The following is a 47,605-nucleotide window of genomic DNA, read 5'->3' as shown; positions in this document are numbered from 1 at the left end:
CCTCCCCCCGTGGTCCACCGAGCCGATCACCGTCGTGGTGGCCACCCGAGGCCGGCCGGAGAGCCTGGAACGCTGTGTCCGCGCTCTGCTGGCGGGCGAGCACACCGACATCACCGTGCTGGTGGTGGACAACGAACCGGCCGACGACAGCACGGCCATCGTGGTGAGCCGCATCGGCGACCCCCGCGTCCGGTACGTGCTGGAGCCCCGCCGGGGTGCCTCGGTCGGCCGCAACCGCGGCCTGCAGGAGGCGCGCACGGCCATCGTCGCCTTCACCGACGACGACACGGAGCCCGACAAGGGCTGGGCCGGGCGCATCGCCGGGGCGTTCGCCGCCGACCCGGAGCTGGCGTGCGTGAGCGGTCCGGTGCTCGCCGCCCGCCTCACCACCGCAGAGGAGCTGGCCGCCGACAGCGCGATGGCCTGGAACAAGGGGTTCGAGCGGCGTCGCTACTCGCTGGCCGACCCCCCGGCCGAGTCCGCGATCTTCCCGTTCTCCCCCGGCCTCTTCGGCATCGGCGCCAACCTGGCCGTCCGCGCGGACGTGGCGAAGGCCGTCGGCGGGTTCGACGAGGCACTCGGCCCGGGCTCGCCCACCCACGGCGGCGAGGACTGCGAGTTCCTGGTGCGCCTCATCCTGGCCGATCACGTACTCGGCTACGAGCCCGCCGCCTGGGTGTGGCACCACCACCGCACCGGCCAGGCCGCCCTGCGCGTCCAGCTGGAGGGCTACGCCGTCGGGCTCGGCGGCTTCCTCACGAAGATCGCGCTGGACCCCCGCGCCCGCGCCGCCGCGGCCCGCAGGATCCCGGCGGCGGTCGCCCAGCTGCGCCGCATCTCGGAACGGGAGAGCGACGCGGGCTCCGGCATGCCGGTCGGCGCGGCCGGTGCCCGCCTGCGCGGCCTGGCCACCGGCCCGTTCGCCTACCTGAGGAGCAGGCGGGTGGTGCGGCGGGCAGGCGGCCGCGTCCCACCACTGGTGGCCCCCCGGCTGCCCCTGGAGATCGAGTCCCTCTCCCTCACCTCCACGCGGCAGAGTCCTCCGGACGCGGATCCCTCCTGATCGACGTCCCGGCCGCCGCGCCGGGCTACCCGGGACCGAGCCGCTCCGGCGCTGTGGCGAGCTCGGTCAACCGCTTCTGCGGCTCCGGCAACAACCTGCGGGTGGCTGAGTCGAGCAGCCCCATCCGGCACGTGATCTCGGCTGCCACGGTGTCCGGCCCGCGCCGCAGCGTGTGCGCCATCTCGAACGTCCGGCCCGCCCCGAACGTCAGCCGCGAGTCGACGTCCACCAGGTCCCCGTGGCTCAGCTCCCGGAGGAACCGCACGTGGGTCTCCAGCAGCACGATGCCCATGCCGTGCTCCGTCAACCGGCCCAGGGAACACCCCGCAGCGGTGAGGTGCTCGGTACGCGCGTGCTCCCCGTACCGGTGGTAGACGGCGTGGTTGACGTGCCCGTTGACATCGATCTCGTAGCTGCGGACGGCGATGCGGACGGAGAACCGATCAGGCATCCCCGCAGGATCCCCCAGCTGCCGGCGCACCCCTCCCGGACCCCCGACGAGCACGTTTCGATCATGCAGAACCGCAGGGACGCGTGGCCCGACCCGGGGACGGGGGTGTTGTTGTTCGCCCCTGGGGGCGCCCGTAGGGTTGAAGCGCGGTTGAGACCACAGTCCGCACCACGAGTCCACGACGCCTTTTCGAGGAGCCGGTGCGCATGAGCGGCGATTCCCCCGTCGAGCCAACGAGCGCCGACCTCGCCGACGAGATCGGTGAGGTCGTGCGGTTCGACGTGGTCGGGCACGGCGACGGTGTCCGCGTCATGCACGTGGTCGGCGAGATCGACACCCTCACCGCTCCGGTCCTGCGTGACCGGGTGTACGAGCAGCTCGCCGACGTCTCGCTCCTCGTCCTCGACCTGACCGACGTCACGTTCCTCGGCTCCGCGGGCCTGGCCGTGCTCGTCGCCGCGAAGGACGAGGCCGAACAGCGGCAGTGCCGGCTGCGGCTGGTGCCCGGGTCCCGGATCGTCACGCGGGCGCTGGAGGCCACCGGCCTGCTCGCGCTGTTCGAGATCGCCGACGGGGTGCCGCAGGCTCTCGAGGCCAGTCGCTAGCCTGCGCGTGGAGGCGTAAGGGCGCCTGGTGGCCCCCGCGGTCTTCAAAACCGACGTGGTCGAGCATCTCGGTCAGGCGGGTTCGATTCCCGTCCGCCTCCGCCAACTTTCCCGAACGCGGTTAACGTGGGCTCCGGGGGTTTCGCTCGTCGGAGCCGAGGGAACGGGGCCCACGTGGGTGTTCGTGAGTTCATCGAGCTGTGGCCGGTCGTCCGTCAGCTGAGGGGTTCCGACCCCACAGCCCGCGGTGACGCCGCCCGATCCGCCGGCAGCGAGCACCTGCGACCGCGCATCGCCGAGGCCGACCGGGTGGTCCGGTCGATCTGCCCGTACTGCGCGGTGGGGTGCGGGCAGCGCGTGTTCGTCAAGGACGAGAAGGTCATCCAGATCGAGGGCGACCCCGACTCGCCCATCTCGCTCGGCAAGCTCTGCCCGAAGGGTGCGGCGTCCCAGCAGTACGTCTCACGCCCGGACCGGGTCACCACGGTCCGGTACCGGCGACCGGGCGGCACCGAGTGGGAGGAGCTCGACCTCGCCACGGCGATGGAGATGATCGCCGACCGCGTGCTGGACACGCGACGCCGGACGTGGCAGGACACCGACGAGAACGGTCAGCCGCTGCGCCGCACCATGGGCATCGCCCATCTCGGTGGCGCCACGCTGGACAACGAGGAGAACTACCTCATCAAGAAGCTGTACACGGCTCTCGGCGCGATCCAGGTCGAGAACCAGGCCCGCCTTTGACACTCCTCCACCGTCCCCGGTCTGGGGGCCTCGTTCGGTCGTGGCGGTGCCACGACGTTCCAGCAGGACCTCGCGAAGAGCGACTGCATCGTGATCCAGGGCTCGAACTTCGCCGAGTGCCATCCGGTCGGCTTCCAGTTCGTGATGGAGGCGAAGCTGCGCGGCGCCAAGGTGATCCACATCGACCCGCGGTTCACGCGCACCAGCGCGCTGGCCGACCTGCACGTGCCGATCCGGGCAGGCTCCGACATCGCGCTGCTCGGCGGCCTGATCAACTACGTCCTGAGCGAGGGCAAGGAGTTCCGCGAGTACGTCGTCTCCTACACGAACGCCTCGTCGCTCATCTCCGAGGACTACGTCGACACCGAGGACCTCGACGGCGTCTTCAGCGGGTGGGACGACAAGTCCCACACCTACGACCCGGTGAGCTGGGCGTACCAGGACAGCGAGAGCGACGGGGACGGCCAGGGCGACGGGGACGGGGGCGGCGGCGAGCGGTCCGCCCACGGCGGTGAGCACCAGCGGGAGACCGCGGGTGGCGACAAGTACGGCAGCGGTGGCGCGTCGGTGGCGGAGAAGCCCCGGCGCGACCCGACCCTGCAGGACCCGCGCTGCGTCTTCCAGATCCTCAAGCGCCACTACGCGCGCTACACGGCGGAGTTCGTGGAGGAGGTCGCGGGCATCCCGCAGGACACGTTCTTCGAGCTCGCCCGCGCGATCACGGAGAACAGCGGCCGGGACCGCACCACCAACTGGTCCTACGCGGTGGGCTGGACCCAGCACAGCGTCGGCGTGCAGTACATCCGGGCCGCGTCGATCCTGCAGACGCTGCTCGGCAACATCGGCAGGCCCGGCGGCGGGATCATGGCGCTGCGCGGGCACGCCTCGATCCAGGGCTCCACCGACATCCCCACGCTGTTCAACCTGCTGCCCGGCTACCTCCCGATGCCCGCGGGCGAACGGGGTGGGTCGCTCGAGGACTACATCGAGCCGGACGCCGGCAAGGCCGGGTTCTGGGGCGACATGCCGAACTACATGACCAGCCTGCTCAAGGCCTGGTTCGGCGACGCGGCCACGGCCGAGAACGAGTACGGGTTCGACTGGCTGCCGCGGCTGTCCGGCGACCACAACAACTACGCCACCGTGCTGGACATGGCCGAGGGCAAGGTGCCCGGCTACATCGTCGCCGGGGAGAACCCGGCCGTCGGCAGCGCCAACGGGCGGCTGCAGCGCAAGGCGCTGGAGAAGGCCGAGTGGCTCGTGGTGCGGGACCTGTCGTGCATCGAGACCGCGACGTTCTGGAAGGACTCGCCCGAGATCGAGACCGGCGAGGTGCGCACCGAGGACATCGCCACCGAGGTCTTCTACGTGCCCGCCGCGTCACACGTGGAGAAGGACGGGACCTTCACCAACACCCAGCGGCTGCTGCAGTACCGGCACAAGGCGGTGGAACCGCCCGACGACGCGCGCAGCGACCTGTGGTTCTTCTACCACCTCGGCCGCATCATCAAGGAGCGGCTCGCCGACTCCGACGACCCACGTGACGCTCCGATCAAGGCGCTCACCTGGGACTACGCCACCGAGGGGCCGTCCGCCGAGCCCGTGGCGAGCGACGTGCTGAAGGAGATCAACGGCTACGGCCCCGACGGTGAGCTGCTCACCGCCTACACGCAGCTGCGTGGCGACGGGTCCACCCGCTGCGGCTGCTGGATCTACTGCGGGGTGTTCGCCGACGGCGTCAACCAGGCCGCACGCCGCAAGCCGGCGCGCGAGCAGGACTGGGTGGCCGCGGAGTGGGGCTGGGCCTGGCCCGCCAACCGGCGCCAGCTCTACAACCGCGCCTCCGCCGACCCGGACGGCAAGCCGTGGAGCGAGCGGAAGGCGCTCATCTGGTGGGACGGGGAGAAGTGGACGGGCCACGACGTGCCGGACTTCCCGCCGACCACCGCACCGGACTACGTGCCCCCGCCGGACGCGCGGGCGGGCAAGGCGCTCGCCGGTGACGACCCGTTCATCATGCAGACCGACGGCAAGGCGTGGCTCTTCGCCCCGGCCGGGCTGGTGGACGGACCGCTCCCGACGCACTACGAGCCGGCGGAGACGCCGTTCCACAACCTGTTGCATCCGCAGCACACGAGCAACCCGGCCGCGAAGCTCTACGAGGGGCCGGGCAACCGGCACCATCCGGTGGGCTCCACGGTCTTCCCGTTCGTGCTCACCACCTACCGGCTCACCGAGCACCACACGGGGGGCGGCATGAGCCGGTTCGTGCCCTACCTCGCCGAGCTGCAACCAGAGGCGTTCTGCGAGGTCTCGCCCGAGCTGGCACGCGAGCGGGGGCTCACCCATCTCGGCTGGGCCACCGTCGTCACGGCCCGCAGCGCGATCGAGCTGAAGGTGCTCGTCACCGAGCGGATGCAGCCGCTGCGCATCGAAGGCCGGGAGACCCACCAGATCGGGGTGCCCTGGCACTTCGGCCACAACGGCCTCGCCATCGGAGACAGCGCCAACGACCTCCTGTCGGTGACGCTCGACCCCAACGTCGACATCCAGGAGTCCAAGGTGCTCACCTGCGACATCCGGCCCGGACGACGTCCACACGGCGCCGGGCTGCGCACACTCGTCGAGGACTACCAGCGGCGGGCGGGCCTGGCGTGACCCCCCCGGAGGAGGTCCGGGCGGCGGACGGCGCCGCCTCCTACCTCGGCATGCCGGGCGAGCGGCCGCCCCGGCTGGGGTTCTTCACCGACACCTCGGTCTGCATCGGCTGCAAGGCGTGCGAGGTGGCGTGCAAGGAGTGGAACCTCGTCCCGTCCGACGCGGGCCCCACCGGCAGCAACCCGACCGACCTCGCCGGGCTGCGCGACATGGACCTGCTCGGCATGTCCTACGACAACACCGGTGCGCTGGGGTCCTCCACCTGGCGCCACGTCGCGTTCATCGAGACCCGCACGGAGGAGTCCCCGGCCCATCCCGCGGGTGACGTGCGCTGGCTCATGTCCTCGGACGTCTGCAAGCACTGCACGCACGCCGCGTGCCTCGACGTCTGCCCGACGGGCGCGCTGATCCGCACCGAGTTCGACACCGTCTTCGTCCAGCCCGACGTCTGCAACGGCTGCGGCTACTGCGTGCCCGCCTGCCCGTACGGCGTGATCGACATCCGGCCCGGCGACGGCCGGGCGTTCAAGTGCACGCTCTGCTACGACCGCACGAAGGACGGGCTGACCCCGGCGTGCGCCCAGGCCTGCCCGACCGAGTCGATCCAGTTCGGCCCGCTCGACGAGCTGCGCGAACGGGCCGACCGGCGGCTGGCCGAGCTGCAGGGCAACGGCGTCACCGAGGCCCGGCTCTACGGCCGCGACCCCGACGACGGCGTCGGCGGCGACGGCGCCTTCTTCCTGCTGCTCGACGAGCCGGAGGTCTACGGGCTCCCGCCGGACCCGGTGGTCACCACCCGGGACCTCCCGCAGATGTGGAAGCGGGCGGCGCTGGCGGCGGTCGGTCTCACGGCGGCGGTCGTGGGGTCGTTCCTCGGCGGGCGGTCCCGATGAAGGAGACGGCCCGATGAAGGAGACGGACGTGGCGGGCAACGGCGGCGTCGGCAGGCGCGAGCGGCGGGGTCGCAAACGCATCAAGGGCTCAATGGTCCCCGAGGCGGAGTTCGTCTCCTACTACGGGCGGCCCATCCTCAAGAAGCCGACGTGGAAGAACCCCGACGTGCCGCTCTACCTGTGGGTGGGTGGCATGGCCGGGACGTCGGCGGTGGTCGCGGCGCTCGGCGACGCCACCGGCCGGCCCGTCCTGCGCCGCGGCGGCCGGCTCGTCGCCACCGGCGGGGCGATGCTGGGCACCGTCGCGCTCGTCCACGACCTCGGCCGTCCCACCCGCTTCCTCAACATGCTGCGGGTGATCAAGCCGACGTCGCCGCTGTCGATCGGCTCGTGGATCCTCAGCCCGTTCGCCGCGCTGGCGTCGGCCTCCGCGGCTTCCGAGCTCACCGGCATCGCGCCGGGGCTCGGCAGGCTCGCCGGGTGGGGCGCCGCGTTCCTCGGTCCGCCGCTGGCGAGCTACACCGGCGTCCTGCTGGCGGACACGGCGATACCGGCGTGGCACGAGGCCCGGGGCGAGCTGCCGGTGCTGTTCGCGGCCAGCGGCGCCGCGGCTGGTGCGGGCGCACAGCTGGCGATCACCGGGCTCACCGGGGCCGCCAGGCGGGAGCGCCTGCCGATGGTGCGGCTCGCCGTGGCCGGAGCAGCGGCCGAGCTCGCCGCCGGCGAGATGCTGGAGCGGCGGCTCGAGCCGATCCCCGGCAACGTCGTCGGGGCGTACCGCGAGGGGAAGGCGGGCCGATGGAACCGGCTGTCCCGGGCCCTCACCGCCGCGGGCGGGCTGGGTGCGGTGCTCGCCGCGCTGGGCGGGCGGCGCGGCCGCGTGGCTGCCGTCGCCTCCGGCGCGGCCCTCGCAGCGGGATCGCTGGCCACCCGGTTCGCGGTGTTCGAGGCGGGGATGGCGTCGGCCGCCGACCCCCAGCACGTCATCGCCCCGCAGCGCGAGCGCAAGGCCCGTGGTGAGCAGGCGCACCACGAGGGCAGCTGGCTGGCCGCCGACGGAGCCACCTCCCCCGTCCCCCGCAGCTGACCGGGCGATCGCCCGGCGTCGCGCCGGTCGGCTGCTCCGGCGGGTCTACCACGGACAACGCCTAATCGGTGCGATGGTGGAGGGATGGCCCTCGACGTGACCGCGCTCACCGCGGCCGAGATCGCGGCGCGTGTGCACGACGGGCGCCTCAGCGCGGCCGACGTCGCCCGAGCCCATCTGGCCCGGATCGCCGACCGCGAGCCCTCGGTCGGCGCGTTCCAGGAGCACGACCCGGAGCGGGTGCTCGCCGAGGCGGGAGCCGTCGACACGCGGTCGGACCGCTTCGCCCTGCCACTGGCCGGGGTGCCGGTGGCGATCAAGGACAACATCGACGTCGCGGGGTATCCCACCCGGCACGGCTCGGTGGCCACCTCGGCCGAGCCGGCCCGGCGCGACGACGATCTGGTCAAGCGGCTGCGCGCCGCCGGCGCCGTCGTGATCGGCAAGACCAAGATGCCCGAGCTCGCGATCTGGGGGTTCACGCACTCGGCGTTCGGGGTCACCTGCAACCCGCTGGACCCTGCGCTGGATCCCGGCGGGTCGAGCGGCGGCAGCGCCGCGGCCGTGGCGGCGGGGATGGCCGTGCTGGCGCTGGGCACCGACGGCGGCGGCTCCATCCGCATCCCGGCGGCGTACTGCGGCCTCGTGGGGGTCAAGCCCGGAGCGGGCGTGGTGCCGCTGCCCGGCGGGGCCGAGCAGCACTGGCGCGGGCTCACGGCCACGGGCGCGATGGCCCGCACCGCGAGTGACGCCGCGCTGATGCTCGCGGTGCTCCGCGGGGGCGGCGAGGCCGGGGACGACGGCGTCGCCTACGGCGGGCCGGCGCGCATCGCACTGTCGTTGCGCCACCCGTCGCCGGTCGGACGGCTGCACCCCGACCACAGGGCCGCCGCTGTCGGCGCGGCCGCCCGCCTCCGCGCGGGTCCGAACCGCGCGACCGTCACCCTCGCCGATCCGCCCTATTCACACACCCTCGTCACGCAGTGGACGCGGCGCTGGCACGCGGGCATCGCCGACGAGTTCGCCGACCTCGGCCTCGACGAGCGGAAGGTGGAGCGACGCACCGCCACCGTGGTCCGCAAGGGACGGCGGGTGCAGCGGATGCGGATGCCCGACCCGGCCGCGGCCGCCGCGTGGCGCGGCCGGTTCCTCGACTGGCTCGACGCGGGCGGCCACGACCTGCTGCTCAGCCCGGCGGTGGCCGGGCCGCCCCTGCGGGCCGGCGCCCTGCAGAACCGGCGCTACCTGCCCACCGTGCTGGTGTCCGCCGCCCGCGTCCCGTACACGCAGGCGTGGAACCTGGCCGGCCTGCCCGCCGTGGTCGCCCCCGTGACCGTGCGGGGCGCGCCGGTGGGTGTGCAGCTCGTCGGCCGCCCGGGCGACGAGCTCAAGCTGCTCGCGGCGGCGGCGAGCCTGGAAGGCCGCCCGGTACCCGCGACGGCAGGCTCCCCCCGCCCCCGCTGGCCCCCACGCATTGCAGCAAAGCCACTTTCACGCAACGTGGTTGCATGAAAGTGGCTTTGCTGCAACTTGCCGGGGTGGGGCGGGGCGCCGCGGCTAGTGCTGCTTCTTCCAGGGGCCGCTGATCGCGAACATGATCCCCGGGGTCTGGATGTTGCCGAACAGGATCTTCTTGTCCTGCGAGTAGACCGGGCCGGTGAACTCGCTGCCGTTGCCGAGCTCGTTGCGCGCCAGCGGGAACGGGTCCCCGCCGTCCGTGACGCCGACGAGGTGCTGCACACCCTCGCCGTCCTCGGCCACGATCAGGCCGCCCCACGGGGAGACGGTGATGTTGTCCGGGCCGTCGAACGCGCCGTCCTGGTCGGGGTTCGGGTTGACGCCGAAGCGCACCTTCAGCGTGAAGGTCTCACGCTTGGGGTCGTAGAACCACACCTGCCCGTCGTGGGGAACCGGGCTGTCCTCACGCGCGTAGCTCGTGACGATGTACGCACCGTTGTCGGCCCACCAGGCGCCCTCGAGCTTGTGCCCGCGGGTCACCTGGTCGCCGGTGAACTGCTTGCGGACCGACGTGGTGCGGGCGTCGCGGTCGGGCACCGTCGTCCAGGTGACGCCGTAGGTGGTGCCGATCTCGGTGGCGCGGGACAGGTCGTCGACGAAGGCGCCTGCCTTGTCGGTGCAGCGCATGGCGGCGAGCACGCCGTCGGTCGGGCCGAGCTCCCGGAGCCCGCCCTTCTTGGGCTTGAACTTCTTCGGCGCCTCCCACCGGTAGAGCAGGCCGTTGGGGTCGCCCGCGTCCTCGGTGAGCAGGATGTTGCCCGACTTCGGGTCCACCACGGCGGCCTCGTGGGCGAACCGGCCGAGCGCCTTGATCGGCTGCGGGTCACGGTTCGCAGCCTGGTCGAACGGGTCGACCTCGAACACGTACCCGTGGTCCTTGGTGCGGCCGCCGGAGCCGGCGAGCCCCTCGGTCTCCTCGCAGGTCAGCCAGGTGTTCCAGGGCGTGATGCCGCCGGCGCAGTTCTGGGCGGTGCCCGCGATCCCGACGAACTCGCGGACGCGCTTGCCGTCCTTGTCGGTCTCGATGATCGTGCAGCCGCCCGCGCTGCCCGGGTCGTAGGTGAGGCCCTCGAGGTGCGGCACCGGCAGCGGGGTGTCGGCGAGCGCGCCGCCCAGCTCGTGGTTGTTGACGAGCACCGTGCCACCCCCCTTGCCCGTGAAGGCGCCAGTGCCGTCGTGGTTGCTCGGGGTGAACTCGCCGGACTCCAGCCGGGTCACGCCGGCCTCGGTGACGACCGAGTAGGTGAAGCCCTTCGGGAGGGCGAGGCGCTTGGCCGGGTCGGCCACCAGCGGCCCGTATCCCGCGCCTGCCGGCGCCGGTGCCGCTGCGGCGTTCGGCGCGGTGAGCAGGACCTCGCTCGCGCCCAGCAGGACCACTCCGGCACCTGCAGCGGCGGTCCCGCGCAAGAAGCCGCGGCGGGACATTCCGTTCGTCATGGATGTTCTCCCTGTCACGTACGTGGCCGGTCGATTCACCCGACCGGGTGGTGGCCGGTCGTCACGTTCGCCGATCGACACGGCCGGGAGATGAACGCGGAGCGACACGTACGAGACGGTCATCCGATCGCTGAGGTGATTGATCGGAAGAAGCCGGTGAGATGCCCAATCGGGGGCGAATATCGCGTTGAGTGCTTGATCACCCCGGGCCCGGATCGCCGGCCCGATACCGCAAATCCGGGGGTCTACCTGCGGCCGGGGACGAGCAGCGCCCCGTCCGGCCGTGGGGCGCACCCGCTGGGCGCTCGATGCGGTGCCGGGCCCGTACTGCCGTGCCCCGTCTCCCACCGGCCCGTTGACGCGGGGCACCAGCCGGTGACGGCGGCTCCGGATTGCCGCTACTCCGATCGGCCTAGCCCGGCCCGTCTGTGATATCACCCACCGTGACGCCTACGGCTGTTGCACCGTCGCAGCAAAGGACTCCGTCTGGAGGAACATTGACCCGAGCGACAGGTCCCCGACGTCGGCACTCGACCGGGGCGGGGCGTGCGACGTACCACTCTCCCGGCATACGGGCCGGAGACTTCGGGCGGGACCAACCCGCCGTCGCCCCCACCCTGTGGGGCACCGGACCCACCCCCGAACCGGAACACGAGGTGCCCCCGCCCTCGCGACGGGTGGACTACGCGGCCATCCACTGCAGCCGCGAGTTCTCCGAGCTCCGCACCAGGCTGCGCCGGTTCGTGTTCCCGATGACGTTCGCGTTCCTGGGCTGGTATCTCATCTTCGTCCTGCTGGCGGCCTACGCCCACGACTTCATGGGCAGGCGGGTCGTCGGCCTGGTCACGGTCGGCATGCTGCTGGGCCTGGGCCAGTTCGTCACCACGCTGGCGATCACGTTCATCTACCACCGGTACGCCAAGCGCAACCTGGACCCCCAGGTCAGACTGGTGCGCGCCCTGGCCGGAGAGGGACCGGCGTGAACGTCGCAGCGGTCGCAACCCCGACCGGCAACCCGATGGCGAACATCGGCGTCTTCGCGGTGTTCGCGGTGGCCACACTGGCGCTCGTCTACCGCGTGAGCCGCGGGAGCACCTCCACCGCGGACTACTACGCGGCCGACTCCCGCTTCACCGGCGCCCAGAACGGCATCGCGCTGTCGGGCGACTTCCTGTCGGCGGCCTCGTTCCTCGGCATCGCCGGCAGCATCGCGGTGCACGGCTACGACGGGTTCGTGTACTCCGTCGGCTGGGTCGTGGCCTGGCTGGTCGGGCTCCTGCTGATCGGCGAGCTCCTGCGCAACACCGGCCGGTTCACGATGGGCGACGTCATCGCCTACCGGATGCGTCAGCGTCCGGTGCGGGCCGCTGCCGCGCTCTCCACGCTGGTGATCTCGTTCTTCTACATGCTGGCGCAGATGGCCGGGGCCGGCGGGCTCGTCGCGCTGCTGCTCAACATCACCGACCGCACCGGCCAGTCGGTCGTCATCGCGATCGTCGGCCTGATCATGATCTTCTACGTGCTGGTCGGCGGCATGAAGGGCACCACATGGGTGCAGATCGTCAAGGCCGTGCTCCTGCTGCTGTGCGTCACGACGATCACGGTGTTCCTGATGGGCCAGTTCGGCTTCAGCTTCTCCGCGATCCTCGAGAAGGCCGTCGCCAACAACCCGCTCGGCGACGCGATACTGGCGCCGGGCACCCAGTACGGACACAACGAGCTGGACTTCGTCTCCCTGGCACTGGCGCTCGTGCTGGGGATCTGCAGCCTGCCGCACGTGCTGATCCGGTTCTACACGGTGCCCAACGCCGTCCAGGCCCGCCGCTCGGTGGTGTGGGCCGTCTGCACGATGGTCGTGTTCTACCTGTGCACGCTGGTGATCGGTTACGGCGCAGGCGCGCTCGTCGGCTCCCGGGCCATCCTCGCGGCTCCGAGCGGCGAGAACTCGGCGGCGCCGCTGCTGGCGCTGGCCATCGGCGGGCCGGTGCTGCTGGGCATCGTCTCGGCAGTGGCCTTCGCGACGATCCTGGCGGTCGTGGCAGGGCTGACGCTCGCCGCGTCGGCGTCCTTCGCCCACGACGTGTACGCCAACATCATCAAGCGCGGGCGGACCAACCCGCGCCGGGAGGTCCGGGTCGCCCGGATCGCCGCCGTCGTGCTCGGCGTGCTGGCGATACTCGGGGGGATCCTGGCGAACGGGCAGAACGTGGCGTTCCTCGTGGCGCTGGCGCTGGCGCTGGCCGCGTCGGCGAACCTGTCGACGATCCTGTACGCGCTGTTCTGGAAACGGTTCAACACCATGGGCACCCTGTGGAGCCTGTACGGCGGCCTCGGCTCCTGCCTGCTGCTGATCGCGTTCTCGCCGGTGACGTCGGGCAGCCCCACGTCGATCTTCCCGATGGTGGACTTCCACGTGTTCCCGCTGAACAACCCCGGCATCATCTCGATCCCGTTCTCGTTCTTCTGCGGCTGGTTCGGAACGATGCTCGGTGGCCGCAACGAGAGCTCCGACGTGCAGAAGGAGATGGAGGTCCGGTCCCTCACGGGCATCGGCGCCGACCTGCGCCAGTAGCGGGTCGCCCCCGGCCGGTCAGGTCGGTGGGGGCGCCCACTCCCCGGTCGCGAGGAACCGCTCGATCGCCGCCGTGTAGGGCGGAAGATCCATCCCCTGCGCCGCCACCCAGCCGTCGTCGTAGTAGCTGTGCCGGTAGCGCTCCCCGCCGTCGCAGATCAGCGTGACGACGCTGCCGCGCACCCCGGCGTCGCGCATCCGCGCCACCAGGTGCCATACGCCCCACAGGTTGGTGCCCGTCGAGCCACCCGCGAAGCGGCCGGTGACGGCGTGCAGGTGCCGCGCCGCGGCCACGCTGGCCGCGTCCGGTACCGGGATCATCAGGTCGATCAGGGTGGGGACGAAGCTCGGCTCCATCCGCGGCCTGCCGATGCCCTCGATGCGCGAGGGCATCCCGGTGCCGTAGTCCGCCGCACCCGTGGTCCAGCCGGGGAAGAACGCGGAGTTCTCCGGGTCGACGACGGCGAGCCGCGTCGGATGGCGGCGGTAGCGCAGGTAGCGGCCGATCGTCGCGGAGGTACCCCCGGTGCCCGCTCCCATGACGATCCACTCGGGGATCGGGTAGCGCTCCAGTGCGAGCTGACCGAAGATCGACTCGGCGATGTTGTTGTTGCCCCGCCAGTCGGTGGCGCGCTCGGCGTAGGTGAACTGGTCGATGTAGTGCCCGCCGCACTCCGCGGCGAGCCGCTGCGCCTCCTCGTACATCGCCGGTGCGCGGTCCACGTAGTGGCAGCGGCCGCCGTACCGCTCGATCAGCGCGATCTTCTGCGGGCTGGTGGACCTCGGCATCACCGCCACGAACGGCACCCCGATGAGGCCGGCGAAGTACGCCTCCGACACGGCGGTGGATCCCGAGCTCGCCTCCACGACCGTGGTGCCCTCGACGATCCAGCCGTTCACCAGCGCGTAGAGGAACAGTGAGCGGGCGAGCCGGTGCTTGAGGCTTCCGGTCGGGTGCACCGACTCGTCCTTGAGGTAGACCTCGATCCCCCACTCCGCAGGCAGCGGGAACGGATGCAGATGCGTGTCGGCCGACCGGTTGGCATCGGCCTCCACGAGCCTGATCGCCTCGTTCACCCAGGCGCGGGTGTGGCTGCAGGAGCGGTCGACGGGATCGGGCACGGCTCGCGACGCTAGTCCCTGCCGACGGCGCCCGGCACGGGTCGCCGCTGATTACCGCCGCCCGGTGGTGCACCCCACCAACGGCCCAACTTCCCGCCGAGCCATTGACCAGGCCCGGGGACGCCCGTAGGACCAGTTACGGGACGTATCGTTTCAATGACCAGCCGGTCATGCAGAAGTCGACTGTGACGCGGTCCGGTCCCGCGAGGAGCCTCGATGCGGTCAGCGGCGCGACGGACGATCGTGACCACGACGGACGGCACCACGGACGGGCCCACCACCGCCGACGCGCGCGGCGCGGGGCACGCCCGGATGGCCGGGGTGTCGGGGGTGGTGTTCGCGCTGCTGTTCACCGCCGGCCTGGTGCTGGTCCACCAGGTTCCGGGGCTCTCCGCGCCGGACTCGGACTACGTCGCGTTCTACACGGCCGGTTCCCGGGACGTGCTGGTCGCGCTGGGCCTCTACATCGTCCCGTTCGCGGGCATCGCCGGTCTCTGGCACATGATCGCGACCCGGACGCTGCTGCAGGTGCTCCGGCCGGGGTCGTGGTCGCAGATCCCGCACTGGCTGCAGCTGGCCTCGGGCGTCCTGTTCGTCGGCACGCTCTTCACCGGAGCGGCCGCCGTCGGGGCGGTGGCCCTGCTGTCACAGCTCTCCCCCGCCCCCCTGCCACCGCCCGACGTCGCCCGCGCCCTGTCGGCCGTCGGTTACGCGATGGTCTTCGTCTACGGCGTCCGGGCCGCCGGCATGTACATGATCACGACAACCAGGCTGGCCTGGACCGCCGGGCTCCTGCCGCGGTGGGTAGCCGCGCTGAGCTACGTCATCGCGGCGTTCCTGCTGGTCAGCGTGACCTACCACCCCGGAATCCTGCTGGTGTTCCCAGCCTGGGTGCTCGCCGTGAGCATCCTGCTGCTGGTGCGCCCGCCGACAGAAGGGACACCATGAACGCACCGATCGGCATCGACGAGATCCCCGGCCCCCGCGGGATCCCGCTGCTGGGCAACGTCTTCGACCTCGACGCCGCTCACCCCATCGACGCGCTGATACGGATGGCCGACGAGTACGGGCCGCTGTACAAGCTCACCGTCCCCGGTGGCGTGCGGTTGTTCGTGTCCGGCCCCGAGCTCGTGGACGAGATCTGCGACGACCAGCGGTTCGACAAGCAGGTCGGCGGCGGGCTGTCGAACCTGCGCCGGGGCGGCCTGTCGAACGGGCTGTTCACCTCCAGCACCGACGACCCGCTGTGGCACCGCGCGCACAACATCCTGATGCCGCCGTTCAGCCTGCAGGCGATGCGCGACTACATGCCGAAGATGCTCGACATCGCCGACCAGCTGATGGAGAAGTGGGGACGGCTCAACCCGGGTGAGGACGTCGACGTACCCGCGGACATGACCCGTCTGACGCTCGACACGATCGCGCTGTGCGGGTTCGGCTACCGGTTCAACTCGTTCTACCGCGACACCCCGCACCCCTTCGTCGAGGCGATGGTCCGCACCCTCACCGAGGCCCAGACCCGGACCCGGCAGCTGAAGCTCCAGTCGCGGCTGCGGATCCGGGCCCAGCGCCAGGCGGAGGAGGACCAGGCCTTCATGGACAACCTGGTCGACGACCTCATCGCCGAGCGCCGCGCCCAGGGCGACGCCGCCGACACCACCGACCTGCTCGGCCGGATGCTCGTCGGCGTGGACAAGCAGAGCGGGGAGGGGTTGCCCGACGCCAACATCCGCGCGCAGTGCATCACGTTCCTCATCGCCGGCCACGAGACGACATCGGGGCTGCTCTCCTTCGCCGTCAACTACCTCCTCAAGGACCCGGCGGCGATGGACCGGGCGCGCGCGGAGGCCGACGAGGTGCTCGGCACCTCGGCGTGGCCGACGTTCGAGCAGGTGCAGCGGCTGCGCTACATCCGGCAGGTGCTCGACGAGACGCTGCGGCTCTGGCCCACGGCACCCGCCTTCAGCCGCACCCCGTACGAGGACACCGTGATCGGCGGCCGGTACGCGATCCCCGCAGGCACGACGCTCACCGTGGTGATCCCGGCGCTGCAACGCCAGGAGTCGGTGTGGGGTCCCGACGCCCACGACTTCAACCCGGACCACATGGCGGCGGAGCGGTTCTCCCAGCTCCCTCCGAACGTCTACAAGCCCTTCGGCACCGGCCAGCGGGCCTGCATCGGGCGGCAGTTCGCGCTGCAGGAGGCCGTGCTCGTGCTCGGCATGCTGCTGCAGCGGTTCGAGCTCGTCGACCACCTGAACTACCAGCTGAAGACCAAGACGACGCTGACCGTCAAGCCGGACGACTTCCGCATCCAGGTCCGGCCCCGCACCGACGTGCGCATCGAGCGGGCGGCGCCGCCGGCGGCTGCCGACGCGGACGCGCTGACCGGGTCCGCCGCCGCGGCGCCGGCCGCGGCGCCCGCCCCGGTGGTGGCCCGGCACGGCACCCCGCTGTCGGTGCTGTTCGGCTCGAACCTCGGTACGGCCGAGGGCATCGCCACGCGGCTGGCGCAGGAGGGCGCGGAACGCGGCTTCGACGTGACGCTGGGCGCGCTCGACGACCACGTCGACGACCTGCCCGCGGGCGGAGCCGCGGTGGTCGTGTCCTCGTCCTACAACGGGACCCCGCCGGACAACGCGGCCGCGTTCTGCCGCTGGATCAGCGGCGCGGGCGACGGTGCCGCCGACGGCGTCACGTACAGCGTCTTCGGCTGCGGCAACACGGAGTGGGCCAGCACCTACCAGTCGGTGCCCACGATGCTGGACGAGCAGCTCGAGGCCCACGGCGGGCGCCGCGTGCACCGCAGGGGCGAGGGCAACGCCGCCGGGGACTTCGACGCGCAGTACCGCGACTGGCACGGCGACCTCTGGTCCGACCTCGCCGCCGCGCTCGACCTGCCTGCCGAGGTCGGTGCCGCGGTCGACACCGGTCCACGGCTGGCGATCACGCTGACCAACCGGCAGCTGACCAACCCGGTGATCATGTCCTACCGGGCCCGCCCGGGACGGATCACCGAGAACCGTGAGCTGCTGCTGGGCAGCAACGGCAAGCCGGCGGAGCGTTCCACCCGCCACGTCGAGATCGCGTTGCCGCCGGAGATGGTCTACCGCGCCGGTGACCACCTCGGCGTGCTCCCGCGCAACAACATCGACCTGATCCGCCGGGTGATGACGCGCTTCGGGCTGGACGCCGGGCAGTACGTCACGATCATCCCCCGCAGCGGCTCACACACCCACCTGCCGATCGAGGAGCCTGCGCCCTTGCTCGGGGTGCTCGGCAGCTGCGTCGAGCTGCAGGACGTGGCCGCCCGCGACGACATCGAGACCCTCGCCCGCTACACCACCGATCCGGGGCAGAAGGCCCAGCTCGAGTCCCTGACCGGCGACGACGAGCAGTCCCACGCCGCCTACACCGAGCACGTGTACGAGCCCAACCGGTCGGTGCTCGACCTGCTCGACGCGTTCCCGGCCTGCGAGGTGCCGTTCGAGGTGTTCCTCGACATGCTGCCGCCGCTGCGCCCGCGCTACTACTCGATCTCCTCGTCGCCGATGGCGGACGCGGGGGTCGCCAGCATCACCGCGGGCGTGCTCCGCGGGCCGGCCCGGTCGGGGGTGGGCACCTTCACCGGCGTCTGCTCGGGGCACCTGGCGGCCGTGCCCGAGAAGGGCACGGCCTTCGTGTTCGTCCGCGAGCCGTCGATCCCGTTCCGGCCGCCGGAGAACCCGCACGTGCCGATGATCATGGTCGGCGCCGGAACGGGTCTCGCGCCGTTCCGCGGGTTCCTGCAGGAGCGGGCGGTCCTGCAGGAACAGGGGGTACCGATCGCGCGGTCGCTGCTGTTCTTCGGCTGCCGCCGCGCGGACAGCGACCTGCTCTACGCCGACGAGCTGCAGCGGTTCGAGCAGCAGGGCGTGGTGCGGGTGGAGAACGCCTTCTCGCGGGCGGACGGGCGCTGCCGGTACGTCCAGGACGCGATGGTCGACTGCGCCGCCGAGGTGTGGCAGCTCCTGCAGGAGGACGGTGTGGTGCTGGTCTGCGGCAACGCCGGCACCATGGCGCCCGCCGTGCGGACCGCACTGCAGCAGATCTTCATGGACCGCACGAGCGCGGGAGCGGCGGACGCCGCGGCCTGGCTGGCCGGGCTCCGCAGCTCGAACCGGTTCCTGGAGGACATCTGGGGCGGCTGAGCCCCGGGTGCCGGCCGGCGCAGGTCGGGTTCAGCGCAGGGCGATACGGCCCGTACCCCGATGCACCCGGCCGATCACCGCGGCCGGGTGGCCCAGCTGGGCCACGGCCGCCGCCGCCTGCTCCGGGGCGGCCCCGAACAGCAGGCCGCCGGAGGTCTGGGCGTCGGCGAGCAGCAGGACGTCCAGCTCCGCGAACCGGCCGGGATCCACCGACGGCGCCACCCAGTCCCGGTTGCGCCGCGTGCCGCCCGGGATCGTCCCGGCCTCGGCGAGCTCGCGCGTACCGGGCAGGAACGGAACCGCCGCCACGTCGATCTCCACGTCGACGCCGGACGCGGCCGTCATCTTCGACAGGTGCCCGAGCAGCCCGAACCCGGTGACGTCGGTGCAGCCGGTGGCACCCGCTGCCACAGCGGCCGCCGCGGCGGCGGCGTTGCTCGTGGTCATCGACGCGATCGCCGCCTCCTGCACGTCGGCCGACGCCGTGCCCGCCTTGATCGCGGTGGTGGCGACCCCGACCCCGAGTGCCTTGGTGAGCACCAGCACGTCCCCGTCGCGCAGGCCGGCGTTGGTGAGGATCCGGTCGGGGTGCACCTCGCCCACCACGGCGAGCCCGTACTTGGGCTCCGGGTCGTCCACGCTGTGGCCGCCGACGACCGCGAACCCGTTCTCCGCGCCGATCTCCGCCCCGCCGGCCAGCACCTCGGCGAGCATCGACGTCGGCAGCTCCGACGAGGGCCACGCCACGAGGTTCAGCGCGAACAGCGGGCGCCCACCCATCGCGTACACGTCCGACACCGCGTTCTGGGCGGCGATCCGGCCCCAGGTGCGCGGGTCGTCGACCAGCGGGGTGAAGAAGTCGGTGGTGGCCACCAGCGCGCGGGTGGCGTCCAGCCGCCACACGGCCGCGTCGTCACCGGTCTCGGTGCCGACGAGCAGGTCCGGATGGCTCTGCGGGGTCAGCGTGCGCAGCACCTGCGCGAGGTCTCCCGGTGCGAGCTTGCACGCGCACCCCGCACCGTGGCTGAACTGCGTGAGACGGCGGACGATCGTGGCGTCGGACATGCTCAGAGACTAGGTCGCCCGGACGGCGGCAGCAGGTGGGACGGAACGGGTGAAACCGCCCATCGCACCAAATCGCCCGTCCACCGATCGTTCGTAGAACTCGCCCGTTCGGACGAACAGGCTACGCGCCGTGACGATCAGCTCCCAGAACTCCGCTCACGGCATCCCGAACGTGCAGAGCGCCGGAAGCAGCAGTCCGTCCCCCGGCGGGGCCTCGTTCGACGTGGTCCGGCGCGGGTACGACCGCGACCAGGTCGACGCACAGATGCGGGAGCTCCGGGACCGGTTGGCCACCGCCGAGGCAGCGCGCCAGGGCGCCGAGCAGCACGCCCGCGCCACCGAGAAGGAGATGCGGGCCCGTGCGGCGGCCCAGGGCGAGGCGCCCATGTCCCAGGAGAGCTTCGGGTTCCGCGCCGAGAAGATCCTCCGCCTTGCCGAGCGCGAGGCCGCCGACGTCCGCAACCGCGCCGCCAACGAGGCCACCGCCCTGGTCGAGCAGGCCCGTGCCGACGCCGAGCGGCACCGGCACGAGGTGGAGCAGGCGCTGATCGCCCGGTCGGCCGAGCTGGACCAGGAGGCGACCCAGCGCAACGTGGCCCTGCAGGAGCGCGAGCAGCAGGCCGCCGCCACCCTCGCGGCCGCCCGCGACGACGCCGCCCGCATCACCGACGACGCCCGGCACGCCGCCGACGCGGTGCTCAACGAGGCCCAGAACCGCGCCGACGAGGTGCGCCAGCGCAGCGAGCAGGACCTCAAGCGCCGGCGCGAGGTGGCCGAGCAGGAGCTGCGGCGCCTCGGGACGCTGCACGAGGGCGTGCGCACCGAGATGGGCAGGCTGCACAAGCTGCTCGGCACCGAGCTGAGCACCAACCCGGACTCCACGGCATTCGCCAACGACGCCGAGGGGGACGCGGAGAGCCGCACCGCACGGCCCACGCCGCGCGAGCGGTCGACCGTCGGCTGACCTGCGCCCCCGGCCACGCACCGCTCGGGATACGGGCCGCGACGCCTGGTCGTAGGGTGCTGCAGTGACCAGGGTGGACCCGCGCCGCGGGGTACCGCGCACCGACACGGTGCTCGCCGAACCACGCATCGCCGCCGCGGTGGACCGGCTCGGCCGTGACCTCGTGAAGGCGACGGTCGCCGCCGCGCAGGACCGCGCCCGGCGGGGCGAGCTGCCGGTCGACCACGAGGCCGTGGTCGGCGCCGTGCTCGCCTCCCTGCCGGACACCGCTACCGGGCTGCGGCCGGTGCTGAACGCCACCGGGGTGCTGCTGCACACCAACCTCGGCCGCGCCCCGCTCTCCGCCGCCGCCCGCGCGGCGCTGGACCTGGCCGCCGGGACCTGCGACGTCGAGCTCGACCTCGGCACCGGCGGACGGGGCCCCCGCGGCAACGCCGCCATCGACGCCCTGCTCTCGGCCGTCCCGGGGGCCGCCGCGGCGCACCTGGTGAACAACGGCGCCGCCGCGCTGGCCCTGGTGGCCGTCACGCTGGCCGCCGGTGGTGGTGACGGGCGCCGGGAGATCGTCATCGCCCGCGGGGAGCTCGTGGAGATCGGTGACGGGTTCCGCATCCCCGACCTGCTCACGGCCACCGGCGCGCGCCTGCGGGAGGTCGGCACCACCAACCGGGTGAGCCGCGCCGACTACGCCGCCGCGGTGGGTGACGACACCGCGCTGATCCTCAAGGTGCACCCGTCGAACTTCGTCGTCACCGGGTTCACCCGTTCCGTCGGTATCGAGGAGCTGACCGGCCTCGGGGTGCCGGTGGTGGCCGACATCGGATCCGGGCTGCTCACCCCGCACCCGCTGCTGCCCGACGAGCCCGACGCGGCAGGTGCGCTCGCCGCAGGCGCCACGCTCGTCACGGCGTCGGGCGACAAGCTGCTCGGGGGCCCGCAGGCCGGACTGCTGCTCGGTGCCCCCGGTGAGGGGGCCGAGCTCGTGCAGCGGATCCGGCGCCACCCGCTGGCCAGGGCGATGCGGGTGGACAAGCTCACCCTGGCGGCGTTCGAGGCCACCCTCCGCGGCCCCGTCTCCCCCACCCGGGCCGCCCTCGACGCCGACCCGGCCGTCCTGCGCGGCCGGGCCGAGAGGCTGGCCGGATCGCTCACCGCCGCCGGTGTCGAGGCCACCGCGGTCGGGTCCGCCGCCACCGTGGGGGGCGGTGGCGCGCCCGGCGTCACTCTCGCCAGCGCCGCGGTTGCCCTGCCCGAGCGTTACGCGGCCGCTCTGCGGGCAGGCGAGCCCGCGGTGCTCGGCCGGGTCGAGCACGGCCGCTGCCTGCTCGACCTGCGAGCCCTGCCCGTGGAGGCGGACCAGGAGCTCGCCGCCGCGGTGCTCGCCGTGGGAGCAGGTCGTGCCCGGTAACACGGGGGCCCCGGCCGTGGTGGCGACCGCCGGGCACGTCGACCACGGCAAGTCGACGCTGGTCCGCGCGCTCACCGGGATGGAGCCGGACCGGTGGGCCGAGGAACGCCGCCGCGGCATGACCATCGACCTGGGTTTCGCCTGGACGGAGCTCCCGTCGGGAGCCACGGTGGCGTTCGTCGACGTCCCCGGCCACGAACGCTTCGTCACGACCATGCTGGCCGGGGTCGGGCCGGTGCCCGCCGTGCTGCTCGTGGTGGCCGCCGACGAGGGGTGGATGCCCCAGTCGGCTGAGCACGTCGACGCGCTCTGCGCCCTCGGTGTGCGGGACGGTCTGCTGGTCATCACCCGCAGCGACCTGATGGAACCGGAGCTGGCCCGCGACGAGGCACTGGAGCACCTGGCGGGCACGCCACTGGCCGGGCTGCGCACGGTCTGCGTCTCGGCCGCCACCGGAGCCGGCATGGACGAGCTGCGCCGCGCGCTGGACGACCTCGTCAGTGCCCTGCCGGCCCCGGACGTCGCGGCGGACGTCCGCCTCTGGGTGGACCGGGCGTTCACCATCCGCGGCGCCGGCACCGTCGTCACCGGCACTCTCGGCGCCGGCCGCATCCGGGTGGGCGACGAGCTGGAGCTCGCCACGGCCGACGGCGTCCGGAGCGTGGGCGTCCGTGCCCTGCAGAGCCTGGGCGCGGCCGTCCCGGAGACGCGCGGTGTGTCCCGGGTGGCGGTGAACCTGCGCGGGTTGCCACGGGAGGCCGTGACGCGCGGCGACGCGCTGCTCACACCCGGCGCCTGGCTCGCCACCGACCTGCTCGACGTGCGCCTGCACGAGGTGCGGGCCGCCGGCTCCACCGGCGCCGGCGAGCTGCCCGAGGAGCTGAGCCTGCACATCGGCGCCGCGGCCGTCACGGCCCGGGTCCGCCCGCTCGGCCCCGACACCGTGCGGCTGCGGCTGCGCCACCCCCTCCCGCTGCGGATCGGCGACCGCGCGGTGCTGCGCGACCCCGGACGCCGGTTGGTCACCGCCGGGGTGACCGTGCTGGACGTGCGGCCGCCGCCGTTGCGCCGCCGGGGCGCCGCCGCCCGGCGTGCCGGCGAGCTCGCCACCATGACCGGCGTCGCGTCGGCCGCAGCCGAGCTGGGCCGCCGGGGCTTCGCACGGCGGGCGGAGCTGCTCGCCATGGGCGTCACCGCCGCCGACCTCGACACGACCGCGCACAGGGCCCCCGGGGCAGCCGGCTGGCTGGTGGACCCGGCACGGGCCACCGAGATCGCTGCGACGCTGGTGGCCGCGGTGACGGACCACGACAACGCGGACCCACTCGACCCCGGACTGCCCACCGAAGCCGCACGGCGCGCCGCCGGGCTCCCCGAACCACGCCTGGTCGAGGCCGTGCTGCGGCACGCTGCCCAGGCAGGCCCCGACCCGGGCCTGGCGCTGCGCGACGGGCGGGTCGTGCGCTCCGCTGCGCGCTCCCTGCCTGCTCCGGTCCGCGCCGCCATGGACGCGCTGCGCACCGATCTGGAGCGCAGCCCGTTCGCCGCACCCGAGGCCGGCCGGCTGACCGAGCTCGGCCTGGGGCCACGCCAGCTCGCGTCACTCGTCAGGGCGGGCGAGCTGATCCGGCTCGCGGACGGCGTCGTGCTGCTTCCCGGCGCCGACTCACGCGCGGTGGAGGTGCTGGCGGGCCTCGGCCCCGAGTTCACGCTGAGCGCGGCCCGCCAGGCCCTCGGCACGAGCCGCCGGGTGGCCGTGCCACTGCTGGAGCACCTGGCCGGGACGGGCCGAGCCGTTCGCACTCCCGAGGGAGGACATCGACTCGCCCGGGCACAAGATGATGCCTGAAGTGGCACACACGCCACCGGGGTCCTACCGTGAGCGTCGATGTCCGAGACTCGTGAGAACCTGCCGTCCGACCCGCCCTCGACCCGGCGTGGGGGCGACGTCGACGACCAGATCACGCTCAGCCACACCACCCCCTCGCCCGGCCAGGTCGTGATCGAGGTCGGGGGTGAGGTCGACATGCTCACCTCACCCCAGCTGCGTACCGCCGTGGTCGAGCAGTTCGACGCCGAGGCGGGCGTTGAGCTGGTGGTTCTGGCGCTCGACGGGGTGTCCTTCCTCGGCACCAGCGGGCTGGCCGTCCTGATCGAGGTGCGAGAGGCGGCCCACACAGCCGGGGTCGGGCTGCGTCTGGCGTGCACCGCACGTCGCGTGCTGCGTCCGCTGACGATCGCCGGGCTCGTCCCGCTGTTCGACATCCACGACTCGGTCGAGCAGGCGTTGTCCGCCACGTAAGGCTGAACGGATGACCTGGTCCGATACGTGACCTGTATCACACTCGTTCGAGTGGTGCAGTCCCCGCTGCGGAGTGGGAACAGGGATACGGACAGTCAACGGGGGGCCTGACCTGCTCGAACGACCGAGCAGTCGCTCTTCGGGGGCCTGCGGTGAGGCGGATTTCCGCGCCGGAGCCGCGTCCGGGGTCGACTCGTGTCCGAATCTTGGTGTTTGGCCCCTCAAGCAGCCGGGGATTAGCACCTCGATCGCCCGGTGCGTCGGGCACGAACGACAAGAGGTGACGATGAGCGACGTATCCCGGCTTCCCGGCCCGATGGACCACGCCTGGCAGTGGCAGCGTTTGGGGACCTGTCGGGGAATGGACAGCGCCGTGTTCTTCCACCCGGACGGGGAGCGCAACCCGTCGAGAGCTCGTCGGACCGCGCAGGCCAAGGCGGTGTGCCACCGCTGCCCGGTCATCGAACAGTGCCGGGAGTTCGCCCTGCAGACCCGCGAGCCGTTCGGCGTGTGGGGCGGCCTCGCCGAGTCGGAACGCCGGGTGATCCTGGAGCAGCGCGGGGTACCGCTCGCCAGCTGAGCGATACCACCGTCGAATCGAGGGGGGCGGTCCTGCCGGGGCCACCCCCCTCGTCGTCCGCTCAGGCGCTCTCGTCACCCACGACGGACAGCTCGAGGCAGCGGTAGCGCAGCAGCGGGATGCCGTAGACCTGCGCGATGCGCTGCGCCGCCCGGTTGACCACGGTGCGGCCGGCGTCGGACGGAGCCGGGTTCGGCGCCAGGCAGTACACGCCCGGCTCGGGATCGAAGCCCACCAGTTCGCTGATCGCCGCAACCACGTCGTGCTCGGCCCAGAGGCCGAGCGGCGTGCGCAGCCCCAGGCGGTGCAGGTGCAGGCCGGACAGACCCAGACGCTCGATCTCGTCGCGGACGTCGTCATGCTGAGCGTCGCCGTAGCCGTCGACGTAGTCGTCCAGCACCTCGACCACGGCCGCTCCCACCGGTTCGTCGTCGCCGACGACCAGCAGATCGACGTGCGGGAACTCCTCCACCAGCCGCGCGAGGTCGGACTCCGGCCGCAGCAGCTCCATCGAGCTCACCGCGACGGCGACAGCCCGCCGGTGATGCGTAGACACAGGCGTTCGACCGATGACGGACGGTGCCGTCACCGGTCCGGAGAATGGCATCTCCGAAACCGCGACCATCGAGAACGTCCCCCTAGACGCTTGCTGACCCCTCGCCCCCCGAGGCGCCTCTCTTTCTATTGAGAATTGAACCGTAGGCTTCTGACAGCTGCTCGCTTCCCGGCAGCTCGAACGACAAGCGGCGCGCCGCAGTACGCCAACGGCCTCTACCAGCGGGTAACCGTCGGCGGACCAATGGTTCAACCGTTCAGCGATTCGGAGTATCCGGTCGATCAGTCGAGGCGCACAGCGAGTAACGCCACGTCGTCCCGGAGTCGCGGGGGAATGCAGACCTCCAGTACCTGTTCGACCACGGCCTCCGGGTCCGAGCCGGGCGGCATCGCGGCGACCGTCCGTTCGAGCAGTTCGGTGCGCTCGTCGGCGTCCTCACCGGCGACGTCGGTGAGGCCGTCGGTGTAGAGCAGCAGGATCGACCCGGGCGGGCAGCGCAGCGTGGCCTCGGTGCGGCCGGGGCCCTCGGGCCTGCCGAAACTCCGGACGGCCCCGATCATCGGGGAGCTGTGCTCGTCGAGCCGCACGAGCTTCCCGTCCGGACCGAGGAGCAGCGGTGCAGGGTGCCCGGCGTTGGCGTACCGCAGCAGCCGGTCGCTCCCGCCGTCGACCGGTTCGAACCGGGCGTACACCGCGGTGGCCATGGCCGCCATCTCCAGGCCCTGGACGAGCTGGTCGCAGCGATCCAGCACCGACCCGGGTGACCCCCCGTCCCAGGCGTAGGACCGGACCACACCGCGCAGCTGCCCCATGGCCGCCGCGGCCCGCAGGTCGTGCCCGACCACGTCACCGACCGCCAGGCCGAGCGCCCCGCCGGGCAGGTTCAGCACGTCGTACCAGTCCCCACCGACCTGGTTGCCGTCGACGCCGACCAGGTAGCGCGCCGCCACCCGCACACCCTCGACCTCGGGCACGGCGGGCAGCAGGCTGCGCTGCAGCGTGACGGCAGCGGCGTGCTCCACCTCGTAGAGCCGCGCGTTGTCGACGGTGAGCCCGGCCCGACCGGCGATGTCGGTGGCCAGGTGCAGGTCCCGCGCTCCGTACCGGCGCCCGTACGGATGCTGGGTGACGAGGGTGAGCGCGCCCAGCACGCGGCCGCGGGCCCGTACGGGCACCACCATCACCGAGCGGAGCCGCAGGACGTCGTACACGGCCGCGGCCGCCGGGTCGTCGGGGTAGCGGTCGATGCCGCGCTCCGGGAGCTCCGACACGAGCACAGGGCGCTCCCCGGCGAGCACGCTCCCGGTGTCGCTGCCGCTGCCCGCGTGGTAGTTGCGCAGCCGGCCCAGCTCGCGCAGGCGCTCCTCGTCCGCGGGCTCCCTCGCCGCGACGGCGACGCGTTGCGGTGGCCCCGAGCCGGGCCGTTCCAGCAGGTCGACGGCGCAGAGGTCGGCCAGCCCCGGCACCAGGCTGCGCACGAGCCGCTCACACGCGTCGGTGACGCTCAGCGCGCCGGTCATCTGGGTGGTCGCCTCGGCCAGCAGGCGCAGCTCGCTGCGGGCGTGCTCGGCCTCCGCCAGCGCGGTCCGGCGCTCCTGCTCCACCATCACCCGCTCGGTGACGTCGTTCTGCACGCCCACGAAGTTGACCAGCTCGCCGTCCCCGTCGAACACCGGGGAGATCGACACCTGGTTCCAGAACGCGGTGCGGTCGCGCCGGTAGTTCAGCAGCACCTCGGTGACGGGCTCACGACGCCGCAGGGCCTCGCGGATCCGCTGCACCGCTGCCGCATCGGTGTTGGGCCCCTGCAGCAGCCGGCAGTTGCGGCCGACCACCTCCTCGTAGGTGTAGCCGGTGAGCCGGGAGAACGACGGGTTGACCCAGATCAGCGGGTCGCCGTCCTGCCGGGGGTCGGTGATGGAGAACGACATGTCCGTGGCGACGACAGCCCGGTCGCGCAGCGCCTCCAACCGCCGCCGGTCGGCGTGCTCGGCCCCCGAGACCTCGAGGAACACGACCAGCGCGAGGCCGTCCACCTCGGTGGCGAGGTCGGACGGCACCACGGCGTCGGGCACGCCGGTGAGGCTGAAGCCGGTGACCCACAGCAGCCTGCCCTCGCTGGCCTCCCGCTGGGCACAGGTGGCGGAGGAGCCGCGCCGCACAGCGTCGTGCACCGCCACCGGTTCCCCGGCGACCGGTATCCCGCTCGCCACGAGAGACAGCGGTGAGCGCGTGTCGCTCATCCGCTTGCCGCCGAGGTCGGTGAGCCCCGCCGCATCCCCCCAGCGGTCGATGTCCACGGGCAGCCGCACCCGGTTGCCCGTGAGCTCCACCGCCCCCGCGTTGGCGTAGACGACCTGCCGTCGCTCCCGATCGATCACCAGTATCGCGGCGGGGGCGCGGTCCAGCACCTGGGGAAGATCCAATACAGGGTGCATCGTCCCCGCGCCCGCGAGGTCTCCTCCATCCTCCACCCGACCAAGCGTAAGGGCAGCCGTCTGACTGCGCGCTCCGATGCGCGACCTGCCGTCAGGATTAGGGGGTGTCCCGCGGATCTTCAATCGCGATAGCCGCGCCCAGGCGGCCCCTGGCGACACCGTCGAACCGCCCGGATACGCCCGGTATGAGGGCGATCCAGCGGCGCCCCCAGGAACCACCTGGATCACGGCTCTCATCGACCAAGATCCGAGGGACACCCCCTAACCGATTCCCACCCCGAAGACCTCCAGCAGGGTGTACACGCCGAGCAGCCCGATCGCGATGCTGCTGACGACGAGCAGCCCGTTGAAGACCGAACCGCCGTAGAGCCGCGGGTCGGTCTCGGTGCGCCGCAGGTACCAGACCGCCACCACCGTTGCCACGAGGAAGACCCCGGTCATGACGCCGCCGATCTGCACCATGAGCACCGGCGACTGGATCGTCAGGTAGGCCACCGCCCAGAGGACCGGCAGAACCACCGTGAAGACGCGGATCCAGCGGAGCCGGGCGACCGGGTCCTGCCAGTCGAGCACACCCATCGTCGCGAGCAGGTTCACGTACATGCGCGACCAGCTGGGGATGGCGGCCCACATCGTCGAGCCGAGTACGGCGATGGCACCGAGCAGGAAGACAATGTTCGCCCACTCGCCGAGGGTGTCGGTGTAGATGCGCGACAACGTGGTGATCATCCCGTTGCCCTCGGGGACCAGGCCCTGGGGATGCAGCACCGCCGCACCCATGAGGTAGAAGGCCAGCGTGCCGAATGTGTAGACCACCCAGGAGACCAGCGCGTCCTTGTACATCACGCGGATCCAGCCGTTGGCGCGGCGCACCCACTCGTCGCTGCCGTCGTTGGGGCCGGTCCAGCGCGCGTAGCCCTTCTCGATGCACCAGTAGGTGTAGAAGGTGATCTCGTCGGCCCCGACACCGGTGATGCCGAACATCGCGAGCGCGGCGCCGAGCGCCCCCGCGGGGATGAGGAACGTCAGGCCGCTGCCGAGGTCGCCCGCGCTGTAGGCGAACGGGGTCAGCGGGAGACCCAACGCGATGAGGATCGTGACGAAGGAGAAGACCACCACGAGGAAGACCGCGCCGCGCTCGATCAGCGAGTAGTTGTTCGAGTAGAGCAGGGCGATGCTGCCGACCGCGAGGAACACGGTCCAGATCAGCAGCGACGTGAAGTCGAGCGAGTCGCCACCGATGGGCATCAGGATGCTGAACGCGACGGCGGTGCCGCCGATGATGCCGCCCAGCTGGAGCAGCTTCGTGAGCGCCAGCACCATCCAGAGGATGTTGACCCAGCCCATCCGGCCGAGCCTGGGCGGCACCCTGTTGTAGCCGGTGAGAGCGGGCTGACCGGTGGCAATGGTCCACCGCGCGAGCTCGACCTGCACCGCGACCTTCACGAACGTGCTGAAGATGACCAGCCAGAGCAGCGCGAAGCCGACCTCGGCTCCGAGCGTGGTGGTGACGATCAGCTCGCCGGACCCCACGATGGACGCGCTGAGGATCAGGCCGGGGCCGAGGTACCGGAAGCTGGCACGCCAGCCCACCGGCGGTTCCTTGATCCCCTCCGGCGTGAGTGTGTAGGGGTCCGTACGGGCGGCCTCGGGTGTGGTGGACATGCATCGGCTCCTTTGCCGGTGGTCCCCGTCGTGTCGACAGCGGAAACAGATGATGGACAAAAACGGCTGGTCGGGTCAATGCACCATCCGCACCACGGATGGACATCGGCTGCGCGCAGTCAGCTGAGCGCGGCCGGCGGACCCTCGTCGGCGCCGATGGCGCGCTGGACGAAGGCGACGTCGTGCCACCTGCCGTGCTTCCAGCCGAGGCGGCGGAAGGTCCCGGCCTCCTCGAACCCCATCGCGCGGTGCAGGCCGACGCTCGCGTCGTTGGGCAGGGTCATGCCGGCGACGACGGTGCGGAACCCCCGCCCGGCCAGCCGCGCGAGCAGCGCCTCGTAGAGGACCCGTCCCCCGCCGGTGCGCCGCCTGCCGCGCTCCAGGTAGACGCTGACCTCGCACGACCAGTCGTACGCCGCGCGCGACCGGAACGGGCCGCCGTAGGCGTAGCCGACCACCTGGCCCTGCTCCTCCAGCACGAGCCAGGCGTGGGTGCGCACGGCGTCGGCGATGCGCCGGGCCATCACCGCCGGTTCCGGCGGATGGTCCTCGAACGAGACCGCGGTGTCGGTCACGTACGGGGCGTAGATCGCCGCGCACGCCTCGGCGTCGGACTCGCAGGCGTCCCGGATCACGGTAGCCACAGCTGTCATGGCGATCATAGTAGGCGGAAGGTTCCCTATAGTGGCAGCCGTGAGCGACCCCCTGTCCGCGTCCCTCGCGGCCACCCTCGCCGCCGCCCGCCGCGAACGCGCCCTCTCGGTCAACGCTCTCGCGGAGCGGTCCGGCGTCTCACGGGCGATGATCGGCAAGGTCGAACGCGCCGAGGCGCAACCGACCGCCGCGCTGCTCGGACGCCTGTCGGCGGCGCTGGGGATGACGCTCTCCGAGCTGGTCGCCAGGGCGGAGGGCGGCGAGCGGCGGCTCGCGAGAGCGGCGGAGCAGCCGACGTGGACCGATCCGGAGACCGGCTACCGGCGCCGAGCGGTGTCACCGGTGAGCGGGGGGCCGCTCGAGCTGGTGGAGGTCGAGCTCCCCGCGGGAGCCGAGGTCTCCTTCGGCGCCGACACCTACGCCTTCCGGCACCAGCAGATCTGGGTGCTGGAGGGCCTGCTCGTGTTCCGGGAGGGCGACACGGAGCACGGGCTCGCCGCGGGCGACTGCCTGCAGCTCGGACCGCCTGCCCCCTGCACGTACGCCAACCGGACGCGGGAGCCGGTGCGCTACCTGGTGGCGCTCAGCAAGCGCGCAGGCTGACCCACCGACCGGGCTCCCGCCGCAGGCACGGCGGGAGCCCGGTCGCCCGTCAGTGGTTGTCGCGGGGCACGCCCATGGTCTGGGCCACCCGCTGGTAGGCCACCGCGGGCTTGAGCACCATGCCGCCCGACAGCTGGTCGACCATCGAGCGCTGGATCTCCTGCCACGGAGTCTGCGACGGAGGGATCGGGTAGCCGCCGGCCTCCGCCAGCTGACGGCGGCGCTCCGCCAGCTCCCCGGCGTCGATGAGGATGTCGGCCGTGCCCTTGTCGAGGTCGATGCGCACGGTGTCGCCGGTGCGCAGCACCGCCAGGCCGCCGCCTGCCGCGGCCTCCGGTGAGGCGTTGAGGATCGACGGCGAGCCCGAGGTGCCCGACTGGCGGCCGTCACCGATGCACGGGAGCGAGTGCACCCCCCGCTTGATCATCGCGGCAGGCGGCTGCATGTTGACCACCTCGGCCGAGCCCGGATGACCCAGCGGACCCCCACCCCGGATGACCAGCAGGCAGTCCTCGTCGATCTCGAGGTCGGGGTCGTCGATGCGGGCGTGGTAGTCCTCCGAGCCGTCGAAGACGATGGCGCGGCCCTGCAGGATGTTGGGGTGGTCCGGGTCGCTCAGGTAGCGCTCCCGGAACTCCGCCGAGATCACGCTCGTCTTCATGATCGCGCAGTCGAAGAGGTTGCCGCTCAGCACGAGGAAGCCGGCGTCGTCGACCAGCGCGTGGTCGAAGGTGCGGATCACCTCGCGGTCGGTGGCGACGGTGGCGCGGCAGTTCTCCCCGATCGTCGCCCCGTTCACGGTGCGGGCGCCCTCGCGGATGAGGCCGTGGGCCATCAGCTCGTTGACCACGGCAGGAACGCCACCGGCGCGGTGGAACTCCTCGCCGAGGTACTTGCCCGCCGGCTGCAGGTCGACGATCAGCGGCACGGTGAGCCCGATCCGCTGCCACTCCTCCATCGCCAGGGGGACGCCCACGTGTCGCGCGATCGCGGTGATGTGGATGGGCGCGTTGGTGGAGCCGCCGATCGCGGAGTTGACGACGATGGCGTTCTCGAAGGCCTCCCGCGTGAGGATGTCCGACGGCTTGAGGTCCTCGTGCACCATCTCGACGATCCGCCGCCCGGTGGCGTGGGCGATGCGGGCGCGGTCGCGGTGGGGGGCCGGGATCGCCGCACACCCGGGAAGGCTCATCCCGAGCGACTCGGCCAGCGCGTTCATCGTGGACGCGGTGCCCATCGTGTTGCAGTGCCCCGGCGAGGGCGCCGAGGACGCCACGAGCTCCACGAACTCGGCCTCGTCGATCTCCCCGGCGGCCAGCATCTCCCTGGCCTTCCAGACGATCGTGCCCGAGCCGGTGCGCTCGCCGTTGTACCAGCCGTTGAGCATCGGGCCGCCGGACAGCACGATCGCCGGGATGTTCACCGTGGCCGCCGCCATCAGGCACGCCGGCGTGGTCTTGTCGCAGCCGGTGGTCAGCACCACCCCGTCCAGCGGGTAGCCGTAGAGCACCTCGACCAGCCCGAGGTAGGCCAGGTTGCGGTCGAGCGCCGCCGTGGGGCGCTTGCCGGTCTCCTGGATGGGGTGCACGGGGAACTCGAACGCGATGCCGCCCATCTCGCGGATGCCCTCGCGCACCCGGTCGGCCAGCACGAGGTGGTGGCGGTTGCAGGGCGACAGGTCCGAGCCGGTCTGGGCGATGCCGATGATCGGCCGGCCGGACTGCAGCTCCTCCCGGGTCAGCCCCCAGTTCATGTACCGCTCGATGTACAGCGCTGTCATCCCCGGGTTGTCCGGGTTGTCGAACCACGCCTGGCTACGCAGACGCCGCGGCTCGTCGCCGTTCATGCAGGGCTCCGATCGTCCTCAGGGGGTGAGCTGGCCGCCGTTGATCTCGAGCACCTGGCCGGTGATGTAGCCGCTCATCGCGGGCGAGGAGAGGAACAGCACCGCGCCGACGCACTCGTCGGGCCGTCCGGGACGCCCCATCGGGATGCCGCTGACCATGGCGTCCATCTGGGCGTCCGAGGTGTGCCGCTCGTGGAACGGGGTGGTGATGATGCCCGGCGCCACCGCGTTGACGCGGATGCCGTCGGTGGCGAGCTCCTTGGCGAGGCCGCGGGTGAAGGTGCTGACCGCGCCCTTGGACGTGGCGTACGCGACCGACCCGCCTGCGCCGCCCGTGCGCGCGGCCACCGACGTGACGTTGACGATCGAGCCGGCGCCCTGACCGCGCATCACCGGGATGGCCTGGCGGCTCGTGGCGAAGACCGACGTCAGGTTGATGTCCATCACGCGGGCGAAGTCCTCGTCGGACATGTCGGTGATGGGGATGCGGTGCAGGAGGTCGCCCGCGTTGTTCACCAGCACGTCCAACCGGCCGTGCCGGGAGACGACGCCGTCCACGAGGGCCGCCGCCGCGGCGGGCTCCGCGAGGTCCGCCGCCGCGCTGGTGGCCGTGCCCCCTGCCTCCTGGATCGCGCTCACGACCTTCTCCGCCCCCTCGCGGTTGCGGTGGTAGTGCACCACCACCCGCGCGCCGAGGCCGGCGAAGCCCTCGGCCACGGCCGCGCCGATCCCGCTGCTGGCGCCCGTGACGAGCACGACCTGGTCACCGAAGTCGAGCATTCCGTCCCCCATCACATGACCGCCCCGAGCTGCCACGGCACGAACTCCTCCTGGCCGAAGCCCAGCTCCTCGCTGCGCGTCCGGCGCCCGGACGCCGTGTCGAGGATGAGCTGGAACAGCTCCCGGCCCACCTCCTGCACCGACGCCGAGCCGTCCACGATCACCCCGCAGTTGAGGTCCATGTCCTCGGCCATCCGCTCGTACATCTCGGTGTTCGTGGCGAGCTTCAGGCTGGGGGTGGGCTTGCAGCCCAGCACCGAGCCGCGTCCGGTGGTGAAGCACATGACCGTGGCGCCGCCCGCGACGATGCCGGTGACCGAGACGGGGTCGTAGCCGGGCGTGTCCATGAACGTGAAACCCCGGTCGGTGACCTTCTCGGCGTAGCCGTACACGGCCGTCAGGTTGGTCGTCCCGCCCTTCGCCACGGCGCCGAGCGACTTCTCCAGGATCGTGGTGAGGCCGCCTGCCTTGTTGCCCGGCGAGGGGTTGTTGTCCATCGACCCGTTGTTGGCGGCGGTGTAGCGCTCCCACCACCGGATCCGCTCGACGAGCCGGTCGGCGACCTCCGGGCTCACGGCCCGGCGGGTCAGCAGGTGCTCGGCGCCGTAGATCTCCGGCGTCTCCCCGAGCACCGCGGTGCCGCCGTGGCGCACCAGCAGGTCGACGGCGGCACCCAGCGCCGGGTTCGCGGTGATGCCGGAGTAGGCGTCCGAACCACCGCAGTTGAGGCCGAGCACGAGCTCGCTCGCCGGGACCGTGGTGCGGCTCACCTCGTTGGCGGCCGGGAGCATCTCGAGCAGCGCCTTGGTGCCGGCCCGCACGGTGGCAGCGGTGCCGCCCTGCTCCTGGATCGTCATCGTGCGCACGGGCGTGGCGGGGTGGATGGTCCACTCGTCGGCGACGGCGGAGATCTGGTTGACCTCGCAGCCCAGCCCGAGCATCAGGAAGCCCGCGAAGTTCGGGTGCTCGGCGTAGCCGGTGAGCGTGCGCTGGAGGACGGCGAGGCCTTCGCCGTCGGCGGCCATCCCGCACCCGGTGCCGTGGGTCAGCGCCACGACGCCATCGACGTTCGGGAAGTCGTCGAGCAGCCCGGGCCTGCGGAACTGGTCGGCGATGAGCTTGGCCGTGGTGGCCGAGCAGTTCACCGAGGTGAGGATGCCCAGGTAGTTGCGGGTCGCGACGCGGCCGTCTGCCCGCACAATGCCCTGGAAGGTGGCCCGCTCCTCGTCGGGCACCAGCTCCGTCGGCGTGACGTCGGCGCCGACGGCGTAGTCGCGCTCGAACGCCTTGAACTCGACGTTGTGCGTGTGCACGTGGTCACCGGGCTCGATCGCGACCGTGGCGAACCCGATGATCTGGTTGTACTTGCGGACGGGCTCGCCCACCGGGATGGCGGCGGTGGCGACCTTGTGCCCCCTTGGCACGGCCTGGCGCAGCGTGAGACCGGCCGCGGCCGTCCCCTCGTCGAGGTCGCGGTAGGCGACCACGACGTTGTCGGCGGCGTGCAGCCGCACGCCGATCTCCTCGGCGGACCCGACATCCTCGTAGGGTTCTGCCACGGTCATCAGCTCTCTCCGGTGGTGGTCGGGGCGGTGGAGGTCGGGGCATGGGTCCCGGACAGCAGCCGCCCGTCGGAGTCGAAGGCCATGGGCACGGCGTCGCCCGTGATCTTCAGGCCCGGGTGGTCCAGCACCTGGTCACGCAGCGACTCCGACACCCACAGGTGCTCCAGGTCCAGCGTGTTGCGCATCCGCACCAGCGTGACGCCCTCGAAGTCGGGGCGCCCGCAGGTGAGGATCGCGGCGGCGATGGTGCTGCGGTCGTCCGGCATCGCCATCGGGATCTGGGCGCGCTGCGGACCGCCGAGCCCTGAGGTCATCGCGTTGATGTAGACGCTGCGCAGGTCGAGCCGCTCCAGGAGCCGGAACGGGACGAAGTCGGCGAGCCCGAGCCCGACGGCGTTGCCGTGGGAGGCGTCGCTCACGTCCAGCACCGCGATGTTGCTGATGCGCGGCCGCTCGAACTCGGCGCTGCCGCGGATCATCATCCGCCCGATCACGTTGGTGTCCATGCCGGACCCGGAGAAGTTCTTCCCCATCAGGTCGACCACGGCTACGTCGATCTCGTCGAAGGGCAGCGTCGCCATCCGCCGCTTGGCGTCGGCCAGCAGCGCCGTTTCCGCCGGACCGCCGATGTCCCGGGCGTCGAGCAGCTCGATCCGGGCCGCCCGGTCACCGGCGTTCTCGATGATGGCCAGCCCGCCGAGCACCTTGCCCGTCTCGATGATCCGGCCGGCCACCTGCGGGACCCAGACACCCAGGTTCGCCGGACCGAACCGGTGGATGCCCTCGGCACCGCGCTGCTTCCCCAGCCCGATGGCGATGATCTTCGCGAGGCCGCTCTCGATCTCGGCCGAGAAGTCGGTGTGCGCCTTCACCCGGTTGACCGCGAGGATGCCGTCGGCCTTGGCCGCGTTGGCGTCGAGGTGCACCGCCGGGCCGCCGGGCAGGCGGTCCAGCTCGACCGTCTCCATCGTGGCGCGGATCGGCATGCCGAGCGTCTCCTCGGTCATCCCGAGGTCGGCCAGCATCTCCACCTGGCCCTCGGCCGTGGCACCGCCGTGCGAGCCCATCGCGGGCACGACGAACGGCTCGGCACCGGCTGCGCGCAGCCACTCCCCCGCAGCGCGGACCACCTCGCGCTTGTCGTGGATGCCGCGGCTCCCGGCGGTGATCGCCACCGTCATGCCGGGGGTGACCCGGGCCCGCAGCGGCTCCAGCGCGGAGGCGGTGGCCGCCGCCACGTCCTCGACGCGCGTGGCGTCGAAGTCCTGCCGGACGGGCAGCAGCCGCGGGAAGGGCGCATCGAAGTGCAGGGGGCGCACCGCCTCGAACGGGCCCAGGTCAGCGGACACGGCTCTCTCCCCTCAGGTACGGGCGGCGGCGCGCGCCTTCGCCATCGCCGCCCCGACCGTGATGGCCTCGACGAGGCTGTCCGCGCTCGCCCGCCCGGTGCCGGCGATGTCGAAGGCCGTGCCGTGGTCGACGCTCGTGCGCACGATCGGCAGCCCGATCGTGGCGTTCACGCCGGTCTCGAAGCCGAGGACCTTCACGGCGATGTGGCCCTGGTCGTGGAACATCGCGATCGCCACGTCGAAGTCGCCCGCGACGGCGCGCCCGAACAGCGTGTCGGCTGGCCACGGGCCGCTGGCGGCGATCCCCTCGGCCTTCGCCTGCTCGATGGCCGGGATGATGACCTGCGCCTCCTCGTCACCGAACAGGCCGCCCTCGCCTGCGTGCGGGTTGAGGCCCGCGACCCCGACGGACGGCTCGTCGATGCCCATGTCACGCAGCGCGCGGTCGGCGAGCCGGATCGTGGTCAGCACGCGCTCGGTGGTGACGCGCTCGAGCATCTGCCGGATCCCGACGTGCGTGGTGACGTGCACGACCCGCAGCTTCAGCGCGGTGAGCATCATCGCGAAGTCGGTGGTGCCGGTGAGGTCGGCGAGGATCTCCGTGTGGCCGGGGTAGGGGTGCCCGGCGAGCGCGATGGCCTCCTTGTTCAGGGGTGCGGTGACGATGCCGTCGATCTCACCGGCCAGCGCCAGCGCGACCGCGCGCTCGACACCCTCGAACGCGATCTGGCCCGCCTCGGCGGAGAGCTTCCCCACGGGGACGGCGACGTCGGACGGAACCGCGATCACGTCGAGCGTCCCCGGCTCGAAGCGCGCCTCCGCCGGAGTGGCCACCGCGTGCAGTGCGGGAGCGTCGGCCACCACGGCGGCGGCCGCGCGCAGAGCCTCGAGGCTCCCGATCGCGACGAGCCTCACATCGGCGATCCGCGGGTCACCCGCGGCCTTCAGGGTGACTTCGGGTCCGATTCCTGCCGGATCCCCGACGGTCAGGCCGAGCAGCGGTGTCATGAGTTGTCCTCCAGTGCCTCCGCGGCGCGGCACAGCGCATCGTTCGCACCGAACCCGCCGGATTTGGTGACCGTCGGGATCCGGCGGTCCCCCACCACCATCTCACCCTTCGGCAGCCCCGCCGTCACCTCGGACAACAGGCGCAGTTCGCCCGCTCCGAGTGCCGTCGCCACGCCGAGGGCGGTGGCGCCGCCGGTGAGGACCAGCCCGGCGGACGGCGCCGCGGCGAGTACGTCCGCCGCGGCCTTCGCCAGGTCGACGCCCAGTGCCACCGCCTGGGGGCTGTCCGGTTCGACCTCGCCGGGGACCTCGCTGGTCAGCACGACCCGCCGGCCGGCCCGCAATGCGGCGGCCGCCGTCTCGACCGGGGAGCGGCCCGTGTCGCCGATCACGACGAACTCGGCCCCGTCCTCGAGGACGCAGGTCGTCTGGGACCTGGTGACCGGGTGCGCCGTGCCGACCACGAGCAGCACGCCCGTGACCGGGCCGCCGCGCTGTGGCGGACGGCCCGGGTGGCCGAGCAGGGCGGCGAGCGCACGGGACAGCCCACCCGACCCGACCGCGACGGCCCCGTCCTCGACGATCCGGCGCGCGATGTCCGTCAGGTGGTCGTCGTGCTCGGCGTCGGCCACGTGGACCCCGGGCGGGAAGTGGTCCCCGACCCGTTCGACGGTGGTCGCGCCGTGGACCACGAGAGCACCGTCACGGACCGCGCGGCCCTGGGCGGGAAAGGCGGGGGTGGCGACCGCACTGCCGCCGCCCCAGGCGTCCAGCGCGACCTCGACGTCGGCGAGCACCCGCCCGCGCAACGTCGAGTCGATCTTGACGAACAGCATCTCGGGACCCCACTCCCGGATGCGGGAGACCGCGGCCCGCATCCGCTGCGCAGCCTCCGGCGCCGGACGCCAGCGGTTGTCGGTGAGCAGGGCGAGCACCTCGGCGTCCCCGGGCAGGGGGCCGGACAGTGCGACGGAGACGGCCAGCCCGCGTGCGGCGAAGGGAGCCGCGGCGTCGGCGGCACCGGTCAGGTCGTCGGCGACGACGGCCAGCTGACGGACGGTGCCTGTGGCCACTCGGGCGATGACCTCCGTCGGTGGGGGGCAGCTTCTCCTCGAAGCTACGTGCAAGCGCTTTCCGATGTCAACGGGACCGCGGCCGCTACTCCGCCACGGCGTCGCGTGCCCGGCGCGCGACCTCGCGGAGCGGCAGGCCGAGCGCGGTGGCCGCCGCCGCGACGTCGTCGTGCTCCGGCTTGGCGCCCCACGGTCCGTGCTTGACCCGGACCTGCTGCCCGTCGACGTCCACGGTACTCGTGCTGCGGGGCAGGGCCAGCCGGTCGACCGGGCTGCGGCGCAGCCCGAGGCTCCCGGTCTCGGCGAACACGATCCGCTCGCAGCCCGCCGCCCGTTCCGGCGTGGTGAGCACGTGGACGGTGTGCGCCGGACGGCCCTTCTTCATCACGATCGGCGAGAGCCACGCGTCCGCAGCGCCCGCGGCGAGCAGCTGACCGACCAGGTGCCCGAGCACCTCGCCGGTGACGTCGTCGACGTTCGTCTCCAGCAGCACCATCGGGGTGGCGGCGTCCTCGGCGGCGCCGAGCACGGCCTGCAGGACGTTCGGGCGCTCGGGTGGGTTCCTCGTGCCCGCGCCGTACCCCACGGCCCGCAGCGCCATCGTGGGCACGGGCCCGAACCGCGCCCCTGCCGCGAGCAGCAGGGCGGCGCCGGTGGGCGTCACGGTCTCGCCGGTGCCCGCCCCGGTCACCTGCGCACCCGCCGCGGTGAGCAACGCCACCGTGGCGGGCGCCGGGACGGGCAGGACGCCGTGGCGGGTGGAGACGGTGCCGGACCCCAGGGCGAGCGGGCCGCAGTGCACCTCGGTGACGTCGAGCAGCTGCAGCGCCGCCGCGACACCCACCGTGTCGACCACGGTGTCCAGCCCACCGATCTCGTGCAGGTGGACCTCGGCGGGGTCGCTGTCGTGGATCCCCGCCTCCACCTCGGCGACGGCCCGCACGGCCCGTTCGGCCAGCGGGGTCCCGGCCCGCTCCACGTGCGCCAGCAGCGCGGCCGCGCTGCGGTCGGTGGCGTCGTCGGAGACGGTGACCACGGCCCTGGTCGCGCCCACGGCCCCGCGCGTCACCCGCTCGGCGTCGAGGCTCCAGCCGGAGAGACCGGTTCGCGCCACGGCCTCCCGGATCCCGTCGAGCGGGGCACCCAGGTCCAGCAGGGCTCCGAGCAGCATGTCACCGGAGATGCCGCTGACGGGGTTGAGCCAGAGGATCACCGGGAGCCCGCCATCCGGTGTGCGGCCACCGCAGCACCGAACCCGGAGTCGATGTTCACCACGACGAGACCCGGAGCACAGGAGCTGAGCATGGCGAGCAGCGGCGTGACGCCCTCGAACGTCGCCCCGTACCCCACCGAGGTGGGCACGGCGATCACCGGGCAGCCGACGAGCCCGCCCACCACGCTCGGCAGGGCGCCCTCCATCCCGGCGATGCAGATCACGGCGTCGGCCCCGGCCAGTACCTCGACCTCGGCCAGCAGCCGGTGGATGCCGGCGACGCCGACGTCACGCAGCTCACGAACGTCGAGGCCGACGGCACCGGCCACCGCGGCCGCCTCGGCCGCCACCGGCGCGTCGGAGGTGCCGGCGGAGACGACGACCACACGGAACGCGCGCCGCGGCGCGGGCCGCCACACGAGCAGGCGGGCGGCCGGGTCGTGCTGCCCACCGGGAACGGCGGCGCCGACCGCAGCAGCGACCTCGTCGGAGAGCCTGGTCACGAGCACCGGGCCGGTGTTGGCGGCGAGCAGGGACCGCACGACGCCGATGATCTGCTCGGACGTCTTGCCGGGGCCGTAGACCACCTCCGGCAGGCCGAGCCGCCGTTCGCGGCCCGTGTCGGCCCTGGCGTAGCCCAGATCCTCGAAACCGTCGGTCATGGCCGGCCGGTCATCGGCCGGTCGGCATGACGGCCGGCTGGGCCGGCATGCCGAGCAGGACGTTCATCCGGCCGCTCGCGAACCCCTGCAGGTCCAGCGCGCAGAACTCGAACCCGGCCGTGCGGACGGCCGCGTCCAGCTCCGCACGCAGCGCTGCGGCGCGTGGCACCTCGTCGGCGGGAACCTCGATCCTCGCGACCGAGCCACCGCTGTGGGCCCGCACCCGGCAGACCGGGAACCCCAGCGCCCGCACCTCGACCTCGGCCCGCTCGATGCGATGCAGCAGGCCGGGCGTCACCGGCTCCCCGTACGCCACCCGTGAGGAGAGACACGCCGCCGCCGGCTTCTCCGCGGTGACCAGCCCCATGGCCGCACTCACCCGGCGGACCTCGGCCTTGCCGAACCCGGTGTCGACGAGCGGCGCGATCGCCCCGCGCGCGGTGGCGGCCCGCTGGCCCGGCCGGTGGTCGCCCAGATCGTCGAGGTTCGTGCCGAGCGCGATGCGCGCCCCCGACAGCGCGGCGAGGGGTGCGAGCGCGTCGAACAGCGCGGACTTGCAGTGGAAGCAGCGGTCGCCGGAGTTGGCGACGTACTCGGGACGGTCGAGCTCGTCGGTGTCCACCTCCACGTGCGCCATGCCCCGGCCGCGGGCGAACTCCTTCGCTGCCGCGCGCTCCGCGCGGGGCAGGCTGGCCGAGACGGCCGTGACCGCCACGGCCCGCTCCCCCAGCTCCTCGGCCGCCACCGCGGCCACGAGTGCCGAGTCGACCCCGCCCGAGAACGCCACGAGCAGCCGTTGTTCGCTGCGCAGCCGACCCCGCAGAGCGGTGAGCAGGGCGTCGTCCGGTTGCTGCGGATGCATCGCGTCACTGTAGGTGCGCATCGTGCGCACCCACCACCGGACGGTGGAGCGGTGTGCCGCCGCCCCCGGACGCCGGGGTAGGGTCGACCCGACGACGCCCCGACCCCAACCGTTCGACGCCGGGGTTCCACCGGAGCTCCGGACGGGTCCTGCCCGATCCGCACCGGGGCAGCATCCGACCGGCGCCGGAGGTGGAGAACATGCCCGACCCCGCACCACCCGGCTCGGAAGCGACCGCTTCCGACACCGCGAGTGAGTTCCTCGACACCACAATCACGCGGCCCCGCACCGGCACCGCCGTCCTCGAGGTGGAGGGCGAGGTCGACACCCTCACCGCCCCCCGGTTCTCGTCCGCGGTGGACGAACTGATGAGCAGCCACGAGCCCACGCTCGTCGTCGACCTCAGCGGTGTGACGTTCCTGGCCTCCAGCGGACTGGCCGTTCTCATCCAGGCCGCGCACCGGGCGGAGGAGCGCAGTGCGAGACTGCGCCTGGTCGCCGCCACCCGGGCCGTGCGGCGGCCGTTGGAGATCACCGGCACCGACCAGCTCTTCGACATGCACGAGAACGTGCACGACGCGACCGGCGGCGACGATTGATCCCCCAGACCCCGGGTAGCAAGATGACCGACGTTCACCGCACGACCGGAAGGAGACCCGGCAGCGTGTCCGACCTGGACGGCCCCTCGCCCGCCGAAACGCTCGACGGGGCCTCGACCGTCGAGGTGCGGACGACGGCCAGCGCCGCGCTGATCCCGACGATCCGCGCCGTCGCCTCCGACCTGGCCGCGCGGGCGGACTTCGACCTCGACGCCATCTCCGACCTGCGGATGGCCGTGGACGAGGCCTGCGCAACGCTCGTCGACGTCGCCGCACCGTCGTCGACACTGCAGTGCACCTTCCTGGTGCGCTCCGAGCGCATCGAGGTGCGGGCGGTGGTCCAGGCCGGGCACCCCGATGCCGAGGTCTCCACCGACACGTTCGGCTGGCGCGTGCTGCAGACCCTCGCCGACGACGTCGCCGTGTCCCACGAGCCGGGCACCGGCGGAGCGGGGCCGACGGTCGGCATCCGCCTGGACAAGCGCTCCGGCGATCTACCCCGGTGACCAGGGCCGATCCCGAGTACGGCCACCTCGCTCCCCTGCTCGAGCGCTACTCGACGCTGGAGCCGGACCACCCGGAACGCGAGGCGCTGCGCGAGGAGCTCGTGCGGGGATTCCTGCCGGTGGCGCAGCACATCGCCCGCCGTTTCTCCAACCGCGGTGAGCCGCTCGACGACCTCGTGCAGGTGGCGACCGTCGGTCTGATCAACGCCATCGACCGGTACTCCCCGGAGCGGGGCAGCGACTTCTTCTCCTTCGCCGTGCCCACGATCAGCGGCGAGGTCCGCAGGCACTTCCGCGACCTCGGCTGGTCGATGCGCGTGCCGCGCCGGCTCAAGGACCTCCACGTGTCGATCAACGGCGCGGTGTCGGAGCTGTCACAGAACCTCGGTCGTGCACCGAAGCCCACCGAGATCGCCGAGCTGCTCGGCGTCCCGGTCTCGGACGTGCTGGAGGGGCTGGAGGCCTCCGAGGCCTACCGCAGCTCGTCGCTGGACGAGATGCTCTCGTCCGAGCAGGGCAGCGCCACCGTCGGCGAGCTGGTCGGCGAGGCCGACGCCGAGCTGGACCGCGTCGACTTCCGGCAGGCGCTGCGTCCGGTGCTGTCCGAGCTCGCCGAACGCGAGCGCACCATCGTCCTGCTGCGGTTCTTCGGCAACATGACGCAGACGCAGATCGCCGACCGGGTCGGGATCTCGCAGATGCACGTGTCCCGGTTGCTGGCCCAGACCCTCGACCGACTCCGCACCCGGCTGGACCCCGAGACCCGCGTCAGCTGACGTGTTCGTCGGCATCGTTTCTGCGGAGGGGGCAGATCATGACCGGTCAACCTGAGCACGTGATGGTCGTCGGGGCGGGCCTCGCCGGCCTGCGCACCGTCGAGCAACTCCGTTCGGCAGGGTTCCAGGGGCGGATCAGCCTCGTGGGCGCGGAGCCGCACGCCCCCTACGACCGGCCGCCGCTGTCCAAACAGATCCTCACCGGCGACTGGGAGCCGGAGCGGATCGTGCTGGCCCAGCTCGACACGCTCGAGGACCTGGGGGTCCGCGTGCACCTGGGGATGGAGGCGGTGGCGCTGCGGCCCGGCGACGGCGGCAGCGGATGGGACCGGGGAGCCCCCGGCCACGAGCTGGAGCTGTCCGACGGCGCCACGCTCCACGGGGACGCCGTGGTGATCGCCACCGGGCTCGCGGCGAGGACGCTGCCCGGCCAGCCCGCCCACGTCTACACCCTGCGGACGCTGGACGACGCGCTCGCGCTGCGCGACACCCTGACCAGGATCGAGTCGCTGCTCGTGGTGGGCGGCGGGTTCATCGGCGCGGAGGTGGCCACCGCGGCCGTGCAGCGCGGGATAGCCGTGACCGTGCTGGAGGGGCTGCCGGTGGTGCTCGCCCGCGCGCTGGGGCCCGACGTCGGGGCGCTCGCCGGGCGACTGTTCACCGAGGGCGGGGTCGACCTGCACACCGGCGTGGCACTCACCGGGTTCACCGAACCGGCCGGTCCGGGCGTCGCGGTGGAGCTGGCGGACGGAACGACCCGTTCCGCGGACGCCGCCGTGGTCGGGATCGGCGGGGTGCCGCGGGTCGACTGGCTGGCCGATACCGGGATCGACCTCTCCAACGGGCTGGCCTGCGGGCCCACCGGGCGGATCCACGGTCTCGACGCGGCATGGGCCGTGGGCGACGTCGCCGCGTGGGACGACCCGGTGCACGGCGAGCGGTACCGGGACGAGCACTGGACGAGCGCCTCGGACCAGGCCGCGATGGCGGCGCGGGACATCCTGGGTGCCGCTCCACCACCTGCGACCGTGCCCTACTTCTGGTCCGACCAGTTCGGGCTCAAGATCCAGCTGCTCGGCCGCCCGGAGCTGGCCGACGCCGTCGTACAGCTGCACGGCACGGGTTTCGACGGCGGCCCCGTGCGGGGCACCGTCGCCGGCTACTTCGACGGCGACCGGCTGATGGCGGTGGTCGGCTTCGGGGCGGCCCGGATCGTCACCCGCTACCGCATGCAGGTGGCCGAGGCCGCGGTCGACTAGATCCCGGCCCCGGTCAGCGGAAGAGGCGGCGGATCATCGCAACGGCGATCAGCGCGCCCACCGCCATGAGGCCGTAGCGGATCCGCGGGTCGGTGAGCTGCTCCTGCACGCTCTCCCGGCCGGCGTCCACCAGGCGCTTCGGGTGGGCCCGCTCCCCCAGTGCGTCCAGGCTGTCGGCGAGCGCGTCCCTGGCCTGCTCGATCTCGCGCTGGATGGTGTCCGGGTCGCGCGCCACGATGCCTCCTACTGCTGTTCGCACTGTCACGACGAAGGTGCCACGACGAAGCTGTCACCGTAGATCACGCGTGCTCCGCCGGTGGGAGCGGCCGGGCGGGTCGGCGCGGCGCCCCCCGGCCGTGGTGCCAGTATCGCCGTCATGAGCACTCGACTGGCGGTGGGCGACGCCGCCCCGGACTTCACGCTTCCCGACGCCGACGGCAAGCCGGTGTCGCTGTCGGACTACCGCGGACGCCGGGTCATCGTCTACTTCTACCCCGCGGCGAGCACCCCCGGCTGCACCAAGCAGGCGTGCGACTTCCGCGACAGCCTCGCCGACCTCGGCGACGCGGGGCTCGAGGTCATCGGCATCTCGCCGGACAAGCAGGCCAAGCTCGCGAAGTTCCGCGACGCGGAGGGCCTGACCTTCCCCCTGCTGTCCGACCCCGACCGGGAGGTGCTCACCGCCTGGGGCGTCTACGGGGAGAAGCAGATGTACGGCAAGACCATCACGGGCGTGATCCGCTCGACGTTCCTGGTCGACCCGGACGGGAAGATCGAGCAGGCCCTGTACAACGTGCGCGCCTCCGGGCACGTGGCCAAGCTGCGTCGCGACCTCAAGGTCTGACCCCGGCGCCGAGCACCGCGGCCACCCCGGGCAGCTCCGCGCGGTAGGCGGCCACGAGGTCACGGGCGACGGCCACGGAGTCCACCAGCGGGTGCCCGGCGAAGGCCCGCACCGCCAGCGCGGCCGACCCCGTGACGGCGGCCTCGATGGTGTCCTGCTCCACCGCCTTGACCTGCTGTAGGAGCCCGAGCATCGACCCCGGCAACGGGTCGGTGGCCAGCGGTGTGACGCCGTGCGGGCCGACGAGGCAGGGCACCTCCACCACCGCATCGGCCGGCAGCCCGGGCACCGTCGCGCCGTTGCGGACGTTCAGGATCAGCGTGCGGCCGGCCCCGCCGGACAGGGCGGCCATCAGCTCCAGCGCCACCTGCTGGTAGCCCCCGACCGCCATGTCGGCGGCCTCCCGCTCGCCTGCCCCGCTCGCCCGGCGGCTCTCCGCCATGTACGTGGCGTCGCGCTCGTCCCGCACCTGCCTCCACCGCAGCAGCGCGTCGCCGGGGTCGGTGGCGGCCGCGGTGTCGTAGAAGCGCGCCTGCTGCTCGTGGAGGAACTCGCCGCGGGTGCGGGGGGCCGACCGGATCGCCGCCACGGCCTCCCGAGCGCAGTAGTAGTAGTACAGGTACTCGTTGGGCAGCGCCCCGATCGCGCGCGCCCAGTCCGGGCCCACGAGCCGGACCTCCTCGATCGACCGCAGCGCGGCGTCGTCGGCGAGCAGGTCCGGGAGCCGGTCGACCCCGTCCACCCGCAGCACCCGCAGCCAGCCGAGATGGTTCAGGCCCACATAGCCGACGCTCAGGTCGTCGCCGGCGTCGACGCCCATCCCCTGGATTGCGCGCACCGCCCGGTGCGCGAGTCCGACGGGCGAGTCGCAGATGCCCACCACCCGCTCACCGAGCACCCGCTGCATCGCCTCGGTGATCATCCCGGCCGGGTTGGTGAAGTTGATGACCCACGCCTGCGGCGCCACGTCGGCCACCCGCTCCGCCACGCGCATCGCCACCGGCACCGTGCGCAGCCCGAAGGCGATGCCCCCCGCGCCGGTGGTCTCCTGACCCAGCACCCCGTGGGCCAACGCGACACGCTCGTCCACGGTGCGCCCGGCCGCCCCGTCCACCCGGATCGCCGAGAACACGAACCGGGCGCCGTCCAGTGCGTCGTCGAGACGGGTGGTGGTGCGCACGGCCGGGGCTCCCGGACCGGACAGCTGGGCCAGCACGGCGCGGATCGCGGCCAGCCGCGGCTCCGACACGTCGTGCAGGACGACCTCGGTGACCGGCGAACCCCCCGCCGCCAGCGCGGCGTACACCAGGGGCACCCGGAAGCCGCCTCCGCCGAGGATGGTGAGCCTCATGCGATCGCCTGCCGGGACGGAACCACGCGCCGACGGTAACGCAGGGCGTCCTGCCATCCGAGTGAGCGAAGCCACACCCCGGGTGCGGTCGCATTGCCACGTGCGAGGAGCGGACGGCACTATCCGAAGAGCCAGGTTTTCTGGAGGGGGATGAGTTCGCTGTGAGCAGCGCAGCGCGCGACGCGCTGCCCGAGCCGCAGGCATCTGCGGCCGGGCCGCTCACCACGCCGCACGAAGCGGTCTGGTGGGACCCCCTCGTCGACGTCCGGGACGGCAACTGGCCCACCGTCGACGTGTTCATGTCCGGCACGGTCTTCCTCGACATCGTGTTCACCGGCCTGCCCGCACTCCCCGAGGCGGGCACCGAGGTCTGGGCCGCGGGAATGGCGTCGTGCCCCGGCGGAATCGCCAACCTGGCCGTCGCCGCCTCCCGGCTCGGGCTGCGCACCAGCCTCGCGGCAGGCTTCGGCGACGACGTCTACGCCGACTTCTGCTGGCGCACGCTCGCCGAGCAGGAGCGGGTCGACCTGAGCTCGTCGCGGCAGTTCGCGGGGTGGCACTCCCCCGTCACGGTCTCGATGGCCGTGCAGCGCGACCGCAGCATGGTCACCCACGCGCACAGCATCCCGATCACCGGTGACGCCCTGATCGGCACGCCGCCGCCGTCCCGTGCGGTGATCACCAGCATCGGCGGCGGTGCCGCCGACCCCGTCCTGCCCACCTGGGTGGCCCGCGCGCGGGAGAACGGCGCGATGATCTTCGCCGACGCGGGCTGGGACCCCACCGGCGTCTGGGACCCCGCCCTGTTCTCCTCGCTCGCCGGCTGCGACGCGTTCATGCCGAACGCCGTGGAGGCCATGAGCTACACCCGCACCGACAGCCCCCGCGACGCGCTGTACAAGCTCGCCGGGCACGTGCCGCTCGCCGTGGTCACCTGCGGCGGCGACGGTGCGATGGCCATCGACGCGGCCACCGGCGAGGAGGCCTCGGTCCCCGCGCTGCCGGTCGACGCCCTCGACCCCACCGGAGCGGGCGACGTCTTCGGTGCCGCACTGGTGCTGGGCACCATCGCGGGCTGGCCCCTCGAACACCGGCTGCTGTTCGCCGGGGTGTCCGCCGCGCTCGCCGTGCACGAGTTCGGCGGCTCGCTCGCCGCCCCCGGCTGGGGCGACATCAGGGACTGGTGGCAGGGAGTGGAGACCCAGGCTGCCGCGGGCCACCGCGGAGCCACCGAGCTCCGGAGCCGCTACGGCTTCCTCGACGACCTGGTCCCCCGCACCCACGTCTGCGGCGTCCGCCGCGCGGCCGCCACCATCGCCCGCCAGTCGGACCTGACC

Annotated in this window: 41 protein-coding genes and 1 tRNA gene; 23 read left to right on the top strand and 19 right to left on the bottom strand. The window is 72.7% G+C overall.

Annotation, left to right across the window (positions count from 1 at the left end):
• Positions 1-1,063, top strand: a 1,063-nt coding sequence (locus HF577_RS14325; protein ID WP_169396325.1) for a glycosyltransferase family 2 protein, incomplete at its 5' end; no start/stop codon positions are given.
• Positions 1,064-1,088: 25 nt separating this feature from the next.
• Here HF577_RS14325 and HF577_RS14320 read toward each other — a convergent pair.
• Positions 1,089-1,514, bottom strand: coding sequence for an acyl-CoA thioesterase (locus tag HF577_RS14320; protein ID WP_169396324.1), 426 nt, complete (start codon positions 1,512-1,514; stop codon positions 1,089-1,091).
• Between the two features lie 206 nt (positions 1,515-1,720).
• On the opposite strand from HF577_RS14320, the gene HF577_RS14315 reads away from it, so the two are divergent.
• The 6 genes from HF577_RS14315 (at position 1,721) to HF577_RS14290 (ending at position 9,013) form a co-directional block, all read left to right on the top strand.
• Positions 1,721-2,119 (top strand): STAS domain-containing protein, encoded by a 399-nt coding sequence (locus tag HF577_RS14315; protein WP_169396323.1) that lies wholly within the window; start codon positions 1,721-1,723, stop codon positions 2,117-2,119.
• Positions 2,120-2,128: 9 nt separating this feature from the next.
• Positions 2,129-2,224, top strand: a tRNA-Sec gene (locus tag HF577_RS14310).
• A gap of 69 nt (positions 2,225-2,293) precedes the next feature.
• On the top strand, positions 2,294-5,521 hold the full coding sequence (gene fdh, locus HF577_RS14305; protein ID WP_169396322.1) for a formate dehydrogenase: 3,228 nt from the start codon (positions 2,294-2,296) through the stop codon (positions 5,519-5,521).
• Between the two features lie 50 nt (positions 5,522-5,571).
• Positions 5,572-6,414, top strand: a complete 843-nt coding sequence (locus tag HF577_RS14300; protein ID WP_169396333.1) for a 4Fe-4S dicluster domain-containing protein — start codon at positions 5,572-5,574, stop codon at positions 6,412-6,414.
• Between the two features lie 13 nt (positions 6,415-6,427).
• Positions 6,428-7,501, top strand: a complete 1,074-nt coding sequence (gene nrfD / locus HF577_RS14295; protein ID WP_169396321.1) for an NrfD/PsrC family molybdoenzyme membrane anchor subunit — start codon at positions 6,428-6,430, stop codon at positions 7,499-7,501.
• A gap of 84 nt (positions 7,502-7,585) precedes the next feature.
• Positions 7,586-9,013 (top strand): amidase, encoded by a 1,428-nt coding sequence (locus tag HF577_RS14290; protein WP_169396320.1) that lies wholly within the window; start codon positions 7,586-7,588, stop codon positions 9,011-9,013.
• Between the two features lie 45 nt (positions 9,014-9,058).
• Here the strand turns inward: HF577_RS14290 and HF577_RS14285 are convergent, their stop codons facing one another.
• The gene (locus HF577_RS14285; protein ID WP_169396319.1) at positions 9,059-10,456 is read right to left on the bottom strand and encodes an alkaline phosphatase PhoX; all 1,398 of its coding nucleotides are present in this window, start codon (positions 10,454-10,456) and stop codon (positions 9,059-9,061) included.
• A 656-nt stretch (positions 10,457-11,112) separates the two neighbouring features.
• Here HF577_RS14285 and HF577_RS39250 point away from each other — a divergent pair.
• Together HF577_RS39250 and HF577_RS14275 are read left to right on the top strand one after the other, a co-directional pair.
• Positions 11,113-11,439, top strand: a complete 327-nt coding sequence (locus HF577_RS39250) for a DUF485 domain-containing protein (protein ID WP_312859130.1) — start codon at positions 11,113-11,115, stop codon at positions 11,437-11,439.
• A 35-nt stretch (positions 11,440-11,474) separates the two neighbouring features.
• Entirely contained in the window at positions 11,475-13,028 is a 1,554-nt protein-coding gene (locus HF577_RS14275) for a solute symporter family protein (RefSeq protein WP_169396331.1), read from the top strand.
• Positions 13,029-13,046: 18 nt separating this feature from the next.
• On the opposite strand, the gene cds1 is transcribed toward HF577_RS14275, so the two are convergent.
• Positions 13,047-14,150, bottom strand: a complete 1,104-nt coding sequence (gene cds1, locus HF577_RS14270) for an L-cysteine desulfhydrase Cds1 (protein ID WP_169396318.1) — start codon at positions 14,148-14,150, stop codon at positions 13,047-13,049.
• 243 nt (positions 14,151-14,393) lie between these two features.
• Between cds1 and HF577_RS14265 the strand changes: the two genes are divergently transcribed.
• Positions 14,394-15,098 carry a hypothetical protein gene (locus HF577_RS14265; RefSeq protein WP_169396317.1) on the top strand — a complete coding sequence of 235 codons (705 nt, stop codon included), beginning with the start codon at positions 14,394-14,396 and terminating at the stop codon, positions 15,096-15,098.
• Positions 15,095-18,340: a bifunctional cytochrome P450/NADPH--P450 reductase gene (locus tag HF577_RS14260; protein ID WP_169396316.1), complete on the top strand. Its 3,246-nt coding sequence runs from the start codon at positions 15,095-15,097 to the stop codon at positions 18,338-18,340. Before HF577_RS14265 ends, HF577_RS14260 begins: the two co-directional genes overlap by 4 nt.
• Before the next feature lie 30 nt (positions 18,341-18,370).
• On the opposite strand, the gene selD is transcribed toward HF577_RS14260, so the two are convergent.
• Positions 18,371-19,405 carry a selenide, water dikinase SelD gene (selD, locus tag HF577_RS14255; protein ID WP_169396315.1) on the bottom strand — a complete coding sequence of 345 codons (1,035 nt, stop codon included), beginning with the start codon at positions 19,403-19,405 and terminating at the stop codon, positions 18,371-18,373.
• 130 nt (positions 19,406-19,535) lie between these two features.
• Between selD and HF577_RS14250 the strand changes: the two genes are divergently transcribed.
• The 5 genes from HF577_RS14250 (at position 19,536) to HF577_RS14230 (ending at position 24,659) form a co-directional block, all read left to right on the top strand.
• Entirely contained in the window at positions 19,536-20,369 is an 834-nt protein-coding gene (locus HF577_RS14250; protein ID WP_169396314.1) for a coiled-coil domain-containing protein, read from the top strand.
• A gap of 64 nt (positions 20,370-20,433) precedes the next feature.
• Positions 20,434-21,777: an L-seryl-tRNA(Sec) selenium transferase gene (gene selA, locus HF577_RS14245; RefSeq protein WP_312859129.1), complete on the top strand. Its 1,344-nt coding sequence runs from the start codon at positions 20,434-20,436 to the stop codon at positions 21,775-21,777.
• Positions 21,767-23,626 carry a selenocysteine-specific translation elongation factor gene (gene selB, locus HF577_RS14240; protein ID WP_312859128.1) on the top strand — a complete coding sequence of 620 codons (1,860 nt, stop codon included), beginning with the start codon at positions 21,767-21,769 and terminating at the stop codon, positions 23,624-23,626. The genes selA and selB overlap by 11 nt, the downstream gene beginning before the upstream one ends.
• 39 nt (positions 23,627-23,665) lie before the next feature.
• Positions 23,666-24,079 (top strand): STAS domain-containing protein, encoded by a 414-nt coding sequence (locus tag HF577_RS14235; protein WP_169396313.1) that lies wholly within the window; start codon positions 23,666-23,668, stop codon positions 24,077-24,079.
• 286 nt (positions 24,080-24,365) lie between these two features.
• Positions 24,366-24,659, top strand: a complete 294-nt coding sequence (locus tag HF577_RS14230; RefSeq protein ID WP_169396312.1) for a WhiB family transcriptional regulator — start codon at positions 24,366-24,368, stop codon at positions 24,657-24,659.
• A 61-nt stretch (positions 24,660-24,720) separates the two neighbouring features.
• Here the strand turns inward: HF577_RS14230 and HF577_RS14225 are convergent, their stop codons facing one another.
• From HF577_RS14225 to HF577_RS14210, 4 genes are all read right to left on the bottom strand, one after another.
• A complete protein-coding gene (locus tag HF577_RS14225) occupies positions 24,721-25,170 on the bottom strand; it encodes a hypothetical protein (RefSeq protein ID WP_169396311.1) in 450 nt (149 codons plus the stop codon).
• Between the two features lie 326 nt (positions 25,171-25,496).
• Positions 25,497-27,689, bottom strand: coding sequence for a SpoIIE family protein phosphatase (locus HF577_RS14220; RefSeq protein ID WP_169396310.1), 2,193 nt, complete (start codon positions 27,687-27,689; stop codon positions 25,497-25,499).
• A gap of 225 nt (positions 27,690-27,914) precedes the next feature.
• Positions 27,915-29,318, bottom strand: a complete 1,404-nt coding sequence (locus tag HF577_RS14215; RefSeq protein WP_169396309.1) for an Nramp family divalent metal transporter — start codon at positions 29,316-29,318, stop codon at positions 27,915-27,917.
• 119 nt (positions 29,319-29,437) lie between these two features.
• On the bottom strand, positions 29,438-29,971 hold the full coding sequence (locus HF577_RS14210) for a GNAT family N-acetyltransferase (RefSeq protein WP_169396308.1): 534 nt from the start codon (positions 29,969-29,971) through the stop codon (positions 29,438-29,440).
• Positions 29,972-30,011: 40 nt separating this feature from the next.
• Here HF577_RS14210 and HF577_RS14205 point away from each other — a divergent pair, with 40 nt between their 5' ends.
• Complete coding sequence (locus HF577_RS14205; RefSeq protein WP_169396307.1) at positions 30,012-30,575, top strand: helix-turn-helix domain-containing protein; 564 nt, start codon at positions 30,012-30,014, stop codon at positions 30,573-30,575.
• A gap of 49 nt (positions 30,576-30,624) precedes the next feature.
• Here the strand turns inward: HF577_RS14205 and HF577_RS14200 are convergent, their stop codons facing one another.
• The 9 genes from HF577_RS14200 to larE form a co-directional block, all read right to left on the bottom strand.
• The gene (locus HF577_RS14200) at positions 30,625-32,421 is read right to left on the bottom strand and encodes an IlvD/Edd family dehydratase (RefSeq protein ID WP_169396306.1); all 1,797 of its coding nucleotides are present in this window, start codon (positions 32,419-32,421) and stop codon (positions 30,625-30,627) included.
• A gap of 18 nt (positions 32,422-32,439) precedes the next feature.
• Positions 32,440-33,237 (bottom strand): SDR family NAD(P)-dependent oxidoreductase, encoded by a 798-nt coding sequence (locus HF577_RS14195; RefSeq protein WP_211174259.1) that lies wholly within the window; start codon positions 33,235-33,237, stop codon positions 32,440-32,442.
• The gene (locus tag HF577_RS14190) at positions 33,213-34,766 is read right to left on the bottom strand and encodes a UxaA family hydrolase (protein ID WP_169396305.1); all 1,554 of its coding nucleotides are present in this window, start codon (positions 34,764-34,766) and stop codon (positions 33,213-33,215) included. Before HF577_RS14190 ends, HF577_RS14195 begins: the two co-directional genes overlap by 25 nt.
• Entirely contained in the window at positions 34,766-36,115 is a 1,350-nt protein-coding gene (locus tag HF577_RS14185; protein ID WP_169396304.1) for a nickel pincer cofactor-dependent isomerase, group 22, read from the bottom strand. Before HF577_RS14185 ends, HF577_RS14190 begins: the two co-directional genes overlap by 1 nt.
• Positions 36,116-36,127: 12 nt before the next feature.
• Positions 36,128-37,123, bottom strand: coding sequence for a 4-hydroxythreonine-4-phosphate dehydrogenase PdxA (pdxA, locus tag HF577_RS14180; RefSeq protein WP_169396303.1), 996 nt, complete (start codon positions 37,121-37,123; stop codon positions 36,128-36,130).
• Positions 37,120-38,196: a four-carbon acid sugar kinase family protein gene (locus tag HF577_RS14175; protein WP_169396302.1), complete on the bottom strand. Its 1,077-nt coding sequence runs from the start codon at positions 38,194-38,196 to the stop codon at positions 37,120-37,122. The genes pdxA and HF577_RS14175 overlap by 4 nt, the downstream gene beginning before the upstream one ends.
• 85 nt (positions 38,197-38,281) lie before the next feature.
• Positions 38,282-39,409 (bottom strand): nickel pincer cofactor biosynthesis protein LarC, encoded by a 1,128-nt coding sequence (gene larC / locus HF577_RS14170; RefSeq protein WP_169396301.1) that lies wholly within the window; start codon positions 39,407-39,409, stop codon positions 38,282-38,284.
• On the bottom strand, positions 39,406-40,071 hold the full coding sequence (gene larB / locus HF577_RS14165) for a nickel pincer cofactor biosynthesis protein LarB (RefSeq protein ID WP_169396300.1): 666 nt from the start codon (positions 40,069-40,071) through the stop codon (positions 39,406-39,408). The genes larC and larB overlap by 4 nt, the downstream gene beginning before the upstream one ends.
• A gap of 10 nt (positions 40,072-40,081) precedes the next feature.
• On the bottom strand, positions 40,082-40,954 hold the full coding sequence (gene larE / locus HF577_RS14160; protein WP_246266351.1) for an ATP-dependent sacrificial sulfur transferase LarE: 873 nt from the start codon (positions 40,952-40,954) through the stop codon (positions 40,082-40,084).
• Between the two features lie 179 nt (positions 40,955-41,133).
• Here larE and HF577_RS14155 point away from each other — a divergent pair, with 179 nt between their 5' ends.
• The 4 genes from HF577_RS14155 (at position 41,134) to HF577_RS14140 (ending at position 44,073) form a co-directional block, all read left to right on the top strand.
• Positions 41,134-41,532, top strand: coding sequence for an STAS domain-containing protein (locus tag HF577_RS14155; RefSeq protein WP_169396299.1), 399 nt, complete (start codon positions 41,134-41,136; stop codon positions 41,530-41,532).
• A 65-nt stretch (positions 41,533-41,597) separates the two neighbouring features.
• Positions 41,598-42,038 (top strand): ATP-binding protein, encoded by a 441-nt coding sequence (locus tag HF577_RS14150; protein WP_312859127.1) that lies wholly within the window; start codon positions 41,598-41,600, stop codon positions 42,036-42,038.
• On the top strand, positions 42,035-42,814 hold the full coding sequence (locus HF577_RS14145; protein ID WP_169396297.1) for a SigB/SigF/SigG family RNA polymerase sigma factor: 780 nt from the start codon (positions 42,035-42,037) through the stop codon (positions 42,812-42,814). Before HF577_RS14150 ends, HF577_RS14145 begins: the two co-directional genes overlap by 4 nt.
• A 38-nt stretch (positions 42,815-42,852) precedes the next feature.
• Positions 42,853-44,073, top strand: a complete 1,221-nt coding sequence (locus tag HF577_RS14140; RefSeq protein WP_169396296.1) for an NAD(P)/FAD-dependent oxidoreductase — start codon at positions 42,853-42,855, stop codon at positions 44,071-44,073.
• A 13-nt stretch (positions 44,074-44,086) separates the two neighbouring features.
• Here the strand turns inward: HF577_RS14140 and HF577_RS14135 are convergent, their stop codons facing one another.
• Positions 44,087-44,308, bottom strand: coding sequence for a DUF3618 domain-containing protein (locus HF577_RS14135; protein WP_169396295.1), 222 nt, complete (start codon positions 44,306-44,308; stop codon positions 44,087-44,089).
• Positions 44,309-44,449: 141 nt separating this feature from the next.
• Between HF577_RS14135 and bcp the strand changes: the two genes are divergently transcribed.
• Positions 44,450-44,917 (top strand): thioredoxin-dependent thiol peroxidase, encoded by a 468-nt coding sequence (gene bcp, locus HF577_RS14130; protein WP_169396294.1) that lies wholly within the window; start codon positions 44,450-44,452, stop codon positions 44,915-44,917.
• Here bcp and HF577_RS14125 read toward each other — a convergent pair.
• Positions 44,907-46,268 carry a 6-phospho-beta-glucosidase gene (locus HF577_RS14125; protein WP_169396293.1) on the bottom strand — a complete coding sequence of 454 codons (1,362 nt, stop codon included), beginning with the start codon at positions 46,266-46,268 and terminating at the stop codon, positions 44,907-44,909. The two genes, bcp and HF577_RS14125, sit on opposite strands and share 11 nt — an antisense overlap.
• A 161-nt stretch (positions 46,269-46,429) precedes the next feature.
• On the opposite strand from HF577_RS14125, the gene HF577_RS14120 reads away from it, so the two are divergent.
• A partial coding sequence (locus HF577_RS14120) for a PfkB family carbohydrate kinase (RefSeq protein WP_312859126.1) occupies positions 46,430-47,605 on the top strand: 1,176 nt, incomplete at its 3' end.

Origin of the sequence: Pseudonocardia xinjiangensis, from assembly GCF_012911925.1 — a bacterium.
Lineage (GTDB): Bacteria > Actinomycetota > Actinomycetes > Mycobacteriales > Pseudonocardiaceae > Pseudonocardia > Pseudonocardia xinjiangensis.
The sequence above is the reverse complement of the archived record's forward strand: the minus strand, read 5'-3'. Positions and strand labels throughout refer to the sequence as shown.

Excerpts from the sequence above, each read along its gene's own strand:
- HF577_RS14320 (WP_169396324.1), bottom strand. The coding sequence starts at position 1,514 with ATGCCTGATCGGTTCTCCGTCCGCATCGCCGTCCGCAGCTACGAGATC.
- HF577_RS14315 (WP_169396323.1), top strand. The coding sequence starts at position 1,721 with ATGAGCGGCGATTCCCCCGTCGAGCCAACGAGCGCCGACCTCGCCGAC.
- HF577_RS14300 (WP_169396333.1), top strand. The coding sequence starts at position 5,572 with ATGCCGGGCGAGCGGCCGCCCCGGCTGGGGTTCTTCACCGACACCTCG.
- nrfD (WP_169396321.1), top strand. The coding sequence starts at position 6,428 with ATGAAGGAGACGGACGTGGCGGGCAACGGCGGCGTCGGCAGGCGCGAG.
- HF577_RS14290 (WP_169396320.1), top strand. The coding sequence starts at position 7,586 with ATGGCCCTCGACGTGACCGCGCTCACCGCGGCCGAGATCGCGGCGCGT.
- HF577_RS14285 (WP_169396319.1), bottom strand. The coding sequence starts at position 10,456 with ATGACGAACGGAATGTCCCGCCGCGGCTTCTTGCGCGGGACCGCCGCT.
- HF577_RS14275 (WP_169396331.1), top strand. The coding sequence starts at position 11,475 with ATGGCGAACATCGGCGTCTTCGCGGTGTTCGCGGTGGCCACACTGGCG.
- HF577_RS14260 (WP_169396316.1), top strand. The coding sequence starts at position 15,095 with ATGAACGCACCGATCGGCATCGACGAGATCCCCGGCCCCCGCGGGATC.
- selD (WP_169396315.1), bottom strand. The coding sequence starts at position 19,405 with ATGTCCGACGCCACGATCGTCCGCCGTCTCACGCAGTTCAGCCACGGT.
- HF577_RS14235 (WP_169396313.1), top strand. The coding sequence starts at position 23,666 with ATGTCCGAGACTCGTGAGAACCTGCCGTCCGACCCGCCCTCGACCCGG.
- HF577_RS14230 (WP_169396312.1), top strand. The coding sequence starts at position 24,366 with ATGAGCGACGTATCCCGGCTTCCCGGCCCGATGGACCACGCCTGGCAG.
- HF577_RS14225 (WP_169396311.1), bottom strand. The coding sequence starts at position 25,170 with ATGGAGCTGCTGCGGCCGGAGTCCGACCTCGCGCGGCTGGTGGAGGAG.
- HF577_RS14215 (WP_169396309.1), bottom strand. The coding sequence starts at position 29,318 with ATGTCCACCACACCCGAGGCCGCCCGTACGGACCCCTACACACTCACG.
- HF577_RS14210 (WP_169396308.1), bottom strand. The coding sequence starts at position 29,971 with ATGACAGCTGTGGCTACCGTGATCCGGGACGCCTGCGAGTCCGACGCC.
- HF577_RS14200 (WP_169396306.1), bottom strand. The coding sequence starts at position 32,421 with ATGAACGGCGACGAGCCGCGGCGTCTGCGTAGCCAGGCGTGGTTCGAC.
- HF577_RS14190 (WP_169396305.1), bottom strand. The coding sequence starts at position 34,766 with ATGACCGTGGCAGAACCCTACGAGGATGTCGGGTCCGCCGAGGAGATC.
- pdxA (WP_169396303.1), bottom strand. The coding sequence starts at position 37,123 with ATGACACCGCTGCTCGGCCTGACCGTCGGGGATCCGGCAGGAATCGGA.
- larB (WP_169396300.1), bottom strand. The coding sequence starts at position 40,071 with ATGACCGACGGTTTCGAGGATCTGGGCTACGCCAGGGCCGACACGGGC.
- larE (WP_246266351.1), bottom strand. The coding sequence starts at position 40,954 with ATGCGCACCTACAGTGACGCGATGCATCCGCAGCAACCGGACGACGCC.
- HF577_RS14155 (WP_169396299.1), top strand. The coding sequence starts at position 41,134 with ATGCCCGACCCCGCACCACCCGGCTCGGAAGCGACCGCTTCCGACACC.
- HF577_RS14140 (WP_169396296.1), top strand. The coding sequence starts at position 42,853 with ATGACCGGTCAACCTGAGCACGTGATGGTCGTCGGGGCGGGCCTCGCC.
- bcp (WP_169396294.1), top strand. The coding sequence starts at position 44,450 with ATGAGCACTCGACTGGCGGTGGGCGACGCCGCCCCGGACTTCACGCTT.
- HF577_RS14125 (WP_169396293.1), bottom strand. The coding sequence starts at position 46,268 with ATGAGGCTCACCATCCTCGGCGGAGGCGGCTTCCGGGTGCCCCTGGTG.